Here is a 57,671-nt window from a genome sequence, read left to right on the forward strand (position 1 = left end):
GTCGTTGCCAAGTTGAACAACCGCCCCAGAAAACGCTTGGGGTATCGGACACCGGCACAAGTGTTCCTGGGAGAGTATTCAGGGGCGCTGAAAACCGCAGGTGCTGCGCTTAATGTTTGAATTCAGGCACTCAGCAGCATGACCTCATGCCAAACATTGAGTCTTCAGCGCCACTTGACCTCAAGTTCACTTCAGGTTTTAAGCTGCCTTGGTCGAAGCAAAAAGCTACTGGAGATCTTATGCGCTTATTCAGAGTCATCAGCAAAACTATTTGGGATCAAATTCAGCAACTTGGCTATGTGCCCTGCTGCGGCAATGACCATAAACTCGACTGCGTTCATTTAAACGTTGAGGAAGCTGTTCTCTTTATCGCCAACAAATACTTCGTCTACGCAGAAGCGCCGTTGGTATTAGAAATTGATGGAGCGCTATTTAATGACAGTATTGAGTGGCTGCCTCCTAGCGATGAGCAACCCTGGCTGCAACCGAGAGCGCATATCGACAACCTACCCCAAGCAGCCATCATCACCGCCATACCTCTTAGATATCAAGATGGACTTTTTGGGTGGAAAAATGATGAACAGTGACTTATAGGTGTTTTGAGAAGAAATCTAGGAGCCACTCGTGGTGCTTGTTCTGCTCGGCGTTACTGGGGATATGATCTTCATTTTGATAATAATTATCAGGCATCGCTAGTTTTGAACTCATTCAGAACTAGAATAACTAAGCCGGGGAGCGCGAAATCAAAAGGCGACCGCCGATGAGGAGGAAAACCAATCCAGATAAGCCCTGTATCGACTTCCAAACACGCGGTTGCCTCAGCCATTCAGCGACTCTCGACAAAGTGAAGACGACAATGCCGTAGAAAAACAGAGCGATCAGGGCATGGCTAGCCCCCATCCCGAGCCCTCCCAGCCAGTAGGCTGTTCCACCAGTGCTCAGAAATTGAGGAAAAGCCGCAAAGTAGAAGATAGCGGGCTTAGGGTTGAGGATATTAGTGAGGTAGCCTCGCACGAAAGCTTGTCTTCCGCTGATGCTCGTTAAGGCTGCAGTTCTATAGTCTGTCGCCTGCGACGCAATAACAGGCGTTTTCGTTAGCGCAACTTTCAGTGCCTTGATGCCGAGCCAAATCAGATAGGCAGCCCCTACGAACTTGATAATCGTGAATAGCGTCACAGAGGCTGCCACGATTGCCCCAACACCGACGAGGGCCAGCATGGCATGAGAAATAATCGCTGCACAGAAGCCTAGGGTCATCACCACCCCAGTCAGACGGCCTTGCAATGGCGTCGCCTGAAGTAGCAAGAACAGGTTCGCTCCTGGGGAGACCACAATGAGCGTCACGATGGAGATAAAGGTCAGGTAGTCATGAAGCGGGATCATAGAGCCTTTTCCTATCTTACGAAATTCGAGAAATAGAAATGAAATACTGAACCTTTATTCCAGGAATTCAGGATTTAAAGGTGCTTTGAAAAGAAGTCCAGAAGCAGCTCAAGGTGCTTATTCTGTCCAGCGCTGCTGGGTATATGATCCTCGCCTTCGTAGTAGTGCACTTCTGGGTTGCGGCCATGCTTGATTAGGCGTTTTTCCAGGCGCCTGGTCATTTCAACCGACCACATCCGGTCTTGCATGCCATGGGAAAGCAATAACGGGCCTGAATAGCGCTCAATTTCAATCGGTGTGGTGGGCAATAAGCCTTCATGGCTCCCCTGCCATGTCCAGGCGCGCTTACTGACATCCCAAGCTTGCCAGCCGGGGTCACCCGTATCGCGAAAGCTGCGCGCATCAAAGGCACCGCACACCACATCGGGCGGGCTATGAGCCGCGATTGCATCTGGCGCTCCTTCGATCTTATCTCTTGCCATCAGTGAACCGAGCAATATCGCGTGCTCGGCGCCGCGTGAAACACCATAAAGCCCTACTCGTTCATCAACGAACTGGAATTCTCGTAGGGCTTTAAACGCCTCCACGCTGCGTTCGAGCGGATAATCGATAATATGCCCCGCGTTCCAGGCATTACCGCCGCTTGAGTAGCCATAGGGAAATGCGAGGAAACCATGCGCCGCAAATAGCATCGCGTCCCGGTGGCTCCACCCTGCCCACGCGCCTTCAGAGCCATGCAGCAGCATGATGGCTGGAAAAGGGCCATTACCCTGCGGGCCATAAGTAACGCCCCAGCCGGGTAGTGCGCGCTGCACGATATTTAACGTCATTTAGACAACCACTCATTCGCCATAAATTTCTCTGTCATCCCCATGCTATTCATTCTTCTTGGATTCATACGGTGCCGCGCCCCAGCATCGTATAAAGTTTAACTAGCATAGCAGTTGAAGATATTGCTTCCATAGCAGTGAAATCTTATTAATAATTAGACATTAGCCGGAACTAAGGATATTGGTATGCATCAGCCGATTGCTGTTTTCGACGCTGGTATTGGTAGCTATGCGATTGTTGCCGAGATACATAAACGTCTTCCCAAACAAGATATTGTGTATTTCGCTGACAGGGCGAGCTTTCCTTATGGCAGCAAAGGGCGGGAAGAGCTACTCGCTGTTATGCATCGCACGCTGCGCTTTCTCGAGGGCTACGCTCCCTCGGCCATCGTCATCGCCTCGAACGCACCTTCTATCATGGTGCTGGATGACCTTCGCCAGAACACCTTGGTGCCATTGTTCGGTGTCTACCCGCCCATCGAAGAAGCACTCGCCATCTCAGCGAGCAGCAAGATTGGCATCATGGGGGTGCATTCACTCATCGAAAGCTCTTCACTGAAGCAGTTCATCGCTCGCTATGCCCCCCACTCGGATAATGTCAGCCTGATCAATGCTTCGTCCATGGTGGAACTCGTCGAAAATGGCGCCTTTCTATTCGATCCGAACGCCACGCAGAAAGCGGTCACGGCTTTTATCGACGACATCTTCCTACAGCATCCCGACATCGACACGCTGACACTTTCGAGTACGCATTTACCATGGCTGCGCCCCTTCTTCGAAGCAGCGAGACCCAGTTGCCGATTCCTCGACCCCGCCGAATCGATTGTCGCTGGATTAGGTGATGGAACGCAGGGCACTGGCCGAGTGCAGGGGATAGTGACAGAGAGCGAGGCCTATGATGTCGAGACCTTCCGACGCATGTTGCAGCAGTTCGGTGTCAATATCCCATTAGAAGTGGTCTCTCTTACAGGAGACTAATGCCTGTTGAGCTCTCCGCGTGAACCGCATTGCTATGCCCAAAAATATTAGGCCCAAGACCTTAGCAGCGGCACTTACCGCTGCCTAATCGCCTGCTACTCAGATGAATCTTTCTCAGCACTCTCCGTTCCCGAAGCGCGTTTGCCATGCTCACCACGGGCGATATCGTGGTGGCTGATGACCACAATCTCCCTTGGCCACCACTCGGGATGGTTGTCGCGGATAAAGGTCATCAATTTTTCTCTTACACTCATTTCGGCCGCCCAGCCCGCCAGTGGGTCTGAGGTCATTAGGTAGCAAGAGACGGTTTGCGCGGTACCCGTTTGCGCGGTCACGTAGCACAGCAACTTGTGGTGCTCGATAACGCTATCTTCTTCTTTGGCGAACTCAATAAACTTATCCCTTACTACACCAATATCTGCGCTCAAATGCAGGCTCATCTCCAAGAATCGGTACATCTTGGTACTCTTGACCGACAGGTTCTCGAACGGCTTGGACGTAAAGTACGTGACGGGCACGATCAAACGCCGCTCGTCCCAGGTTCTTAAGCGAATGAAGGTATAAAAGATGCCTTCTACGTAGCACCACTGATCTTCAAAAATCACCAGGTCGCCAATACGGATAGGCTTGGCAAACGACAGTTGAAACGACGCCAAAATATTGCCCAATACCGCCTGACCCGCAACACCTACCAGTACCGCTAACACACTGGCTGATGCCAAAATAGATAAACCCATGGACTCAAAAAGTTGCACCTGCCCAAGGATATAAATAGAAACACCCGTCACGGTGATCAGGATAATCGCCCGGCGCAACGCATAAAGAGATGTCAGCAGCCTGCGCTCATCCCTGGGTTTAGTGTCATCAATTTCGCCTACAATGCGGCGCGTCAAACGCAGCATGATGGTATCTACCAAGCGCAGCGCAATCGTGCCGACTCCCCAGGCCAAAATACTGATTAACAGTACGCGTAGGGTGGTCGTGGCGACCGCCGAAAACGACACCACATAATCCAACAACATCTGGGTGACCAGCGAGATTGCAATCAATGCTGCGGGCATGCCAATTTGGCTGGCAAAAATGCTTGATACCCCTGAAGGCAGCCATTTCGACATTAACCCAATCAGGCAATGAACGCCCCACCCGACGACACTAACAAAAATTAAGAAAAGCGGAATGGCGATCCACTCCCAAATCCTCAAAATGCCAAATGACGTCTGGAGACGCTCGGGGATATAGCTTTCCAGCATCGAAGGGCCGTATTGCTCGTAAAGCACCGGAATGTACGACACACTAATCGGCATGATTAGCCAGACGGGCTCCTCTTCACCGACGCGATAACGGCCCAGCCGAATATCGTAGGTTTCACCATCAGCCTTTAAAGATGACACCTCGATATTACGACGTGTCTCACCGACGCGAGGATTTTCGCCTGCAGAGCCTTCAATCAAAGCATCTTCTCGGCCAGGCAGATCAGAAACGCTAAGCCACTCGCCGCGTTGAAAAATCTCCGCCAGTTGCCGGGCTAGCTCGCGCCCCTGCTCGCGCTGTTCGTGCTCTGAGAATTCGGTAAGGTTGAGCATATGCGCAGCGGCCTCATACTCTTCCTTCCCCGTCAGATCCAGAAAACTCCTGATCGACTCCCGCGGAGTTACCCGGACTGCCTCTTCAGGGGCCTCACCAAGCCCGGCATTCAGTGAATCAACCGTAAACCACTGACTATCCTCGCTCTCTCCTCCTTGAGTTTGTGCCGCGCAGATGCTGGAAAAGGCCAGTGCCAATACCAACACACCCCATGCGAGCCACGAGCCTTGTGCTTTCATATATGCCTTATTCATTTAAGTGGGCCAATTTGTTTACCACTGACAGATTTATTACCGAGCCGACCCAGCATTATTACTGGGCTATCCGTGTCAGTGGAGGAACAAAGTACAGCCTACCCAGCTTGAAGGTGCAAGGCGTAGCGGCGTTAAAGCGGGTAAAGAGTAAGCAGCAAACCGTTAAATCGAGCGTCACTTCGTTATTGCGCCTAATCGGTTAAGCTCATCATCGTATAAAGCAACCAACAGCGGCTCACCCTGGCCATTCACCCTGAACTGCCCGTAACGCGCAGCCTCATAGCGTTCGCCGTGGCCCTCCTGAAAGAAGAACGCGTCGGTGGCGAAGCGTACCTGACCATTGCGCACACGGTAGCGCAATTGCCGTTCATCATCGGCTAAAGAGGTACCCTCATCCAGCCGCTGAAAGTGGCCGATACGCTGTTCATCCAGGCGCACCACCACGTAGCCGTTGCTTGCTTTCTGAAGCTCATCTTGCAGAACAGCCTCTTGTTGCAACAGCGCGCTGTGAATTTGGTTAGCGAGTGCGAAGTTCAGCGCCATATAGTCGCCCTGGATTAATGAGCGCGGGTCGACAGGCGCCAGCTCCAGGTAAACGATTTCACCCTCTGCCAGGTGGCGCTCTTTCTGCCAAATAGCCCCGTTCACCACTGCCAGCACGACAACAGTAGCTATGAGTACGATCCAACGATTGCGCTTGGCTTTCAGCATCATTTCCTATCCCCTCCCTCAGAGGGCGACGCCATATTTCTCTCTATGCTCAACCACTTGTGTAGCGCCAAACGCAGCGTAAGCAGCACGCCACCAATAATCAGCAGGGTTAGCGCCTTGGTTAACAGCGTCGCGTCCAGCCAGTAGTAATAGCTGCCCATGCCCATCAGCAGCGAAAATACCCCAAGCCCCATCACTAGGCGATGGCCCATAGCAAACCCTAACAGCACAATGACTAGGCCCTGGCTCACGTCAGGCGCATAGAAACTGAACAACAGCAACGCGATCGGGCTTAGATAGAGAGCCCAATGAGGTTTGGATTGCGCAACTTTATACAACAGCAGCGCCAGAGAGAGTGCTACCAGCACGGCGTTCAACCAGGGGGCCGACCATGCCAGGCCGCTGGTGCTGTGGGCGTCAAACCAAAAGACTAACGGCTGACCGCTATGCGCCAATCCTTGCATCACCAACAGGCCTAATAACAAACCATAGCCCCATGCCTGTACGACCCGAATACGCCCAGGCCAACGAAACTCATTTAGCCAGAGTAGCGTCAGCGCCAACAGCGCGAGCCCACTCGCTACTAACGCCATCGCGCTCATCGCTAGCGCCATATACAGTGCCAAGCTGGCGGCAAAAGCGGAAAACGTGCGGTGAACCAGGCTTGGCATTACCAGCGCCAGCACAGCCTGCAAGCCAAATAGCGACCATCCCAGCTGCGACCAAAATGGATAAGCGGATTCACCCCAGAACTCTATCGCTGCCCAGGCCACTAGCAATTGACCGGCCAGGCTCACCGCCAGTGCCAAGTGTTCAAGCACATCGCTGCGCGCCGTACGTAGTAACGCAAAAGCAGCGCCGATCATGGCGAGCCCAAGGCCTAACGACGCCGCTGGGCTCTCCACCACAAACACCACACCCATGGCGATAAAGCCGAGCAGAAACAGTGCCGCTAACCAGCCGGAAAACGCCTGCAGCGCACGTACAAACCAAGGCGTTTGCAGCTGCGCTGATGAGGTGGGCTCATTTAACGGAATACCCGCTTGGCTCAGCCTAACTCTTAAGTCATTCATGCTATTCATTACAGTGACATCTCCCGATGCAGCCGCTTCAGCCAAACCACCGCTCCGGCGCCCATCACCAGCACCGCAATGGCGATCAGCATCAGACTTCCCTCCTGCCACTCACCTTCCCATAGCAACACTCTGGCAAGCAGTAGCGTGACTACCGTTAACAGCGAAATACAGCCCCCCGCGATCATAAACAGCTCAGGCCGCCAGAAACGGTAAACGCCATATAGCGCCGCCAACCAGAGCGGGTAAATCGCCACTACTGGCCACGACAAGAGGCCTGCGTCGACTATCCACATCAGCAGTAACAGCGTTATCGGCACCCCACTGCCTAGCGCCAGCAAGCGTACCGCCCACTGCCGTGGCCAACTCCGGTAATGGGCACCCCACTCCCAGGTTGCCAATGCCAGGGTATTTAGCCCAAACAGCCCCCATAGCGCGGCGTCACTGTTCGCCAAGATGCCAAACGGCCCGCCCCAGGTGCGAAAATAGAGCCCGATGGTCAGGTTAAGTAACCCCAGCCATAGCACCCAAAGCAGTTCATAGCGCGCCACCCAGACCCAGGGCAGCGTAAGTACCGCCCAGGTAAAGAACAGTTGCCAAGTGTCAGCACCGGTTTGGTAGACCTGCCCAAACAGCGCCAGCAGAACGCCCACCAGCAGCGAAGCAGCCGTTAGCGCTACCCGCTTAACCATAGGAGTGGCTTTGCTCCAAACAGCGATGCCCACCGCCAGCACCATTACTGCCTGCACCATCCCAAAGCGCAGCCAGCGTCCCATTTCTGCCCAGTTGTAAGCCACGAAAAACAGCACCGCGAAGGCCAGCGCCAAGCCGCCTAGCCACAGCAGCAGGCGATCAATAAACACCGCCCAGGCGCGGGGAGAAGGAGGTAACCCGGCAGCCTGTACTGCGCGCGTCACCTGCTCGGGCGGTATTGCTCCCCGCTCGATTAACGACACCAATTCACGGCGAGAGTTAGCCATGGGCTTCCTTGTTAATAGTTAATAATAAGCAATAGTAGCATCGCTACGCCTTCTGGCTTGGTGACTGCGATTGGCTTCGCGATCATCGACTTCTTCACAAACCGCTTAATCGTTGCTAGCCAGTGCCTTGACTTCGAGTCCTGGGCATTTCAGGGTGAAATTCTTTAGCTCGCATGATGGAGTAAGCAATGTGCAACCACGATAGCGTGCGATCAAGCACAACACGGCGCGACTTTCTCAAGGGCTCTCTGGTTGGCGCAGGCGCCATGGCGAGTGGAGGGCTGCTCTCCTCCACCTCGGCATCCGCCCACGCAAGCGAACACTCACGGCGTGACATGCCTGCCCATAGCGGAGACCCAGGGCGGCGCGTTCTGATTCGTGGCGGCCATGTGCTCTCCATGGACAGTAGCGTAGGTGATTTCGAGCGCGGCGACGTTCTGATTGAAGGCTCACGCATCGTCGCCGTAGGTGCTGATCTTGAGGCGAGTGATGCGGAGGTAATTGATGCCAAGGGCCGTATCGTCATGCCGGGTTTCATAGATACCCACCACCACCAGTTTGAAACGGCGCTACGCAGCTTCTTGGCAGATGGCATTATGTTCGACGATCATACGTCAGCTGGTTCGCCCAACTACATGGATCATGTGCTAGGCAAGTTAACCCCCGTCTATCGCCCCGAGGATGTCTATATCAACGAACTCTTCGGTTCGCTGAGCCAGCTCGATGCTGGCGTCACCACGGTGATGGATACCAGCCAGATACATCACAGTCCAGAGCACTCCGATGCAGCCATCCAAGGGCATAGCGATGCTGTGCGGCGCACCGTATTCGGCTATTTCGAGGGACAAGGCGATCAGGCGCAATACCCCAAGGATGCACGCCGCATACGCGAGCAGTACTTCTCCGCTGCCAATGGCCTCTCACAAGATGGCCTCATGAGCATGGTAATGGGCGGAGAGATTTATCTGCCTGACCACGAAGCTGCCAGAACGCTCGCCCGTGACCTTGATCTGCAGCTCGCCTACCACGTTGTCGGCAGCCTCGGCATGGCCGAAACCTTTGATGAAATGGCGCGCAGCGGCCAGATCGACGACAGCCACATTCTGATTCATATGACAGGCATGAGTGATATGGCCTGGCGTGCCGTACGCGATGCTGGGGCACACGTATCGCTCGCGGTGCCCATCGAAATGACCATGCGTCACGGCAAGCCGCCGCTCATGAAGACAACGGAACTAGGCATCCTACCGTCGCTCAGCAGTGATGTGGAGTGCACCATGTCCGCCGATTTTTTTACTCAAATGCGCTCAACCCTGACGCTTCAGCGCATGCTCGTGAACGAACTGGCGTTGCAAGGTGAGGAAGATCGACCATCGCTACTGACATCCCACGAGGTGATTCGCTATGCCACTATGGGGGGCGCCAAGGGACTGCAACTGGATCACAAAGTGGGCTCGCTGACGCCGGGCAAGGAAGCCGATATCATCCTGCTCAACGCCGAGGCACTTAACGTAGCGCCTTTGAACAACGTTCCCGGCGCGGTGGTGACACTGATGGAACGCAGCAACGTCGAAACAGTGCTCGTCGCGGGCAAAATTCGCAAATGGCGTGGCCTTCTACTGGGTGCAGATATTCCCCGGTTACGCGATGAGTTGATCGCATCACGGGACTACCTTTTTGAGGCGGCCGACATTGACCGACACATGTTCAACTGAGAATGAAAGTCGAGGTTAAAGGGTGCTCAAAACGCTTTTACCATCCAGACACCACACCTAGCGCCAGCCACACACCAATGGTAATCAGCAGCGTTATTGAGTTAAGGCAACCTTCGTAGCTTCCTTCGCTCCCCGTGACACTTTTGTGAGATTTGCGCGATACACTCTTTAGTACCGCGTGATTCCAGTGTGATTGAGAGCACCGAGAATAGTACTGAACCTGCCCGCCGGGCAGGCCTAATTCTCGGGAGAATTTACGATGAAAAAGCTCACTACGATCGCTGCCATCTGCCTATTCAGCCTGATGGCTACCGCCAGCTATGCAGATGAAATGATGTCTGACGACGGCATGATGGAAGACGACATGCATGAGTCAATGGAAAATGGCGACATGGAGAGGGATAGTACATCCGGCTCTATGGAAGGTGACATGGATATGGAAAGCGATATGGATATGGAAGAGGAAATGGAAAGCGAGGACATGTAAGACTCCTCTAAACGCGAGCGTTTAAAAGCCAGGCAGCTATGATACGAAACGTACTGATTATTGAGGACAACCCTGGTATCGGTGAGCTCGTTCGCATACACGTGGCCGAACTCGGCATGACCCCCGTTCTTTGTGAGCGGGGTGATACCGGGCTTGAGCGGTTTCGTGAAGGCGACATCGACCTGGTGGTGCTTGACCTGATGCTGCCTGGCATGGACGGGCTTTCCGTATGCCGCGAAATCCGCGCTGGCCCAGGCTACGTTCCCGTACTGATGCTGACGGCTAAAAGCACTGAACTGGATCGAGTATTAGGCCTGGAAATGGGGGCAGATGATTACCTCACCAAACCCTTCAGCGTGGCCGAGCTGTCCGCAAGGATAAAAGCCCTGTTCCGGCGCGTGGACGCCATGGCTTCCAAGCTCGTCGCGGAAACCAGCAGTGACGAGTTAACCGCCGAAGGGCTGCGTATTGATCCTGTCCGCCGGCGGGTATTTATATACGAACAAGCCGTCGAACTCACCGCGCGGGAGTTTGACCTGCTCTGGCACTTTGCCTGCCATCCGGGGCGGGTATTTAGCCGTATTCAACTGCTTGATGCCGTTTGGGGTTACAGCCACGAAGGCTACGAGCACACCGTCAACACCCACATCAACCGGCTGCGCGGTAAAATCGAAACGGATCCCGCTCACCCGGCATTTATTCAAACCGTTTGGGGGGTGGGCTATCGCTTCCGCGACTAAGCTATGCTGAAAACACTCTACACCCGGCTAGCCCTCGGCCTATTTCTGCTATTGCTGGCCGTTGGCCTGCTGTACACCTTTATTAGTCTCTATTCGCTGCGTGAATACAGCGCCTCCGTCAACCAAGCGCTGCATCAGGATCTGGCCCAGAACCTAGTGTCCGATCGGAACTTAGTCCGTGATGATGAGCTTGACCGTAGCGCCCTGGAAGAACTTTTCGCCCTCTACATGGCGATTAATCCCAGCATTGAGATCTATCTGCTGGATCTGGAGGGCACACTCCTCTCCTATTCGGCGGATCCGGCGAAAATCAAACGCAACCAAGTGTCCCTGGCGCCCATACGCAGGCTGATGGATGACATGAGCCTTTACCCGCTACTTGGCGACGACCCCCGCAGCCATGACCGGCAGAAAGTCTTTTCTGTTACCCCGGTACCCACGGCGGAGAACCCAGAAGGGTATCTTTATGTGGTGTTGCGGGGCGAGGAGTACGATGCGGCAGAAACCCTGGCCCGTGGCAGTAAAGTGCTCGAAATGAGCGCCTGGGCGCTGCTGGTTAGCCTGGCGGTGGCGATGGTCGCAGGGCTGACCATTTTCCGCTTGTTAACCCGTCGGCTAAGATCGCTGACACGACTGGTCGAGGAGTTCGAGAACAGTGATATGAGCCAGAGCCCACATCACACCTGGCACAACAAAAGATGGCGCGATAAGCGTCCCGTGGTGCGCGACGAAATCGACTATCTGGGTGCCACCTTTGACACCATGGCCCAACGGATTGCCAACCAGATTGAACAGTTGACGGAAAAAGACGCCCAGCGCCGCCGCCTGGTCGCCCAAGTATCCCATGACTTACGCACACCGCTGGCGTCCATGCAGGGCTATATCGAAAGCCTGAAGCTAAGACGCGACCGCCTCAGCCCCCAGGAGCAGGATCGCTTTCTCGATATCGCCCTCAAAGAAGGGCGCCGTTTAAGCCGCCTGGTGGATGAGCTCTTTGAGCTTGCCGCCCTTGAGGCGAGGGAAAAACAGCCGGTGCCGGAGCCCTTCCCGTTGGCCGAGCTGGTTCACGACGTCGTACAGAAGCATAGCCAAGCCGCGCAAGACAGCCAGTTAACGCTAAGCCTAAGCGGCGACCCGGCATTGCCCACCGCCTACGCCGACCTCGCCATGACTGAGCGCGTGCTGGATAACCTGATCAGCAACGCCATTGCCTACAGCCCACCAGGCGGACGAATTGACGTTATTGTCGGCCAGGCGGAGGGTAAACCCGAGGTTTACGTGCAGGATAGCGGCCCAGGCATTGCCGCGCAGGATCTGCCACATATTTTCGACCCTTTTTACCGCGGTGAAGCGCCTGGCGGCGCCGGCCATGCGGGGCTAGGGCTAGCGATTGCACGCAGAATCATGACCCTTCAGGGCGGTGATATCAGCGTGGAAAACCTCGCCTCGGGAGGCGCATCCTTCTGCATACGCTTGCCTGTCGATGCTGCCTGCGGAATCGACGTTTAAAAAATGTAATAACTTTAAGAGTCAACTGTGATAAATCTTGTACAAAATGGTCACAGTAATAGCACACACCTTGTCCATCGACAGTGGAGGCATCACATGCTTATCAAGATTGCCAAACCCAGTGACTTGCACGAATCCGATGTCACGCCGGAATCTATCTACCTCTCCCGGCGGCGCTTTATGGGCGGTATGGCAGGCCTGGGGGCAGGGCTCGCGCTCTCAGGCCACGCCCAGGCAGCCGCCGAAGACTATTCGGACGTCCCCGAAGGCGACGCACCCAATTGGCTGAAAGAAAAAATCAGCGACGCCAAGTGGGATGCCATTACGCCAAGCGATCCTGAAAAAGACAAGCTCGCGCCCTTTGATGATGCCAGCAACTACAATAACTTTTTTGAGTTCGGCACCGACAAGGGCGACCCCGCCCGCCATGCGGGCAGTCTGGAAACACAGCCGTGGAGCGTGGTGGTTGATGGTGAGGTGAATAACGGCGGACGTTTTGCGCTCGAGGATCTGGTCAAACCGTCGCAGTTTGAAGAACGCATTTACCGCCTGCGCTGCGTCGAAGCGTGGTCGATGGTCATCCCCTGGCTGGGCATTCCGCTCGCCGAAATCATCAAACGCGCCGACCCCACCAGCAAAGCCAAATACGTGCGCTTTGAGACCCTGGTAGACCCCGAACAGATGCGCGGCCAGCGTTCATCCTTCTCGATCATCGACTGGCCCTACGTGGAAGGCTTACGCCTGGACGAAGCCATGCATCCACTAACAATCATGGCCATGGGCATGTATGGCCGCGAACTGCCCAACCAGAACGGCGCCCCCTTGCGGCTGGTGGTTCCCTGGAAGTACGGCTTCAAAAGTATCAAATCGATCGTGCGCATCTCGCTGGTAGAAGAGCAGCCGGTCAATTCCTGGCAACAAATCGCCTCTGATGAGTACGGCTTTTATGCCAACGTTAACCCACAGGTCGATCACCCGCGTTGGAGCCAGGCCACCGAGCGCCGCCTGCCCAACAGCCTGTTCAACCCCAACACCATCGATACCCTGATGTTTAATGGCTATGCCGACGAAGTCGCCGAGCTATATGCGGGCATGGATTTGAGGAAAAATTACTGATGGCAACGCAGCATAAATGGCTAGCCTGGCGCGTGGCGGTATTTTTAGCCGCGCTAGCACCGCTGCTGTATTGGAGTTGGCAGGTGGCGAATAATGCCGCAGGCCCCGAGCCGGGGCGCTATCTGCTGCTGAATATCGGCATTGGCGGTCTATGGATGCTGCTGCTCACCCTTAGCCTGACACCGCTAACCAAGCTCACTCGCTGGAAAGGCTTTGCGCTGATCCGGCGCCAGTTGGGGCTCTGGACACTAGCCTACGCCACCCTGCATATGCTCAGTTACGCGCTGTTTATTCTGGGGCTTAATTGGGCGCTGCTGGGCAGCGAGATCGTCAAGCGCCCGTATATTATTGTCGGCATGATCGCGCTGATCGGACTGGCCGTACTTGGTGCCACATCTAACAAATGGTCAATGCGTCGCCTGGGCAAACGCTGGAAGTCGCTGCACAAATTCTCCTACGCCATTTTGGGTTTGGTGCTGCTGCACTTCTTCTGGGTGGTACGCGCCGACATGGGCGAATGGGCAATGTATGCCGCCATTGGCGCGCTCGTCATGGTCACCCGCTTGCCTCCCGTGTCGCGCACGCTGCCCAAACTGCGCCACAAATTGAGTCGAGCGTAAAAATCGCGATGGAAGGCGTCTGATGATTGGCGTATAGCCGTTATTTCGTTCACTCCAGCTTAGTGAAACGCAGCTGAGCAATTCGCGAAGGCGGTAAGAACGAATCTGACCGGGCGTCCTCCCAGTAGTGCTCAAAGACCGTGTGATGGCAGTTACCGGTCAGCAGCTCGTTAGGCTTCAAGAACGTGAAAAGCTGATCGTAGGATTGAATCTCATTTTTTGACACCCTCCGGACAATGTACTCGGGGCCCAACTCACTGGTATGACCAAGCCCGGCGGCGGCCAGCATCTCTGCCAATGCTCTTAGAGTATTCCGGTGGTAGTGATAGACCCGCTTAGATTTATCGGCGACATCCAAATGCTGCCCCCGCTTCGGATCCTGGGTCGCCACCCCACTGGGGCATTTATCGGTGTGGCAGCTGAGCGCCTGAATACACCCCAGTGAAAACATGAAGCCCCGACCGGCGTTGCACCAATCGGCTCCCAGCGCGATGGTGCGGGCAATATGAAAACCGGACATGATCTTGCCTGCCGCCCCAATGCGAATTTCGTCGCGAAGCCCCGCGCCCACCAGCGTATTGTGAACCAGGGTCAGCGCCTCGGTTAGCGGTACCCCAAGCCGATTGATAAACTCCAGCGGCGCTGCCCCCGTACCGCCCTCGCCTCCGTCAACCACAATAAAATCCGGCCGTTCGCCGGTTTCAAGCATGGCTTTGACAATGGCAAACCACTCCCAGGGGTGGCCAACCGCCAGCTTGAACCCCACCGGCTTGCCCTCGGAAAGCTCGCGCAGGCGGCCGATAAAGTGCATCAACTCTAGCGGCGTGGAAAACGCCGTATGGGCGGCGGGCGAGACAACATCCAGGCCTATCGGCACGCCCCGTGCCTCGGCGATTTCAGCGCTCACCTTGGCGCCTGGCAGAATCCCACCATGGCCGGGTTTCGCCCCCTGGGAAAGTTTGATCTCGATCATCTTCACCTGCTCGTCGCAGGCATTGGCCACAAAGCGCTCCTCGCTGAACGTACCATCGTCGTTTCGGCAGCCGAAGTAGCCCGAGCCTATCTCCCATACCAAATCACCGCCGTGCTTGCGGTGATAGCGGGAGATCGAGCCCTCCCCCGTGTCGTGATAAAAGCCGCCCTTATGCGCCCCAGCGTTAAGCGCTTCAATCGCATTGGCCGACAGCGAACCAAAGCTCATCGCCGAAATATTAAACACACTGGTTGAATAGGGCTTACGGCATCGGCTGCCGCCAACCTGAACACGAAAATCGTGATCATCGATAGTGCTGGGCTGAAGGGAGTGGTTGATCCATTCATGGCCCGGCTGATACATGTCCAGCAGCGAGCCAAACGGCTTTTTATCGCCCTCATTCTTGGCACGCTGGTAGACCACCGCCCGCTGCTCGCGCGAGAAAGGGCGTGCGTCCAGATCCGACTGGATAAAATACTGCCGAATCTCGGGGCCTATCGACTCAAGGACATAGCGCAAATGCGCCAGTATGGGGTAGTTACGGCTTACGGTACGCCGACGCTGCCGCACATCGTGAACCCCCAACGCCGACAGCAGGCCGAAGACCACCACCCCCCACAGCCACATCAGCGAAAACGCCAGCCCAATAAGCGAGATCACCAACAGCAACAAACAGGCAATAAAGGTGGCATGTCGGCGAGAAATGCGGGTTAGCCCCCGGGCGTCGATCATAAGCGTACAAACTCCGTTTGAGTCGTTTCACACCACATGGCGAAACCACCTAGCATAACGCAGAGTGTGTACGAACCACCAAGCGCGACGAGTAAAAAGCGGGCCTTAGGCAGTGGGCAATGTATGCCGCTATTGCTGCGCTGATTATGGCCACCCGCGTGCCTCCTGTTGCCCGCTCCCTGCCTAGACAGCGTTATCGCTTTAGCCGTTAAAAACATCCACGAATACCCTGGTACCGAACGAATTCATGTTCTGTTCAGCTAATACGTTTATGCTGCGTGCAGTCAATCGGATACCGTTTGGAGTAGTGATAAATGGCAGTAACGTATTTGGGCGCTGGTCGGCTGGTTTCGGCGCTGGCACTGATGTTGATCGGATCTGCTGCGGCTGCTGAGCAGTCTGTCAACGATGAACAACCGTTGCGAGTCAAACAACTGCAGCGCTGTGGCAACCTGCTGCAATTGGATAGGCAAGAGTTCTGTCTGCGTGTCAGTGGGCTTGAGAACGGCGATTTTCAGCTGAAGCTGAACGGTACAGCGCTTCAGCCAGATGACATCACCCACGACAATGGCCGGGTGCGTGTAAGCATCAGCAGCGCTGATGCGCAAAGTGGCCCACTGTGGTTTGAGCAGCGTGAGCAGTCCAGCAACCCGGTTTGGCTCAGTCTTAACGGCAGCCACGTAGTAGCAGCCACCGATCAAGAGGTGGCGAAGAACATGGATGGCATCACCACCTACGTGGATCTGATCAGCCTGATTATTGAAGAGAGCCACGACGGCGCCGAGGAAGCCCAGCGTTTGGCAGAGAAGTACGACGCCGAAGTCGTCGGTATGATCCCCCCGCTCAATACCTATCAGTTGCGCTTGCCCGCCAGCAACCTGGAAGAGCGCGACGCGCTGGTACTTAGGCTGGGCAGCGAAGTGAGCGTGGATGCGGTGGTGGTCGAAGAGTCGGGGGCAGAAGAAAGCATTGAGAGCGAGATGGAAAAGCCGCCCGCTGCGGATAATCAGGAGTGGGCGTCGAATCGTTTTCTGGATGCCGTGAACTATTACCAGCGACGCTTATCACGTCAGGGCCACGGCGGAGATATCGAGACGCAGCCCATACGTATTGGCGTCATCGAGCGCGAGGTGGACTTCGACGCGCCGGATTTTGCCGATTACCTGGGTGACTGCCGCACTGATTCAACGCGAACCTGTGTTTACGCCCGCGATGCTGCCAAGCCCGACGGGCATGGCACAACGGTCGCTGGGGTATTTGCCGCGGCCTGGAATGAAGGCGGCAATAGTGGTTTTTTACGCGGGTTGGACGATGTGAGCCCTGGCTTCGACGTAATTGTGGATCGCAATTCAGATGCAGGCATTACGGCGAATGTTGCTGCTTCAGTCAATCTGGTAGAGGACGGGGTACGCGTACTCAACTGGAGTTGGGGCATTCACCGAGTAGGGGCCATCGACATTAACGGGAAAGAGGTCGATTCGCTGGTGCGTTCCGGCATCGCCATGAGCGGTTACGAAGAGCTGCTCGAAGAGTTCTTCTTATGGCTGCGCCGCGAACACCCCGACGTAGTGGTCGTGAACTCAGCAGGCAATGCTTCGTCATTTTCGGGAAGCGACGATTATCGCCTGCCCTCCTCTTTTATTACCGACCAACTGTTTGTGGTGGGTGGGCATCAACGCAGCGATGAGGATGTTCAGATTGAAGATCCCCGCTATGTGGTCAAACGTAATGCATCCAATATCGATATGCGAGTGGATATAACTGCAGCGGCCTGTGTACGAGGCTCTTCTCTGGTAGAAGGTGAGCAAGGCGAAGCCCATTGCGGAACATCCTACGCGACGCCTCTAGTCGCCGGCCTGTTGGCGGCAATGATGTCGATTGACCCCGAGCTTACCCCGGCACAATTACGCATGCTACTTCGCCGCAGCGCCATGACGATCGGGGAGGAGTACGATTTCGAGCCGACAGACGCGGATGATCTGACCGCACCGATACTGCCATCGGAACGGGCAAACGAGCTGAACCACCCGGATATAGGTCTTTCCGCCCGGTTGGATATGTACAAGGCGCTGGATCTAACGGTGCAAAGTCTGGATCGGGATCGCTAAATCAGGTTAAAAGGGCAAACAACCCACCTCACACCGGGGTGGGCATTTCTTAACCAAGTGCTTTAGCAAAGTTCTTTAAGTAAGTTCTCTGCGTAAGTTCTTTTCATAAGTGCTTTGCGTAAGTGGCTACGTGACCTTAAAGCTAAATTACCCCGCCACCCACTCATTAAAAGCCCGCTGCTCGGTATCGGCTCCCTTGTGGGCATAGTAGACCAGCCGCAGGTGGCGCTCTTCATCAACGGTGAGCGTTGTGTGTTCAAACGCCATAGCACCAAGCCCTTCAAGATATAGATGACGCACTCCCTGGCAGGGCGCGTTGACCTCCTGCTTTTTCCACCATGCCTTAAACTCAGGCGCCACTTTGGTTAACTCTTCAACCAGCTCATCGATAGCGGGATCTTCGGTTGCACGGGCAAAGTCGCGCTGGAAACTGGATAGCATTTGGCAAACCTGCTCTTCCCAGGGTGATAGTAATTGGCGCATGGCAGGGTCGGTAAATAACAACCACAGCATATTGCGGCGTTCCGGCACGTGAGCAGAGAAGTTGAACAGCTTATCGGCGGCGGCGTTCCAGGCCAGTACATCCCAGCGTAGGTTCAGGATATAGGCGGGCCGGGTGGGTAGGTCGTCCATCAATGTCTTCACCAGCGGCGGCACGCTACACCAGGTTTTACCTAGCTCAGAGGGTAGCCGCTGATGGGCAAGCAAGAACAGATGGCGGCGTTCAGCCGCATCCAGCTTGAGCATCTTGGATAAGTTGTCCAGAAACGTCGCTGATACGCTTATATCCCGCCCCTGTTCTAGCCAGGTATACCAGGTCAGCCCCACGCCCGCTAACGCGGCAACCTCTTCTCGCCTTAACCCTGGCGTGCGCCTTCGGCGGCCTCGTGGCAGTCCCACCTCTTCCGGCGCGATTTTCTCGCGATGCTTGCGTAGAAATGCAGCCAAGTCTTCCCGCGTTCGAGTAAGCGTCCGGGGAGCGGTCATCTTGTTACCTTTAATAACTTATCACTATTAATAGCTTATCACTTTTAGTAATAGCATAAATGGTTAAATTGTACCCCTCTAAAAGCCTCTCCAGAATAGCCTCTCGCTGACAGAACTAGCGATGATTTTTCGATCCTTATCTGACATGGAGAGCGTGATGGCTGACCAATCTCGTTTATCGGTTTATTTAATTGCTTTGGGTGCGTTTGCGCTGGGGATGGCCTCTTATGTAACCGCTGGGCTCATTCCACTTATCGGCGACGCTTTTAGCGTCTCTGCTGCCAAGGCAGCCCAATTAGTCACGGCATTCACTTTAGCCTATGGCTTGGGCTCGCCCATCGTCGTGGCACTACTGCCCGGCCATCATCAGCGCTTGGGCTTACTGGTGGCGTTAGCCGTTTTTATCGTGGCTAACATTGCCAGCGCGCTGGCCACCAGTTTTCTATCCCTTGCTATATGGCGAGCTATCGCGGGCGTGGGCGCGGGGGTTTATCTTGCCATGGGCATTGCCGCCGCAGCCGCCATCACGCCCGAAGCGCAGCGTGGTAAAGCGATTGCCATCATTATGGGCGGCATGGCGAGCGGAACGGTACTGGGGGTGCCAATCAGTCTGCTGCTGGCGGAACGTTTAGGTTGGGCGTCAGCGATGTGGCTTATCGCAGTACTCGGCTTTATCGCCTGCGCTGGGCTACACCTGAAACTACCTGCACTAGCAGCCACACCAGCGCTTGCTCTTGCCCGCAAACTGGCGATTTTGAAAAGCCCTCATGCCATGGCCATTCTGACGGTTTCCTTGTTGGCGGCCATTGCCAGCTTAGGCATGTATACCTTTATCGCCCCGTTTATGGCGGCCACCGAATCGGGCGCTGTTGAGTCGATCACCGGTTATTTATGGGTGTGGGGAATTGGCGGCGTCGTAGGCAGCTTTCTGATTGGCCCATTGGTCGACAAATTTAACGGCCCGGTAATTACTTTGGCGATTATGCTGCTGCTCTTTATAGCGCTGATCGCCCTCCCCTTTTCGGCATCCGTTCATCCACTGCTGACGTTACTGCCAATTGCGCTTTGGGGCGCCGTAGGCTGGGCGTTGCAAGTGCCGCAAAACAACGAACTCGTGCGTACCCGCCAAGCCCATGGCGACGGCAATTTGGCGGTCGCGCTCAATGAATCGGCGCTCTATTTAGGCAGTGCGATAGGCGCGGCGAGTGGCGGCATTTTGCTTGCCTACCACCTGCCCGTTTCGACATTAGCGGTGGGCGCGGGGGCGATCGTCGCATTAGGAGCATTCGTACAGTTGGCGCTTGTGGTAAAAGCCCAACATTAAGGCCACAGGCTATCAGCGGATACATAGCAGGCCTAAGGCCACTTCAACTTAGTCAATCGTAACCGTGAAACCGGCGAAGGGACGTCACTACCCGTTAGGCTCTTCTGGCGTCCCTCCACTTACTTGCCGTACGCACGGTGATAACAATCGCGCTCAAAGGAACGATGATCAAAACAGCCCCCAGCGCCAGCATCGCCTTGAAACCAAACAAATTGAACAGCACTAATCCGACGATACACCCGATCAGAAATGAAAAAATCGTCGTCAAATGCGTATAAAGTTGCTTTCGGCAAGAACGGCGGTCGGTCGCCTCACCGCGTGCCACCAATGATGATAGGAACGAGCCTAACGCGATGCCAGCATCCGTTAGAGTGCCGGTCACGTGAGTCGATCTCACCCGACCGTTTGAGAGTTGCGTTGAAGTCGCGTTGTGTACTCCCATCAAGAAGCCCAGTGCTATCAGCACTTCCTCGTTGAAGCGCGTTGAGTAAAACAGTAGTTCAAACACCGACACGGCAGTCAATGCCACGCCTTCCGCCAAGAGAATCAGGCAGAAGATGGTTCTGAGTTTTTGCCACACGACCACGGCAACGCGTGCGAGCGTACTGCCAAGCACGAATGCCAAGAGCAGAGCTGCCAGAAACAACAAGCCATAGGTATTAGAGTTGGCCACTTCAGTCGATATCTGTGAGGCATTGCCGCTCATATGGGAAGGCAGAAAACCAAAGGCACCCAACGCCATGGCATTGAGAATACCGGCAGTTGTCGCTAGCACCAGAGCCAGGCAACGATCCTCGGTATGAGATCGAGCTTTCTTCTTTTTGATCAACAAGTGCCTTCTCCGACAATCTAAGAGTCGGCAAGTACGACACTTATACTAAAGCATAGTTCTATTTTCGCTAATTGAGCGAGAGCTGACATATAAACACCTGAATCCAAGCGTTAAATGCCAAACATCAGCGTTCGATGCGCAGCAAGCCCCGCCATGGCGCCGTCGGCAACGGCAAAGGTGACCGACCCCGCCGCCCGCGCTGTATCGCCGCAGGCGAACACGCCGGGGATTGACGTGGTCTGCATGGCATCGGTTTTGACGATACTCCCCATGGGAGACTCCTCAAGCTCGCAGCCCAATTGCGCTATCAGCGGGCTAAGGTGAATACGTGGCGCGACGAACAAACCCACCAGTGGAAACACACGATCATCCTGCATTACCAGCTCAACACCCTCCGCCTGCTCATTAAGACGTGCCGCTGCGCCATATTCTACCTGGGTGCCGCGCGCCTTAAGCTGCGCCAGCTGTTCGGCATTGGGTGCAAAGGCATCATTTAGAAACAGCGTCGTCGCTCCCCAGTCGGGCAGCATCAAGCCGTGGTGCATCGCAAGCTCTGAGGTGGCCAGCACTCCGATGCCCTCTTTGCCCAGTTCATAGCCGTGGCAGTAAGGACAATGGAAAACGTGCTTGCCCCATAACTCGGCGAGCCCCGGCAACCCTGGCAGTTCATCGGTAACCCCCGCAGCTAGAATAATGCGTCGTGCTTGGTATGAGCCGCCATCAGCCAGTGCGACAGAAAAGTTATCCACCTGCCCGGTTATCGCCTCCACTTGCCCCGTGCGCCACTCAACCGTTGGGTACTCCATCAGTTGGCTACGAGCCTCTGCCGCTATCTCCGCGGGCGGCGTGCCATCCTGAGTTAAAAACCCGTGGGAGTGAGCGGCAAAGCGGTTGCGGGGTTGGCCTGCATCAACCAGCACTATCTTCCGCCGCGCACGGGCGAGCTGTAGCCCTGCCGCCATGCCTGCGTAGCTGCCACCGATAATCACTGCATCAAAATTCATTGCCCTGCCTCCGATTACGCCCAGCTTTACAAGCCAAGGGTGAACACACCAATTTCACGTATCTTTTATTGATACATTAAAAGACACACAGCGGTCAATGACAATATTAACAACGAGGGTGGGAGTGAATCAGGCAGGTAGTAGAGCGTTAAGGTGTCGGCAGTTGGTAGCCTTTGCGCGTGGCAATATCATCAAACTGTTCGGCAAGCTCTGCCAGCGTGACCGCTCCCAGGCGGTCGATGAGCAGCGCTTCCGCTTCGCGCATGGCATCGAATAGCGCTGCATTAACCACCTGCTCTACCGCGCAGTCCGGGTTATCACGGTCGGTGCCGATAGCAAAAATACGTGGCCCGCCCACAGCGTTGTGGATATCCAGCAGCGTTACATTGTGCAAGTCGCAGGCGATGCGCCAGCCGCCGTTGTGACCCTTTTCAGATTTTACATAACCCGCCTTACGCAGCCCTGCCATGGTGCGCCGCACGACGGCAGCGTTGGTGCCTAGCATGGCGCCAATCTGCTCGGAGGTAATCGGCTGGGATTCTCGCGCAATATGCAGCAGCACATGCAGCATACGGGAGAGGCGGCTATCGGTTCTCACAGGCGATGATCAACTATTCAAAGAAACAACAAAGGAGTAACGAGTGAGAAAGCACCTTAACATATTCATCTGTTAAGGCTGCTCGCCATCGGTTGGGTTCCGCTTCTTCTGAAATGCATCGCTAAACGCTGCCGCTAAAATACCGGTAGGCATGGCGATAATACCAATACCTGCGACCGCGGTCAGGCCCGCAAACCAATGACACAGCCCTTATCGCGGAAGAAAACTTCAACGTCAGTGTCTACGCCCCTGCCGATCATCGATAGGCACCGTCTTGGGCATCAACTCCACCACCCAATCGATAAACACGCGCAGCTTGGCGCTCACATGTCGATTGGGTGGAAAGGCGACGTACATTGGCATCGGTTCCAGGTGCCAATCATCAAACAAGCGCACCAGTTCGCCGCGCGATACGTGCTCCCTGGCCATGTAATCCGGTAGCCAAATGACGCCAAGACCGGCCAGGCCCGCTGCAAGCCCAGCGTTTCCATCGTCGACCGAGATCACATAGCGCCCCTGCACGCTGACACGCTCTCCGTTGCGGTGCAGGGCGTAGGGTAAAGCCAAGCCCGAGCGTGCCCATCTGAAACCGACGATGTAGTGAGGCGGGAGCGACAGCTCTTGTGGATGCGAAGGGACACCCGCCTTTTCCAAATAGCTCGGTGCGGCGTAAACACCAAGACTCAGATCACCTATGCGGCGTGCCACCAACGATAAATCGGTAAGCTCCCCACCGCGCACCACGCAGTCCACGCCTTCACCGATCAGATCCACCATGCGATCACTTACGCCCATATCGAGTTGAATATCGGGATATTGAGCGTGGAACGCAGGCAAGGCGGGAATCAGGATCATGCGAGCAAAAGGGCTGGGTACGTCTACTCTTAGTCGACCGCGGGGCAACACAGAAGCGTTGGACAGGCTGGTTTCGGCATCATCCATATCGGCCAGCAGCTTGATGACGCGCTCGTAGTAAGCGGCGCCGTCCGCCGTGACGTTAACCTTGCGTGTGGTTCGGTTGAGCAACGTTACACGCAGCCGTGCCTCCAGTTGCTGCACGAGTTGCGTCACGCTGGTCTTGCTCATGTGAAGTGTTTCAGCGGCCTTGGTAAAGCTGCCCGTCTCCACGACCCGAGCAAAAGCCTGCATTGCATTAAAACGATCCATGGCTGTGCCAAACACCTCGTAATTGTTTGGAATATACAAACAATGTTGAACAGAATTCGCCGTTTATCCACCACGAATGCAAGCCTAAAGTGACTTAATCATATAACAGGTCGATTTCGACCTATCGATGGAGATACCCATGGCTAAGCGTGATGTCGTTTTCCCCACAGGCCGCCAGGCACTTTATGAGCAGAACGCCTACTCTGCTGCCGTCCGCTCCGGCGACCTACTGTTCGTGTCGGGCCAGGTCGGCAGCCGTGAAGACGGCTCGCCCGAGCCGGACTTCGCCGCTCAGGTACAGCTCGCTTTCGACAACCTGCAGAGCGTTCTGGAAGCGGCGGGTGCGAGCTTTGAGGATATTGTTGACGTGACAAGCTTCCACACCGACCCGGAAGCCCAGTTCGCCGCGGTCATGGAAGCCAAGGCGCGCGCCTTCCCGGAAAAACCATACCCGAACTGGACAGCGGTCGGCGTGACATGGCTGGCGGGGTTCGACTTTGAAATCAAGGTTATTGCCAGGCTCCCAGCACGGCCAAGCTGAGCAAAAAAGCGAGTATTTTAGCGCCCCATAAGCAGTTCCCATGGGATGGTGTGGCCAATGGTTACTGGATGCCCTCAGAAGGTATCTGCAACCTTAAGGCCGCAACTCTCGCAGCAGGTCAATAAAAGCCCGAAAGCTGGGCGGCACATGCCGGTTATTGGGGTAGTAGAGACACAGCCCTGGGATGTTTGGACACCACTCTTCCAGCACGGTGACCAGCCTCCCATCTCTCAAATAGGCTTGGGCATATGACTCTGGCACATAGGCGATGCCTAAACCATCGGCTGCGGCTTCCACCATCAGTTGGCTACTGTCCAAGGTCAGCGCACCGGGCACATCTACCGCCATGTCCTGGCCGTGCTGCTGAAACTCCCAGCGGTAGAGTTTGCCACTCGGCAGCCTTTGCCTTATGCACTGGTGAGAGGCGAGGTCGTCCGGTGTTTTTGGTGCCACCCGGCCACGTAGATAGTCAGGGGAGGCAACGGCAAGAAAACGCAGCTCCTGACCCACAGGGATGGCAATCATATCCTGGGGAACCGCTTCTCTAAGTCTTACGCCCGCATCAAACCCCTGATCAACAATATCAACCAGCCGCCCCTCGGCCACGAGATCAAGCTCGACACCCTCATGAAGGGCGAGAAAACGCGGCACCACGGTTTGCAGCAACAGCCGCACGGCTCCTTCGCTGCCATTGATACGCAGCCGCCCCGTGATCTTTCCTTCGGCGCTGGAAGCATCCTCCAGTACCGACTCCAAATCGCTCAATAGCGGGCTCAGCCGCAATAGCAGCCGCTCGCCGCTTTCGGTCAGGGAGACGCTACGTGTAGTTCGGTGAAGCAGCCGGGTACCCAACCGTTGTTCAAGCGTGCGCACGGTGTGGCTGAGTGAAGAGCGGCTCACTCCCATTAGGTCGGCTGCTCGTCGAAAGCTGCGGTGTTCTGCCACGGCCTGAAACGCTTTGAGGTCGGTTAACGTTGGCTTACTCATTGGTGAATTACTTTCACCTCCTCATGCCAATTGATGAGTATTCTCTTACCAGTGTTACTGCCCTAGCCTTTGTCTTGCAACACTTGATGAATGACTTAGGAGAGATCTCATGGCTAAAACCTGGCTTATCACAGGCACATCCACCGGCCTCGGCCGACTACTCACTGAACGGCTACTGGAACGCGGCGATCGCGTTATAGCAACGCTACGTCGCCAGGGTTCACTGGACGACTTGCTCGCCTTGCATGGTGATCGCTTGCAGATACTGACCTTCGACGTGACGGATACGCCGTCGATGAGAAATGCCGTTTCGCAAGCATTCACGACGTTCGGTCGAATCGATGTGGTTGTCAGCAACGCGGGGTATGGACTCTTTGGCGCTGCCGAAGAAGCCAGCGATGAACAGATTGAGCGGCAAATAGCGACCAACCTTACTGGCTCCATCCAGTTCCTGCGTGCCGTACTGCCACATTTACGCGAACAAGGGGGCGGCCGTATCGTTCAGGTATCGTCAGAGGGCGGTCAGATCGCCTATCCAAGCTTCAGCCTTTATCACGCCACGAAGTGGGGCATCGAGGGGTTCGTCGAATCCGTGGCGAAGGAAGTCGCACCTTTCGGTATTGATTTCATTATCGCCGAGCCGGGCCCCACTGCCACCCACTTTGCTGAAGGGCTGGATCGCACCCCCACGACGCCGATCTATGAAGATACCCCAGCAGGCGAGCTGCGTAGGGCACTGGCGTCAGGTGACTTGGCCATTAAAGGCGATGCAGGCAACACCGTTGATGCCATCATTAACATAACTGACATGCCGAACCCACCACTCCGTATTACGTTAGGCAGCACGGCCTATGATTCCATTAGCCATGCGCTAAAAGAGCGACTTGAATCGCTCGAAGAGTATAAGGAGGTGACTCTATCTGCCGACAGAGATGAAGGGAGTTAATAAGCAACTCCCGCCATGTATGGTATTGCCTTAACTCAAACGCCTATTCGTTGCGATTCAAAAACCTCACCATTAACTGCTTGTTGATTCCCGACAAGAATGCGCTTGGCGCCCTGCAGAACCAAACAAACCAGTGGTTTATAGACCGATTGCAGGTCGCCAGCTGGCGCCTCGACGCACATCATTCGCAGGCTCGGCACGGGCGTTACGCCAAACCATCGCGATTGGCGTGGCACTTGGCATACGTCTGAACCGCCTGTTTGAGTGAGTTCATCTGCTTTCCTCCAGCACCTCGACTCAAATTTGGCAGGGCGATGAAGGCTTTTCTCCACGCCTGCAGGATCAGGCAAGTTTTACGCAGGTGTTGGCAAGCCCCGTTGCCGCCAAATTGTTAAAAAGTACATGGTATTGATTGGCCGTCAACTTGCCTTACGCTTCAATGCATTCGGCAACACCGTGATCGTTGCCAGTCAGCGTATGGAGACGCTGGAAGAAACCATTGCAGGCCAGCGCGATATGCACGCGATGGTTGTCGATATCGAGAATCCAGAGGACATCGCCGGCTTTGCTGAGCGTGACAGACACTTCGACAAAGCGATGGAAATACTCAGCAACTATCGAGATACGACATCTGACGCGTTACTTACTGAAGCCCGATTTGATTCAAACGTAACGTCAGTAAGAAACGAGAAAGAAATGCGGATTAATAGTGTAGTCACAAATTCATTCATTACTTTTTATCGCCTGATGGTCAAGTCGCTCTCAGTAACTATGCAGTTACTAGATCAAGAGAGCAGCCAGTGCAATTGATCGTTCGATAAGCCTTGCAAATGGCACGATGAACTTACGAAGGAGGTTGTAATGCATATTTTAAAACGTAAACCCCTCAACCCATCCAACCTGCCCAACACATTGATCGAGGGCCATAGCCAAGCCGTATTAGTAGAGGGATGCACCCGGGTGCTGATGTCCAGCCAAGTTGGAATCGATTCCGAAGGAGAGTTGGCGGGCCCCGAGCTGGCCGAGCAGACTAAGGCGGCACTGGACAATGTCGAACGGTTGCTAACAGGTCTCGGCGGCGATCTCTCGCGTGTGGTGATGTTGAGAATCTACTTGGCAGAGTCCGCGCGCTACGACCAGCACGTGGTGATGGAGGCCTTGAAACATCGCTTCCCCGTCGCCCCACCGGCCGCCACTTGGTTAATTGTGCACGGCCTTGCCGAACCGGAATGGTTAATCGCTATCGAGGCAGAGGCAGTGCTGCCAGGGTTCGTTTTGAACAGCTAAATACTTTAAATTCGTTACGCTATATCTTTCTTTTGCCAACGCAAAGCTCGCCAGCAAGGCCCCTTCCAAGGAGAGAGCACTCGGAAGCTCTCTGCCACAGGCAAGCTCTCTTATATAGATGGGTCAGTAGCTTACCCGATCGGCGCATTAGCACCTTCTCCCATATGAACGTGCTGTTTGCTCCTGAAAACACCTATTACGGTGAAGAAGGAAGCTACATCATGTTTGAAAATGGTCAGGACGATATCCCCCGCCCTGACGACCCTGAAACCCTATGGTTCGGGGCATGGGGCCAGAGCGCAGCGGGAAAATATCATGCTCGTCTGACCTGGAACCCCTATTTTGTCGAACTGCTCGACAATATTCGGGAAGTGACCGCCGACTAATCGGCCGGATTGGTTACTTGTTTTTCCTACGTAGCACAGAACCTCGACGCTTTCCTAATACCCACGACCTTGGAAGCCAAAAGAGGCGAAACCTTCGAAGCAGCAGTGGATCCGTCACCTGCCGTTGTTTGATCAAGCGATGGATCCGGTCTCCGTTGAGCTATCGGCTTCGGCCTGTAGCCCCCTGTCAAACGAAGTATTCCGGGCATAGCGCGCAGGTGGAAGCCCGACATGGCGGCTGAAGGCGACGCTAAAGGTGCTTGCAGAGCTGTAGCCCACCCGTTCGGCGACATCAGCGATGCTGGCTTTTTCTCTGCGCAACAAATCCTTGGCCAAGGCCATGCGCCAGGCGAGCAGGTACTCCATTGGCGCCATGCCCACAGCGCGACCAAACCGCTCGTAAAACGCAGAACGGGAGAGCGTTGCCTCATTGGCTAGCTGTTCAACCGTCCAAGGCGACTCGGGACTTTCATGCACCCGGCGGATCGCGATCGCAATCCGATCGTCGGTAAGGCCGCGCAGTAGCCCAGGCGATGTGCCCGTCTTACCGTCAGAGCGAAGGGCCTCGATGAGCAGGACTTCCAGCAGGCGTTCCAGAACAACATCCCGCGCTGGCCGTTGCGCAAGCGCTTCATCACTGACGAGTTGCATGAGAGTGGCCAACCGGTTCACTCCCCGAACGTGTACAAGCTTGGGTAGAAGCGACGAGAGCAGAGCCGCATCCGGGGAGCGAAAGACACAGTAACCCACCAGAAAGCGGACATCAGGAGAGTCGTCTGGGATGCCGAGCCTGTGTTCTCCATCGGGTAATAGGGTGGGCGTCTGAACGATGTCTTCGGGGGTCGTCGGTGTGCGGCTCGACATCGAGAAGTTATATGCGGAGGGGATGAGCACAAAGTCCCCCTCTTCAAGGATGATCTCGTCGTGCCCTTCGGCTTCGAGACGGCATTCCCCCTCAAGAATGGCGCAATAGAAAGGGCGCCCGACTTCTGTGCGGTGAACTCTCCAACGACCGGCACCGCTGCCCCGTTTCGAAAACGGAGCAGCGGGTTGAAGGAGCGTGACTACCTGGGCAAGCGGATCGAGCAATACAGGACACCTGCAAATAAAATACGGACGATTCATTGTAGTTCATCCAGCCTTGGCTTGCCATACTCGACTCATGTCATGTGCCAAAGGCGCTCTGCAGCGGGGATCTTTCTCGCGACTGTTGTGAACATGATTCACCTGCACCGTTACCATCATATGAGGAGAACCACCATGCAATATCGCAATCTTGGCCGTACCGGCATCCAGGTCAGCCCCTACTGCCTGGGCACGATGATGTTCGGGAGAATCGCCAACCCCGATCACAACGCATGCGTCGGCATGATCCACAAGGCGCTCGATTTCGGTATCAACTTCATCGACACCGCCGATGCCTACAGCCAAGGCGAATCCGAGGAGATCGTCGGCAAGGCACTTAAGGGACGGCGAGACGATGTCGTTCTTGCCACCAAGGCGTCTCTCCCGATGGGGGACGACCCTAACCGCCGAGGTGGGTCGCGGCGTTGGCTGACCCGCGCGGTCGAAGACTCGCTGCGCCGCCTACAGACCGACCATATCGACCTGTATCAGATTCATCGGCTGGCGCCGGATACCGACATCGAGGAAACCCTGTCGGTTCTCACCGACCTGATGCGCGAGGGCAAGGTGCGCGCCATCGGCGCGTCGACCGTTCCCGCTTCCGGCATCGTGGAGGCGCAATGGACCGCCGAGCGACGAGGGCTGGCTCGTTTCCGCACAGAACAACCACCCTACTCTATTCTCAACCGTTCGATCGAGCGGGAAGTGCTGCCCACCTGTCAGCGTTATGGCATGGGAGCAATGGCGTGGAGCCCGCTGGCTAAGGGAATGCTCACAGGCAAATACCGCAAGGGTGAAGAGCAACCGGACTCGCTGCGGGTGAAATATTTCCCCAAGGCGATGTCCGACGAAGCCAGCCTCGACGCAGTCGAGCAGCTCATCCCGCTGGCCGAAAATGCGGGCCTGTCGTTAGCCCACATGGCGCTGGCCTTCGTAGTCACGCATCCGGCGATCACATCGGCCATCATCGGCCCCCGCACGCCTGAGCAACTTGACGATCTGCTCGCTGGCGCGGAAGTACATTTGAGTGATGAAATCCTCGACCGGATCGACGAGATCGTCCCGCCGGGCGTTGATGTGGCGCCGATGGAGGGAGCGGCCTATGTCCCGCCAGCGATCGCCCAGACGTCCCTGCGGCGGCGTAATCTCCAGGAGCGAGCGGTGGTTGTGCGTAGCGAGCAAGGAGAAAGCTAAAGGCAGTGCCCAATATGCGGCCCTTTCTCCGTACATGGCTTTCGAAGCTGTGGCAGAAACCAAAACCAGGAGACCATCATGAACAATATCGCACAGGTAAACACATTTAAATTAGGTGATCGGGAAATCAAGCGCATGGGATATGGCGCAATGCAACTGGCCGGCCCCGGTGTATTTGGTCCACCGAAAGATAAAAAGAGCGCCATTGCCCTGCTTAGAGCGGCAGTGGAACAAGGTGTGGATCATATTGATACGTCCGACTTCTATGGCCCCCACATCACCAACCAGCTCATTAGGGAGGCCTTGCACCCCTATCCCAAGGAGCTAACGCTCGTCACGAAGATTGGTGCCCGGCGTGACGACAAAGGTGACTGGCTTCCGGCCTTCTCTAAGGCTGAGCTTACACAGGCAGTCCACGACAACCTGATTAATCTAGGCTTGGAGCAGATAGAGGTGGTGAACTTGCGGGCAATGTTCTCTGTGCACGGCCCTGCTGAAGGTTCCATCTCTGAACCCTTTTCAGTACTTGCCGAACTACAGCAAGCAGGGCTTATTCGTCATTTGGGTGTCAGCAATGTCACCGACAAGCAAATCGAAGAGGCCCGTGCTATTGCGCCTATCGTCTGTGTGCAGAATCACTACAATCTTGCTAACAGAAATGACGATCCAATCATTGAGCAACTTGCGCAGGATGAAATTGCCTATGTCCCCTTCTTCCCCTTGGGGGGCTTTACACCGTTGCAGTCCACAATTTTGCAGCAAGAGGCAAAATCATTGCAGGCATCGCCTTTGCAGGTAGCTCTTGCCTGGTTGCTACAGCGATCCCCAAACATTTTGCTAATCCCAGGAACATCCTCCGTGGCACATCTACAGGAAAATTTGGCTGCGACCCAGCTAGTTTTGCCGGAAGAGTCGGTCAGAAATCTCAACCGCATTGCTAGCGAAGCTTGAGTGGAGACAACACGGGTAAGACCGCGAGCCCCCAAAGCAAGGGGGCCATCCGTGAGTTGCCGTTACGCTGTAGGCCCACACAGCGGGAGGTCGTTGTGCATAACGGTGGAGCTGAAGTCTAGACCACATCCAGGTCAAGATCGTGCCCGGGTCGAAGGGCGACAGCTCGGGAGATCTTGCTGATGCGCAAGGAGAGCTTCGCTGGTGATAGGCAACCCTCCCCTGATACAAGGCGGGGTAGCGCCAACTGCAGCGACTCCAGCGCTGCAGTTGGGTCATTCCCTCGCTCAGCCTGCAGCGACGGTCATGCCTCCATCAGCCATAACGACAGAACCGACCATGAAGCTCGCGCGTTCCGACGCCAGGAAGGCAACCACTTCGGCGATCTCTTCCGGCTGTGCCGCGCGACCAATGGGCGCGCCCTCACCGTGTTGGGTCAGAAAGCCAGGTCCGTCTTCCATGACATCGTTAAGGATATTGGTGACCACATCGCCTACCCCAATAGCATTGACGCGAATACCGTGTTCGATGGCCTCAAGCGCCAGCGTGCGGGTCAATTGGGCCAGCGCACCCTTCGAGGCGGTATAGGCCGCAATGGTCGGGAAAGCAAAGTAAGAAGCATAAGAGGCGATGTTGACGATCACACCAGACTTGTTCGGTATCATCGCTTTCACGGCTTCGCGGCAATGCAAAAACGCCGCCGTCGTGTTCACAGCTTGAACGCGCTCCCAGTCTTCTCGAGTCATGTCTACCACCAGCTTGTTAATGATGATGCCTGCGTTGTTTACAAGAATGTCGAGCCGCCCGAATGTTTCCACCGCCAGGGCAACCGCAGACTCGGCGGCGCCGTCTTGGGTGATGTCGGCCACAAGAGGCACTAACCCCGGCCGGGCCAGCTCTTCGACAGAGGGATTGATATCCTCTGCGATGACCTTCGCACCACGGGCATGCATCAGCAACGCGATGGCTTTACCGATGCCGCTGGCAGCGCCCGTTACCAGAGCAACCTTGCCTTCAACTTCCTGTGGGACAACGTTCATGCTGTTAGTCATGGTATTTCTCCAGAGTCGGGGCCCAGCGAGGTATTCGCCGGCCCCCCCCCCATTGGGGTGCTGTCGTTGATTGCGGGTTTACTATCGCGCAGGCAGTCAGGCACGGCTTTGGGAGGATTGCGCCAGCTATCGCAGTTTTGCGCTATGCTGTCGATTTTCGCCCTTACTCGAGAGCAGCGCTGATGGATAGATCTTCGTGACTAAGCCCGAGTCTGTAGTTTCATCGGAGAACACATTGCGAATCCCAGCCGAATCCATGCTGGAGAGCATGCCGGGCGAGCACCTTGCGCTGCCCCAGCGCGCCGAGCTACAGGACGTGGTACTGCAACTATTCACCCATCACAGCATCACCGATCCCGTACTAGTGCCCGCCGTAGCCGAGCCGCTGCTTGTGATGGTGCTATCCGGATCGGCGCTCGTCGAGGAGCGCGCTCTGGGCGGTGAGTGGGAAGTAGCACATGTGCAGGCGGGGGACTTCTACTTAACCAGCACGGCGTTGCCGTATGAGATGCGATGGCAAGCCAGAGGAGGCGACACCTTCGAAGTGATGCATCTGTATCTCGCTCACTCCCTGATCGATCAAGCATCCCGCCACTTGCTGGGGAGCCAGGATGCCCCGATCAGCTTTCTCGATATCTCCGGGGGACGAGATAATCTGGTGCGGGTGCTGCTCGAGCAGATGCGGCTGGAACTGGCCGAACGGCGCGAGTCCAGCTCACTCTTCGTCAGCAGTCTTGCCCAGGCATTGGCTGTTCATCTTGTGCGTACTTACCGCGACCCAAAGGTTATTCTCAGGCGCAGCAACGCGCTGCAAGCCTACAAATTGCGCCGCGTCATTAACTTTATGAATCAACATCTGGCCGAAACGTTCTCTCTGACGGCGCTGGCTGATGCAGCGCAGTTGAGCGAATACCATTTTAGTCGGCTGTTTAAGCAGGCGACCGGGCTGTCGCCGTCGCAATACTTCATCCGACTGCGCATGGAGCGAGCCCGGCAACTGCTGTTGCACACCGACCGCAGCATCATCGACATCGGGATGGAGGTTGGCTATTCGAGCCCTAGCCACTTCTCGCAGGTATTCCGCCACAGGGTCGGTATTACTCCAAGCGCCTACCGCAGCCCAGTGCACAACTAACCGCCCGGAAAAGCACATAATCAAACAAAGCCAAAAACCTCTTCAACGTAGCAAGCACAAGGCTGTGACAGGCTGCCTTAAGGGCTACTGCAGCTTAAGGGACTTGCGAACGCCTCAAACCTTTAATTTGGCGAACTGCCAAAATACTTTTTGCTAATCCAGATCTTCAGTTATTGCCGCGACTAAAGTCGTCTTACTCGCTGTCTGCCCATACCCCTTCTCCTAACGTAATTGACCAAAAAAGCACCCGTTGCTGATTGCGGGCAGTTGAATTCCCTCCTCGCTGCAAGTGATTCTCTCCAACCCTCTGTTGCCTTATGCATTAAAATGCTTAAAAATGCACAGAAACGCAAAAAGATGCAGAAAAGCGCACAGGAGGCATAATGCTTAACGTTCCCGAAACCCGGCAGCAGCAGCTATTGACCAAGCTTGCCAGTGGCGAACAGCTAATCGCGCAAGACCTTGCGGTGGAGTTTGATGTATCACTGGACACTATTCGTCGAGATATCATTGCGCTTGAACAACAGGGCAAAGCGCAACGGGTTCGCGGCGGCGCTGTTGCTACTGCGCCAACTTCACCTCCTTTGCAATATCGGGTTCAGGCCCATTCACAGGCCATTGATGCCATTGCCGCCCGAGCTTCGAGCTTAATTAACCTCGCTGACACCCTCCTGCTTGATGGCGGCGCCACAGTACTCGCGCTCGCCGAAAGACTACAACCGAAGCCGGGGCGGCTGGTGATGACGCCTTCCCCCTGGGTCGCGGTAGCCTGCCAGAAAAATGGCATCGAAGTCTTTATGCTGGGCGGACAGCTGGGCGTGCGCGGCGGTGTCAATGTCGGCGACACTGCTCTACTTGCCGCTGCCAACCTCTATGCGGATATCACCATACTCGGCGCCTGCGGTCTGGATGCCGAATTTGGACTCAGCGCTGACGACCTGCAGGAGGCGCACCTCAAACACGCCATGTCCCGGGCGGCGAAGCGCACTCTGGTGCTGGCCTCGCGTGAGAAGATTGGGCGACGCGCACGGCATAGGGCGGTCGCTATCGAGGATATCGATTGCCTGATCACTGATGCTGTGGCGGTAGAAGTGGAGGAATTTGGTAGCTCGGCCATGGAGGTTGTGCATGCCTAGTCCTCGAAGAGTCTGGCTCGCTGTCGCCGCCATGTTCTTTCTCAACGGCGGCCTGTTCGGCACCTGGGCTTCGCGCATTCCCACTGTGGCGGTGTACCACGACCTGGATGGCGGCTGGCTCGGCCTATTGCTGCTCGTACTTGCTTCTGGCGCTCTGATTTCGTTTCCGCTGGCTGGCAGGGCGTCGGATACTTACGGCGCCGCGCGGGCGACACTCGCCATTGCTGTCGCCTATACCCTCGCTTTGGTGCTGATCGCCTGCGCATTCAACCTCTGGTTAACTGCGGCTGCGCTGTTTCTCTTCGGTGCCAGCCATGGTGCCATGGATGTCACCATGAACAGCTGGGCCGGCGAGGCGGAGCGTTTCATCGCAAAGCCGGTCATGTCATCGTTTCATGCCATGTGGAGCTTGGGAGCAGGTGTGGGTGCCGCTGCTGGCTATATGGCAGTGAGCCTGGAGCTGTCGCTGCTTGCGCACTTTTCGCTCATCGGCATCACGATGTACGTATGCACAATCTGGCTTGGCAGCATTGGCTGGCAATCTGAAACGAGGCCACGTGCAGCGGATGCAAAACGCTTTCCGCTCCCCCATGGGGTGCTACTTTGGGTCGGCATCATCGCCCTTTGCGCCTCTCTCGGCGAAGGCGCCATTGCCGATTGGAGTGCTCTGTTTCTGGTCACCGTCACATCGGCAACCACGGCCCAGGGAGCGATAGGGTACGCCGTCTTCTCGCTGGCAATGGTCATCATGCGCTTGATCGGCGGCGGCGTGATTTCCCGGCTAGGCCCGGCGACCGCCGCACGCTTCGCAGGGTGTTCGGCCACCCTTGGCGTACTGCTTGCCGTGCTCCCCGCCAATTTCATGGCAGCGCTGCTTGGTTTTTTCTTCCTCGGTATCGGCTACGCACTCATCATGCCCCTGGCATTCTCACGTGCTGCCAACGACCCTGACACCCCGCCCGGCGTTGCTATCGCCAGCGTGGCAACCTTGGGCTATGGCGGCATGCTGCTCGGGCCGCCGTTGATCGGCTTTACCGCCCACTTTGTCACGCTGCACTATGCCTTCGGGGTACTTGGCTTTCTGGCACTGTTTATCGTGTGCATTGCCTCATCACTCGAGCACTATTAGTAAGTAAATGCTGCCCTACAAGCGCTGGTTTGCAATTAAGCGCAAATACAACCAACCTCCTCAACCCTCATTCAAGGAATCAATGCCAAGCTATCAGACTAAAAGCCATACTTAGGTGCCCATTCAGAAGTCTTACCGGGGAATCGGCACGATCGATAAGTATTGCGTAAGTTTTCAGTAAGTGAGCGGCTGCGACAGTCAACACTCTTTCCACCCAACATCGACTGAAGGGCCTCTGATCTTTGAAGAATTCGCGCATGCTCTATCGACTCCTGCACCGGTGGCGCTGGCTTGGCGCCTGGACACTGGCCAACCTGCTGCTTACCTGGATGATCTCGCTGCGTTATGTCGGCTATATCCAGCCCGAGGGGGCCGAGCAGTGGGGCTACCTGCTGATGGTTTTCCTCGGCCATCTCTCGCTGCTGGTATGGCTGGGAGCTTTGCCGATGTTCCTGCTGGCCACGCTTTTGCGCGGCATCGGGCTATGGCTGATGACCACCCTGTGGGCGAGTGGCCTGCAGCTACTGCTGCTGCTTGATACCTTCGTTTACGCTCAGTATCGCTTCCACTTGAGCGGCTTTATCCTCGACCTGCTGCTCAACGCCGGGGGAGACGTGTTCAGCTTCTCATGGGTCGCCTGGGCACTGACCGTCGGTGGCGTGCTAGGCATGTTGGCGGTGCAGGGTGGTCTCGGGCTGCTGTTCAAGCGACGGCCACTTTCACGACCTGTGGGCGCAATGCTGGTAGTGAGCTTGTTGGCCCTGCTGGGGGTGCACGGTTGGCATGCCTGGGCGGATGCCCACTACGACCGCAACATTACCGGCATGACGCGTCATGTGCCGATCTTCTATCCGGCCACTGCCAAGCGCTTCTTCGTCAAGCAGGGGTGGGTCGACCCCCAGGCGGTGCGCGATCGGGTGGATCTCAAGGCGTCGGAGGGAAAGGCGCAGGGCCTGGTCTACCCCTCCGCGCCACTGAGCTGCTCGCCGTCGGTGTCTTCCGACAACCTGCTGCTGGTGCTGGTGGATGCCCTGCGTCACGACATGCTCACTCCTGAAGTGATGCCGAATCTTTACCGGTACGCCAATCAACCCGGTTGGTTCAGGGCGCGTGAGCATATCAGTGGTGGTAACTCCACCAAGGCCGGCGTCTTCAGCCTCTTCTATGGCCTACCAGTCACCTACTGGGAAGCATTTACTGCCAGCCAGACGCCCCCGGTGCTGATGGAGCAATTCGAGGCTGCCGATTACCGCTTTCAGGTTCTCTCTTCGGCGACGCTGGTGAGCCCTGCCTTTGACCGTAACGTTTTTGCCGGCCTCAAGGATGTCTCGCTGGAGCCAGCACAGGGCGAGCCCTGGGAGCGCGACCAGCAGATCACCGATGACTGGCTAGCCTGGATGGACAAAGAAGAGGCAAGGTCAGATGAGCGGCCGTTTTTTGGTTTCCTGTTCTATGACGCCGTGCACGGCTACAGCCATCCGCCAGACTTCCCTCGGTTCACGCCTTATTGGGAGCATATCAACCACCTGAGCCTGGGGCCTGACTTTGACCCCGAACCTTACTGGAACCGCTATCGCACGGCGGCGCGCTATGTGGATCAGCAATTGGGGCGCGTACTTGATGACCTGGAGCGCCGTGGGCAGCTTGAGGATACTGCGATAGTGATTACTTCCGACCACGGTGAGTCTTTCAACGAACATGGCAAGAACTACTGGGGACATGGCAGCAACTACACGCCCGAGCAGGTTCAGGTCCCGCTGGTGATGCATTTGCCGAGGCGATCCGGTGGTGCGCTGGAGCGGCGAACACATCACGCCGATATCGCACCGACGCTGCTCGAGGAACTGCTCGATTGTGAATCGGCACCTCAACATTACACCCTGGGGCAAAGCCTGTTGGATGTCGAACCCCATCGCGACTGGATGCTTTCAGGCAGCTACATGGGCTATGGCATCCTGATGCCCGACTACCAGGTGGCCGTGCACCCCACAGGGGCCTTCGAAGTCTATGACTACCGCATGAACGAACTCGACGATATCGAGCTCCAGGCCCGGGTGTCGAACGAGGTACTCAGGGCGCTGTCGAGGTTCTATCGCTAAGATACCAAGGATAAGGATAGAGCATTGCCGACTTCAGCATACGGAGTGAATCAGCCATGACCTCAGTGCGCGTTCCTTTCCGCTCGACGGCACTTCCGCAACACGGCGCCAGAACGGAGGGCAGCGCCCTCCTGAACCGCCGATTGATGACAGTGGAATCTGGATTGGGGGACATGAGACTTCCGATGAGTGGTTGGCCGCTATGAGGGAGGCAAGGGGTCTCGCTTGGCATCCTTTGGCTGTACCCTTGAGATACAGCCAAAGTGATCTTCGGTTATGGCCCCTCTGATACCAAAACCAATCGGCATCATTCGATCCCGGGCGGGTGCGTCAGACCTTTATTCCGAACAGCTTTTCTGCATTTCGGTACGCAATTTTTTCCTTGGCTTCACGGGGCAGGTTCACCGCCCGAAACCAGTCGGTTCCTTGCTTCATGTCTGCAAACGGGTAATCCGTTCCAAACATCACTCGATCCACACTGATGTACCTCAGCAAAAGATGAAGCAGTTCATCCTGGAAGAGTGCGCTGGTTGTGTACCAGAAATTGTCACTGAAATATTGCCCGATAGGCTTGTTCAGCGAGTCTTCAGTCGACTCGCTCATATCTCCCACGATACGCTCGTAGTAGAACGGCAGGCCCTCTCCCATATGGCCGATAATCATCTGCAGTTTAGGAAATTTATCGAACACCCCAGTGATGATCAGTCGAAGACATTGAGTCAGCACCTCCTGGTGCCATCCATATCCTGAACCGCTGAAAATGTAGTTCTGGAACAATTGGTCATACCCTGGCCGCATGGTGTTGTAATAAATATTGAACACGTCTTCCGGTGGAAAACCTGGATGCAGATAGATCGGCACATCAAGCGCCTCGGCGCGCGCCAGAATGGGCTCGAAATCCGGGTGGTCGAGGAATTTGTTGCCAATGAATCCATTGGTCATGGCCCCCACAAAGCCATCTTCCCGAACGGCGCGTTCCAGTTCGTCCGCTGATGCTTCCGGGTTCTGCAGAGGCAAGGTTGCATAGGCCTGGTACCGCCCCGGATGGGTGGCCATCGGGCCATCGGCAATCATCTTGTTGAGACGATACGCAAAATCGATGCCTTTCTGACCGGGGACATTCTGCACGCCCGGCGTATGGGCGGAGAGGATTTGAACATTGATCCCCGCCTCATCCATTGCGCCGATGCGACCAGGGCCGAGTTCAGCAAGACCCGTTTCCCTGAGGTACTCTACGTGTTCATCGTTAATCGCGTTCAGCGCGATCAGTTCCTCGGTGGTATAGGTCTCTTCCGTGGCAATAAATGGCAGATCCTGGTCTCGCAACGCGATGACCGACGTCTCTGTCGCGGCAGCACTGGAGATAATGGCAGGCGCGGACAACCCGGCACCAACACCAAGTGCAGCCGCGCCAGTTAGAAAACTACGGCGTCCCATTGTCAGGCTCTCTAGGTTTTTTTCGATCTGTTTCATGACAATTTCTACTCCGATGTTTGCGTTGCGTGGTTTGGGGGCAGCTTGAACCGCCCCAGGATATTGCCGATGTTATCCACGTAGCTGTAAACCACCGGGATAACCAGCAAGCTCAGAAGCGTTGAAGTGAGCAGTCCACCAATGACAACAAAGGCCATGGGGGCCCGGAAGCTGGGATCGCCAGCCCATCCTAGAGCGATCGGCATCATGCCCGCCCCCATGGCAATGGTGGTCATCACGATGGGCCGGACACGTTTTTTGCAGGCATCAAGAATGGCGTCCACACGTTCCAACCCATGCACCCGACGGGCGATGATGATGTAGTCCACCAACAGGATTGAGTTCTTGGTGGCGATGCCCATCAGCATGATCAATCCGATCATGGCGGGCAGCGACACGGGCGTCTGCGTGAGAAACAGCGCCAGGAAAGCCCCAGGGATGGAGAGTACCAGTGCCACCAGAATGGTGATCGGCTGCATGAAATCCTTGAGCAGCAGCACCAGTACCATGTAGATACACAGCACGCCGGTCAGCATGGCAATCCCGAAGCTTGAGGCAAGCTCCGCCATTTCCTCTGCATCGCCTTCTGCTGCCTGAAACACGCCGCGCGGCAACTGACGTAAACTGGGCAGTGCCTGCACGGCCTGTTCGATTTCTCCCAAAGGCTGCCCTTGCAGGCTTACCTCGAAATTGACGTTGCGCAGACGGTTATGCCGGGTGATTTCCGAAGGACCGCTGCTCCACTCAAAGTTAGCCACGCTCTCCAGCGGCACTAGCCCGTTCGCACCAGGCACTGGTAGCCGTTTAAGGGTCGCCATATCCTCCCGAGCGGCATCCTCCAGTCGAACCATCACCGGCACCTGACGCGAGCTGAAGTTCAACTTAGGAAGGTCCTCAGCGTTATCGCCCACTGTCGCGATGCGCAGCGTATCGGCGATGGCCTGAGCCGAGACCCCAAGGTCGGCGGCGCGGGCAAAATCAGGGCGAACAATGAGCTCAGGCCTGACCAGGCTGGCCGTCGAACTCACCGCACCGATGCCGGGAATGGCGCGCATCTCCCGCTCGACTTGGCGGGCATGCAGTTCAAGCACCCGGCTATCCTCACCGGCGAGCACCAACTCATAGCCATCCCCCTCGTCGCCTACGCGAGTTCGCACGCCGGGAAGTGTGGCGAGTACAACGCGTAACTGCTGCTCTATGTCTTGCTGCGTAACGCCCGCGCGGGTTGCGCGATCCGCCAAACCAACGGTCAGCTCAACCGAGGTCACATCGCTGTTACTGCTGCCGGAGCCCCCACCGACAGCCGCGAAGATGCTGACGACATGCCGCTGCGTCACCAGTCGTGAGCGTGCCTGCTCGGCAAGCGCCGCCGCTTCAGAAAAAGTGCTACCGGGCGGCAAGGTGAGCGTCGCCTGCGTCTGGGAATCATCATCGGGGGGTATGAAGGTACCCGGCAGGGTCGAGGCCAGCCAGATACCTCCTGCAAAGCAGGCCGCCGCCGCGATAAGCGTTGTCTTACGGTGGCGCAGGCACCCGTTAGCAACGATCAAGTAGTAGCTAATCCACGTTGGATCGCTACGATGCTGATTGGGTTTGCGCAACAGATACGCCGCCAGCATAGGTGTGAGAAGGCGCGCCACCAGCAGCGAGAACAGCACCGCCACAGAGGCAGTCCAACCGAACTGAACGAAGAATTTCCCGACGGTGCCGCTCATAAAGGCCGTGGGCAAAAAAACGGCAATCAACGTAAAGGTGGTGGCGACAACGGCCAAGCCGATTTCTGCCGCAGCATCCATAGCAGCCTGGCGCGGGGGCTTGTCCATTAGCAGGTGCCGTTCGATATTCTCAATCTCGACAATGGCATCATCCACCAGCACCCCGATCACCAGCGAGAGCGCCAGCAACGTCACCACATTGAGCGAGAAGCCCATCAGGTGCATGAAGGCGAAGGTGGGGATGATCGACAGTGGCAGTGTGACCGCCGCAATCAGCGTGGCCCGCCAATTGCGCAGGAAGCAGAACACCACCAGAACCGCCAGCGCCATGCCCTCGAATAACATATGCATGGAGCCCTGGTAGTTCTCCAGCACCGGCCCGACGAAATTAAAGGCTTCTTCGATCTCTATATGAGGATATTGCGACTGCAATTCCGCGAGCGCAGACTGCACGCCCTCGGCCACATCCACCTCGCCGTATCCCTCGGCACGGGTCATCTCGAAGCCGACCACGGGCGCCCCATCCATCAATGCAATCGAACGCCGCTCAGCCACGGTATCGGTAACCGTCGCCACCTGATCAAGGCGAATACGGCGACCATCGCTGAGTGCCAGCTCCATCTTCGCCAGCTCGGCGGCGGATTCAGCGTTGGCGATAATGCGCACGGTCTGTTCGGCTCCGCCGACATCAACGCGGCCACCAGGGGCCTCCAACTGCGCCTGACGCAACTGGCGGGAGATATCCAGTGCTGTCGTGTTCATCGCCAACAGGCGATCCGGATCCAATGCCACGCGAACTTCGCGATCGACCCCGCCGATACGCCGAACCGAACCAACGCCCGGCACCGACAAGACGGCTTTGGTCATTTTGTCATCGACGAACCAGGAGAGTGCCTCATCGTCTAGATCGGAGGAGGTCACCGCGTAGCGTACAATCGGCTCACTGGAAAACTCACCCTTCCGAATCACTGGATCACGCAGGTCGGCGGGTAGATCCGAGCGGATGCGGGAAACTGCGTCGCGCACGTCCTCAATAGCCTCTTGCAAGGACTTTTCCAGCCGGAATTCGATAGCGATATCGGCATTACCATCCGTCAGCGTTGTAGAGATATTTTTGACGCCGGAGACGGTAGCGATGGAGTCCTCGATCTTGCGGGCAACCTCGTTCTCCATTAAGGCGGGGGCCGCCCCCGGCAACGAGGCGGAGACCTCCACAAGGGGCAGCTGCACATCCGGCAAGTCCTGAATAAACAAGCCTCGGAAGGAGATGAGCCCCCAGAAGGTCAATAGGATGAAGAGCAGAACAACCGGGATAGGATTGCGAATCGCCCAGGATGAGGTATTGAGCGTCATACCCCCTCCTCGACGTCGGTATCGGTCGTTTGGGGTGAATGACCCGGCTCTCCCTCAATCACCCGAACCTGATCACCGTTACCCAGAAAAGCTCCGCCCGAGGCGACCACCTTGGCATCGGGCTCAAGCCCGTCGCGAATTTCGATGCGATCATCCGTTTGCTGACCAAGGGCAACTTTCTGCTCCGTTATTTGGCCTTCAACGCTGACGCGATGGACGTAGCCAAATCCGTCGCGTAGTTGCACCGCGGTACGGGGTAGCGTCATCACTTGGCGGCTGCCCAGTTCAAATTCACCCCGCGCAAACATTCCCGCCCGAGCGATGTCGCTTATCGGAAGGTCGACATAGACCAAGCCATTTCGGGTAGCGGCGTCCACGCGCGGCGCGACTGTGCGCAAATGCCCGTCGAGTTCGTATCCGCCTGGCAGGGAAATCCTGGCAGTCTGACCGGGTCGCAGCTTATTCAGCTCAGAGGCGGCGACCTCGGCCCGCCATTCCAGCCGACCGTGGCGCGTCAACCTGAACAGTTCCTGATCGGCGCCGGTAACAGCGCCAACAGTGGCCGTGCGGGAGGTAATCAAACCGTCGTCCGGGGCGACCACCTGCGTCTGAGCCAAGCGTAGCGCTTGGGCTTCATTCTGCGCTTGCGCAACGCCTAGCCGCGCCCTGGCGGTGAGTTCGGCGGTTTCGTATTGCTGAATCTGCTGCTCTGAAAGCGATCCCGTGGTTTTCAAACTTCGGGCACGCTGGGCATTGGCATTCGCTTCCGCAAGCGTTGCCTCGGCTTCCGCTACGTCAGCGCGGCTCCTAGCCAGCTCTGCACGCACCGTCGTGTCGTTATAAACGGCCAGCACCTGCCCTTCCGTGACCTCATCACCCACATCTACCTTGACGTCTACCAGCCGCAGGCCACCGATTTCGGTACCGATAATGATCTCCTGCCACGCAGCGATATCACCATTGGCCGCAATCGTCGTCGGAAGCGTCTGAGGTTCTAATGTCGTCACGTTGACGGATAGTGAGGGCTGCGCCGTCGGCTCGTCGACGGCATCACTTTCCGACGACACCGCCTGCATACATGCCAGCGCGGCAGCGCTAGCGATGACGGCAATCATAATGCCGAGATACATTTTTCCGGTTGGAGGTGACATAATTCAGGCCTGTCTCAAATTGTTCAGTTCGTTGATGAAAAGCGACATCAAGCACTTCTGTTGAACAACTATCGGCCTGTATTCCTTTCTCGTTTCTTACTGACGTAGCGCTTGATCAAATCCGTTTTCAGTAAGAAACGCGTAAGACAATCCTCCTGATGATGGCACTTCCATAACGCTCTCACTTACACACAATGCTAGGAGTGCAAACATGAGTTCTCATCAGTCGCTATTTCCAACAGTTCAGCTCACCGCTAGGGGGTTGGCAACAGCCACACTTATTAGTGGTTTTTTTATGGCGTCTCCATTGGTACTCGCAGACGAAGAAAATTCAGACGAAACCACCTGGGGATTGGGCGTAGGCGCAATAAGCGAACAGGATCCCTATGCCGGTATCGACAGGGAAAACACTCCATTTCCCTTGCTCCTGATCGAAAACCGGTACATTAGTGTCTTCGGCCCGGAAATCGAATTCAAACTGCCGAGTCTTGTCATCAGCGACTCCCAACAGCTCAATTTCGGTATCGTCGCCCAGTACGATGGGAGCGGCTACGAGCAAGGCGATGCCCCGATTCTCAACGGCATGAGTGAGCGCGAGGGCGGCTTTTGGGCGGGGGCCAAAGTGGAGTGGGAAAGCGAGCTGTTCGAGGTCAGCGCCGAATGGCTCACCGACGTCTCCGGCAACAGCGACGGGCAGCGCGTCGATCTTGGCCTGGAGAGAACGTGGGAATTCGGCGAACATATAATGCTAACCCCATACGTTGGGGCATCCTGGCAGGACGACAAGAACGTCGATTACTACTTCGGCGTTCGCGATAATGAGGTTCGCTTCGATCGTCCCGCCTATAAGGGAGAGTCGGCTACCAATATCGAGGCGGGGGTGCGCGGCGTGTACCAGTTTGACCAGCATCACTCTGTGCTGGTAGGTGTTGAGGTCACGAGCCTGGCGGACGAAATCAAAGATAGCCCGCTGGTGGATCGCTCGACCCAAAACGCCGTGTTAGTTGGCTATCTTTACACCTTCTGATGAGCCGGATACTGCTGATCGAGGATCACGATCGCCTAGCCCAGCTAATGCACCAAGGGCTGGTGAACGCTGGCATCGCCGTGGATGTGGTTGACCGCATTGATGCAGCATGGGCTGCCGTTCAGCAGATATCCTACCAGGCACTGGTGCTCGATCGCGGCTTGCCGGATGGGGACGGGCTGCTATTGCTCAAGAAGCTGCGCAACGCGGGCCTTAGCGTGCCCTGCCTGGTGTTAACGGCGCGCGATGCGCTGCATGACCGGGTAGAAGGACTCGAAGCCGGCGCCGACGACTACCTGCCCAAACCGTTTGCCATGGATGAGATGGTGGCACGTGTCCGTGCCTTGCTACGCCGCCCTGTGGAATTCCATTCAATCGACCCCATTCACGGCGACCTGAGACTGCATACTGAAAGCGGCGTTCTGTTTAGCGGGAACGAGAGTATTACCCTTGCCCCGGCAGAGCTGCACATTATGCAGTTGCTGTTATACAAGCACGATGAGGTCGTACGCCGCAGCGCGCTGGAAGCGGCGGCCTGGGGCCTAAGCGAGGCGGTAACACCTAACGCCCTGGATGTCGCCCTGCACCGTTTACGCCGCAAGCTGCGGGCCATCGGCTCGCGCCAGCGGATCGCCAACGTCAGAGGAATGGGGTATGCGCTTCGTCAAGCGGATGATGCTAAATAGCCTGAGGCTGAAAGTGCTGCTGGCCTATGTGGCGGGCATGGTGCTGAGTATCACACTGCTGGTAATTGCTGCTGCAGTGGTGCTTAAGAGCGATCTACTGGCTCGTATGGATCTGGCCGACGCGGCAGAGGGGCTAGTAAACAATATCGAGTTCGACAGTCGCGGCCGACCCGTCGGCTTCGACTCGAGTCTGGAGGATCGCGCCTGGCTGTACGAGGGTCCGCAGCGCGAAGCGGCTTACCGGATTCTGGATGAAGCCGGAAACGTGGCCGTCTTTTCCAGCTCAGGTGAGGAGTTCTGGACGGCCGACGGCGATCTTGTTCGGCTGGCACGCGGCAACTTCACCTTCGAGCATGAGGGAAAGACCTTCTACGGCGCAACGCAGCCCCTCGAGCATGAAGGGCGAAGGTGGTATCTGCAATTCGCGGTCAGTGCGAGGTTCCTGGACGTCGTCTATACCGTGTCCTTTCCGCAGGTGGTCGCTGCCGTGGCGGTGTTCGGACTTGTGCTGTTCGTCGCCTTCGGGTTATGCGCCTATATTACCCTGCGCTACACCCTCAAGCCATTGCGAGACGTGTCGGAGTCCGCGGCGGCCATCTCGCCGCGCTCCATCAACGCCCGGCTGAATACGGACGCGGTGCCTGCGGAGATTGCACCACTAGTGGATAGCTTCAACCACACCCTGGAACGTCTTGAGCGGGGTTATCGTCTCCAGCAGGAGTTTCTCGGCCATGCAGCGCACGAGTTAAAAACACCACTGGCGTTGATTCGTGCACAGATTGAATTGATCGCAGATGGTAAGAATGATCGTGAGGCGCTATTGAGCGATGTCGAGTACATGACGCGCCAAGTGCAACAACTGCTACTGCTGGCCGAAGCGAGCGAGGCACACAGCTACCAGTTTACCGTTGTTCGGATGCAGGACATCGCCCACGAGGCTTCTACCTACTTACAGCGCATGGCAGAGTCCGCCGACGTGCATTTAACGGTGCTTGCCCCGGATCAAGGGGTGACATGGAAGGCTGATCGCGGGGCATGCTTCACCTTGCTCAAGAACTTGCTGGAGAACGCCATCCAGCATGCCCCCGAGCAGACCCTCGTCAGCATGGAGATCCAGGAAAATATAATAACTGTGCGTGACCGTGGCCCAGGCGTCGAACCAGAGCAATTGGCCCTGCTGTTCTCACGCTTCTGGCGTGGGGCGCATCGGCGCGACCATGGAGCAGGCTTGGGGCTAGCGATCTGCCAAGAGATTGCCATGGCACACGGTTGGGAGCTTTCGGTTCACAATGCCCACCCCGGGTTGATCATGACGCTCTGTAGAGAAAATGATGCCCTTAAAAATAGCCAAAAGAATATCCAGCACAATTAATCGAGGGTCTGTCATCGTACGCAACTTACCCGACACCCTCGCGGAAGGCCGCATTCAGGCAGTGCATACCCCGCCTAACCCAGTCATTACGATTATAGCCGACAGTTAACTGAAAACTTCGCTTTAAGCGATAGCCTGAATGCCGTTTTTTTCTATCACAGCGAGGAGCCGAAGAGCAGGCCCTCCAGGACGCTTCACGCCTCGCTCCCAATCAGAAACCAGATTTTTGCTGACGTTGAGATAACGGGCGAATACAGGCTGGGAAAGGTGCTCGCGCTCACGAAGCGTCCGGATAGCCTCAGGAGGAATCGGTTCCGCATTGGTTAGACAAGTCTCATCAAAGTCACGCATCGTCTTTTTATCGACAGCCCCGACCTCATGCAGTGCCTCCATGGTTTCATGGATTGCGGCCATCGCGTCGCTACGGTATTTCTTAGCCATTGTTTTCCACCTCCGAAAACTGCCCCTTCTGAAGAAAGGCCCACTGCTTGCTAAGCCCGCTGATTCCGCTATCAGTAGCGGCTACACGAACCCCCTATGTACTGCCATGCAGGACAATCGCCACCCCTTCATAGACAGAGCCCCCTTGATACCCACCTCTGGAGTGCAGCTAGCGTTTTTGGCGGCAGAATTTTTTCAGTTTGCCATTTGACGAAGAGCGTGCTCTTCGTATCTGGTAGCGATAGCGCTAAACTGGCATCTTCTACGCTGCCCAAAGCGGCTCGTCCCTCAACCACTCAGAGCTTATGATCAACGCCTTTGCCGTCTCCAACTACCGCAGCCTGAAAAACGTTGTCTCTTCCCTGTCGGGTCTCAATGTGGTGACCGGGCCCAACGGGTGTGGTAAATCCAACCTGTACAAGTCGTTGCGGTTACTGGCAGACACCGCTAAAGGCAACCTAATCGCATCGATCGCCCAGGAAGGCGGTCTCGATTACACCTTTTGGGCGGGCCCGGAAAAACTCACCAATAGCATGAGAGACGGCTCTGCCCCCATTGAGGGCACCGCCAAGAAAAGCAATACCCGCCTCAGGCTGGGGTTTGTCGGTGAAGACTTTGGCTACGCTATTTCGTTGGGAATGCCCGCGCCCCAGGGGTTTGCGGGCTACGGGGATCCCTCCATGTTCCAGTTCGACCCCGAAATAAAACGTGAATGCATCTGGGCAGGCGAAGTTTGCCGCCCCAGCAGTTGCTTGATCGACCGAGTGGGATCTGTGGTCAAAGTGCGGGTCGGTCGCAAATGGGAAGTTTACAACACCCACCTCAACAGCTACGAAAGCATTCTGAACGAAATCAGTGACCCGGTTGCCGTACCGGAAGTCCATGCAGTTCGACAAACAATCCGCAACTGGCGCTTCTACGATCAGTTCCGAACCGATCCGCAATCCATCATTCGCACACCGCAAATAGGCACTCGCACGCCAGTGTTGGATCACGATGGCCACGACCTAGTGGCCGCTTTACGAACCATTCACGAGATCGGTGATCGAGAGGCACTGTATGCAGCAATTGAAGACGCCTTTCCGGGCGCGAGCATCAATTTTGCAGCCGACGCCGGTAACCGCTTTGTGCTGCAGTTTCTGCAGGAAGGATTGTTGCGCCCGTTGAACCAGTCGGAATTATCCGACGGCACACTTCGCTATCTGCTGTTAGTGGCGGCGTTGCTCACCCCAAGGCCGCCTTCCCTGCTGGTGTTAAATGAGCCGGAAACCAGCCTGCACCCGGATTTGCTACCCTCCTTGGGGCGCCTAATAATACGTGCATCGCTGGAAACCCAAGTATGGGTGGTTTCCCACGCGCCACGCTTGGTGGCAACGCTAGAACAAGATCAGGCCTGCAACTCTATTGCGCTGGATAAAGCGTTTGGCGAGACGACCATCCTGGGCCAGGGGTGGCTGGACGAACCGCCCTGGCAGTGGTTGGATTAAACAAAGCACCCAAAGCGCCCCCTGATTGTGAATCTCTCTTGATAGCCTAAAACTCGTTTTTTTGATCAGCGCCTACTGTTGGACTGTTGAGCCCAATCGGCGAGTTCGACCAAAGCTTGCCGTTGTTCCAGACTGGGCTCTTGCTTGGGTATTAGGTCATAGTTGATCATGTAATTTCCGATGGTCAGCTGGACGTTGGCCCTAGGTTGACCGCTACTACATGAGTAGCTCAAGCTTGCATGATCACCTAATTGGTCAAGTTTCTCGATTGTACAATCATCAGTAGAGGGGTGTTGGAACGCTTCAGAGGCGGGCTGGATAGAAACAGTCAGAAGGGCATTGTCAGAGTCAGTGGCAAAGCAACTGTTTTCCCCCATAACATTCTGCGTAACATCGCCGGCTGGAAGCAGGCGATTAAGCAACGGGCCATTAAACCAACGGCAATCTGAGGCGGCTGCCAGTATTTCAGGGTTATCAGAAACGGCCAGCGCCGCTTGGATCAGAGAATCTCCTGCTTCGCGATCCTGTGACGAAACCGCATCTTGCAGAGCCAAGCTCCCCAAAGCCGTGACCCGACCTTTATGGCCAGCGAAACCCACGTTTCGGCTAGCTGCTTCACTGGCGCGCTCAGTGGGTAGATAGTAAAACCCCTGCACACCAATAGCCGGTGCATCCATCACATTATATGAAGCCGCCATTTCCGGTCGTAGAGTAGCTATGAAATCGGCAGCTGCTTGTTCGGATTCATGGATCATCTGGTTGGCGGCAAACACGTTGGGAGCGCGATCACTGCGGCTGAGGAACCGGCAACTTCCAATTTGTCCACCAGTTACGACATGCCACGGTGCATACTGTGGAAAAGCTTGGTCAAGCTGATCCGTTTCCAGCCAACCGCACTCGGTGGCATGCGCCGAAAGCGGCAATACGATAGCAGTAAAGAATAGCAGTAGGGAACTACGACAACCAAAATGAAAGAATGAAGCAATTGGCCGTTTTTTGGCTGAACTCATCAGCAGATCTCCTATAGTTAAAGTTCATATAAAGCGTAATGTCGAGCGGCTTATAATACATTCAAAAGAAGAGTGGCCGAGTCGAGCTACGGCCAGAAATTAAGCTAGCATCATTCAAAAGGGGCTCTATCTTAGATTAATTTAACTTTATTTTCAATAAATGTATTGAAAGACTATACCTGTAAACTTAATACAATTATTCTGGGCGCTTGAAAAATCACCCAAAAACAACATCCAAACTCCCATCTTCTAGTTTTTTATGAGTTTTACACCCAACATTGCCTTACACGAATCGACTAAAGAAAGCTGAGTAGTTCACTAAACCAGCTGACCCACTCTTAGCTTCGACGCCATTAGTGCTCTCTGCGGTATATATTAACTTAAAAAGCAAAGCGATCTGTCGCACGTATCAACTGGTCGAGAATGCCGGGTTCGCTCCAGGCATGCCCTGCGCCTTCGATTATATGGAACTCGGAATCTGGCCAAGCATTATGCAGCGCCAGCGCATAACGAACAGGGCATGGCATATCGTAGCGGCCGTGAACGATAACGCCGGGAATACCTTTTAGCCGATCGGCGTTAGCAAGCAACTGCCCTTCTTCCAGCCAGGCTTTGTGGGTAAAGAAGTGGTTCTCTAAACGCGCAAAGGCTAACGCAAAATGTCCCTCTCTGTAGGGAGCCGATAAGGCAGGGTCTGGTAGCAGGGTGATGGTTTCCCCTTCCCATATCGTCCATGCCTTTGCCGCTTCCAGCTGGACAGCAGGGTCGTCACCCATCAGGCGGCGATGGTAGGCGGCTACCATATCGTGTCGCTCTACTTCAGGAATAGGCGCCTGAAACGCCGCCCACTTATCGGGGAACATTTCAGACACACCAAATTGATAGTACCAGTCAATTTCCGCTTGGGTGACCGTATAGACGCCTCGCAAAATCAGCTCACTCACGCGCTCTGGGTGCGTCTGGGCATAGGCAAGACCCAGGGTAGACCCCCAAGAGCCGCCAAAAACCATCCACTGGGTTACGCCAACATGCTCACGTAGCCTCTCGATGTCTTCGACTAAATGCCACGTAGTGTTAGCTTCTATACTCGCATGGGGCTCTGAACGACCACAGCCGCGCTGATCAAAGAGAAGAACGTCGTAGCGCTCAGGGTTAAACAGGCGTCGATGATTAGGCGAAAGTCCACCGCCGGGGCCGCCATGCAGAAATACCGCAGGCTTACCGCCCGGTTTGCCCACGCGCTCAAAATAGACCGTATGGCCATCCCCCACATCGATCATGCCTGTTTCGTAGGGCTCGATCGGTGGGTATAGGGTTCTCAAGTTCGTCATTCAAGCCTCCCGCTTCAGTGGCATCCTTCCAAATACCGTTTGACACTTTTATCTTCGCCGACGACTTTACTACAAGCGATTCTCAAATGACGTCGAAGAGCGTTCAGTAATGTTAGTATCTAGGGAAGGAAGTGAACCAGGAAGTGGTTCAGCCAGTACTAGGTCAATCAGGCAATCAGGCAATCAGGCAATCAGGCAATCAGGCAATCAGGCAATCAGGCAATCAGGCAATCAGGCAATCAGGCAATCAGGCAATCAGGCAATCAGGCAATCAGGCAATCAGGCAATCAGGCAATCAATGAAAGGATCTCATCATGATTGAATCAATAGAAGAACTCGAAGCGATTAGAAAATCGTGCCATTCGATGGTCACCAAGAGTTCAAGCCTTTCTGCGGGCGCGGCGCTTATCCCCATACCTGGGGTGGATGTAGGCTCAGACGTTGCCATATTGATGCGGCTAATACCTAAAATTAACCAGGAATTTGGTTTAACGCCTGAACAAATCGAAAGCCTGGATACCGAATCCAAGCTCTTTGTGATGACGGCCATCTCGAATACCGGCAGCAAAATGGCCGGTAAATACATCACGAAAAAACTTATCGTCATGCTTTTAAGCAAGATGGGCGTCAAGGTGGCGTCCAAAGGTGTTGCGAAGTTCGTTCCTTTGGTCGGTAGCGCCGTCGCTGGTGGTATCAGCTTCAGCGTGATGAAGTACATGGGCAGCCGCCATATCGAAGATTGTTACCAAGTCGCCTTGGCAACACTGGAGAATGAGCGGCGAAAGCACGAAATCATCATCGAACCCGAATAACGCTGCTAGCCCAAGTCGCCTATTGACCCAGGCATGCATTAAGATTCCGGGCACAATATCTGTTATGTTATATCATATATATTAAGCGATACGAGTCACCCATGAACATTTGGATAGAGCTAGAGAATGCCGAACGTGGCGAACGCCGACCGTTGGCAGCAGTGATCGAATCCATTCCTTGGAACGCCGACGGCTTGATCACCGCCATCGCTCAGCAGCACGACAGCGGCGAAGTGCTCATGTTGGCGTGGATGAACTGTGATGCGTTACTCGAAACACTGGCCAGCGGGCAAGTCTGCTACTGGTCTCGCTCGCGACAGACCCTGTGGCGCAAAGGTGAGAGTTCCGGCAATCGCCAGCGCCTGGTGGAGGCACGACTAGATTGCGACGGCGACGCGGTGCTGTTACGGGTCGACCAACAAGGCCCCGCCTGCCACACAGGGAGACCCAACTGCTTTTACAACGCCATCCGCCGCGAGACAGTCGAGGTTATCTCCGCGCCGTTGAACCATTAATTCACAAGCCATCTAATGGGGTGTACCACACACTGAGTCCTTGACCAGTTGAATGGGTATAACCCAGCAAGGAGACAGCATGCCGTTACTGGATAGCTTTACCGTTGACCACACCATCATGAACGCCCCTGCGGTGCGGGTTGCCAAAACCATGCACTCGCCTTCCGGCGACACTATTACCGTGTTCGACTTGCGCTTTAACAAGCCTAATGAGGATATGATGGGTGAAAAAGGCATCCATACGCTGGAGCACTTATTTGCTGGCTTTATGCGCAATCACTTGAATAGCGATAACGTCGAAATTATTGATATTTCGCCAATGGGCTGCCGTACCGGGTTTTATATGAGCCTACTGGGCAGCCCAACGGAAGAGCGCGTCGGCGAGGCATGGCTAGCCGCCATGCGCGATGTACTGGCAGTTAATCGTATGGAAGAGATTCCAGAGCTCAATGAGTTTCAGTGCGGCACCTACGTGATGCATTCGCTAGACGACGCCAAGCGCATTGCCCAAGGCATCATTGACCAAGGTATCGGGGTCAATAAAAATGACGACATAGCCCTAAGCCCTGAGCGATTAAAAGCGCTGGGTAATGACGTGAAGTAGTGAACGATAAACAAGGAGAATTTAATGCCCGCTTACGTCGTACTAACCCGTGAACATACTCACGACACCAAGGAAATGGAGCACTACGGCGAGAAGGCAAAAGCCGCTCGTGAAGGCCACGACCCGCAACCGCTCGCTTTCTACGGTGATTTTGAAGTGCTCGAAGGCAGCGCCATGGAAGGGGCGGTGATTCTGCGCTTCCCGGATATGGCCGCCGCCCGTGCCTGGTACGACAGCCCCGCCTACCAGGAAGCCCGCAAGCACCGCTTTCAGGGCGCCGACTACCGGGTGTTTATCGTTGATGGCCTAACAGAAGTCTAAAAAGCAAAACCCCCGCCTGTAAAAGCGGGGGTTTCGGTTATTGCCTTAGTTGCCGAACGCATCAGTTGGCTGGCTTATTCAGTACTGTTAGCTCACCAGCGATAGCTGACTTTGGCACTGATTTCACGGCCTGGATTGTAGTAGTCGGCCGTACTGGAACCGACCACATGCTGCTCGTCAAGTAAGTTGCTAACGTTAACGGCCAGATCAGCGTCTTGGGTTAATTGGTAGCTCAAGGCCGCATCAAACAGCGTTGCGGCACTGCTCTTGGACGTATTGGCGGCATCAAAGTAGTAGGAGCCAACGTAACGGGCGCCAAGGCCAACGCTCACATCCTGGCTTGGCAAGGTATAGTAGCCCCACAGCGAAGCCGTATGTTTGGGGGCAGAAGTAAACTCATTGCCTTCTCTAGCTGCGTTGCTATCGCGCACCACTTCTGACTCCATATAGGAGTAACCACCAGCCAAGCTGAAGCTATCGGTCAACTCAGCCTTCGCTTCCAGATCAAGGCCCCGCACTCGGGATTCACCCACGGTTTCCCGCTCGATAACACCATTGTCCTGTACAACGGCGATAGTGACGTCATCCCGGGTCAGGTCATAGATAGCCGCCGAGAACAGCGCATTGGTACCAAAGGGGGCGTATTTCGCACCAATTTCGTACTGTTCGCCCCGTTCTGGCTCAACGCCAATCGTAGGCGGTGCGACCGACTCTACCATGCTGATATAGGTCGAAATTTCGTCGGTGACGCGATAGGTCAATGCACCGCGGAGCGAGGTCTCAGAGAAGTCATCGGAATCGGTGACGCCCGCCATGTTAGTGCTGGATACGTCCATCGAGTCGTTGCGCACGCCCGCGGTCACAATGAATCGATCATAGAAGGACAAATTCTGGGTCAGGAAGATCGACTCGGTGGTGAAGTCCTGCTTGTTGCTGCTATAGACGTTGAGGCTACTCGGCGCACCGCTAAAGACGGGATTTGCGATATCAATGGAGGTCGCATCCCCGTAAAACGAACTGTCTTCGGTTGAGGCATCCCGATACTCGACACCCACCAACGTACTGCTATCGACCCGATCAAAGCGCGCGTCGTACTGCAGAATAGCGTTACCAATCAGCTCCTGTGCTTCGCTGTCGGAGCCAAAATAATCGCGATCCACCACGCTGCCTACTCGCGCTGCAGAGTCAGTGATATAGACGTAACCGAAGTCGTCGGTAAGATCGCTGTAACGCAGGTTACCCCGCAACGTCAGGCCGTTATTGAAATCATGGGTAAGCTGGCCGGTGATGCTAGTGCGCTCAACGTCGTGATAGTTGAAACCAGGCTCACCAAAGAAGTCGCTGCGATCATACTCCCGGTCGAGTGGGTAACCACCGCTATTGGGGGTGTCGTCACGCTTCAGATAGTCGAAAATAACACTCGCTGAGGTGTACTCAGTTGGCTCCCAGGCTAGGCCGCCCATCAAGAAGCCATTGTTGTCTTTAGAGTGATCGTATTCGCGATCGCTGTCCCGGATAGTACCGGTGAAACGGTAGGCCACTGTCTCGTCAGCGTTAAGCGTGTCACCCACATCCACACCGGCCTCTTTTGCGTCGAATGAACCGTAGGAGAGATAGCCCTCCCCAAAACGTTCAAACCTTGGCCGTTTGCTCACGAAGTTGACCGAGCCACCTGGATCCGCCGGGCCAAACAGAGTGGAGTTGGCCCCACGCAACACCTCAACGCGCTCGTAGGCGTAGGGTTCTTCACGAACACCGCGCATTGAGCCTAATGTCAGCCCATCACGGTAGGTGGTGGCCTCGAACCCGCGGATCTTGAAATAGTCGTTCCGGTCATCGGTGCCGTAATAATCGGTAAGAATCCCTGGGGTATATTGTAGAACTTGCTCGGTGGTGGAGGCGTTGCGCTGCTCGATCTCCTTCTCAGAGATGACCGACACGGAGGCAGGTGTATCGAGAATACTGGTAGCGACCTTACCGCCCACCCACAGCTCCTGGGCCACTATCGAATTGGCATCATCATCGGCGTAGGCCTGGGCGTTGACGATAATGGGGGCGAGGCGATATCCCTCATTATCGTCACTGCCGTCGCCGGTTTCCTGAGCGTTCCCGAGCATGGGAATAGTCACCAGCGTCGTGCCGCACAGAATGGCGGTAGTGGTCTGCTGCCACCTTACCCGACCTGCGTTGCGCCGGACTGTGCTATTGCTATCAGTCATTTTGAAGATCCCTTGGAGTGAATAAACCTACCCTCGCGCCTTATGATTCTCTTATGAAAGGCCGTGAGAGTATCCGAAGCTAGCACCCCCGAGTCAATAGTGATAATACCAATCATAATCATTTATTTTGAACTTTTGTTCATGATTGCGATACACGAATGAGGCTATGCACCAGCCGGGCTACCCGTCATATATCCGCAACGCCTGTATACCAGCGGCATCTGATCAAGAAATAAAAAAAGCCCCGCGTTTTGGTTAACACGGGGCTTTTGGTAAGAGAGTGCAGTCAGGTTCAGCGTGCCTCGACAGCGGCACGCCCTTTGATGATTGAGCGGGCAAGCATCAAATACGCCACCGAACCGCAGGCAGCCATGGCCAGGATAACTGCTCCAAGCGTATGCGGCAGCAGGGCAGACAATGCGCTCAGAATCCCGGCGATACCGAACTGGGCGGCGCCCAGAAGCGCTGCGGCCGTTCCACTGCTGGTGGGAAAGAACTCCAAAAAACAGGCCTGAATATTCGGCGAGATCGCCCCTATCGAGCCAATGGTCAGCATCATGGCGGGCAGGAAAGCGTACAGCGGCCACTCCATGAAGGCAGCCATCACCAACAATACGATGCCCACTGCCTGACAGCCCGTCGCCAACTGCAGGATACGCAGCGACGGCAACCTGGAAAGCAGCATCCGATTGAGAATATTAAAGATCAGCATCGCGACGATGTTCGCCGCAAACAGCATCGAAAAGCTCGAGGGCGACTGACCGAAGTGCCCCTGATAGATAAAGGAGGCGTAGGTGATAAACATCATCAGGGTAGAAAAAGAAGCGGCCTGCCAAACGATGAACGGCAAGGCTGGTTTTGTCGACAGCACCAGTTTGTAACGCGCCAGCAGGCTCATCTGAGGGCTTTTCGTTCGCGACACTTTGCCCGAACCGGTAAAGAGCACGCGCACCAGCAATGGCACCAGCAGCAGCGCGTATGCCGCCAAGACGAAGAAGATAGTGTGCCAGGAACCCAACAACAGAATCGCGCTACCCACGCTCGGCGCAATGCCCGGCGCCAACACCATGATAAAGCCCATCATCGAGAACAGCTTCGCGGCGTCGCGGCCCGCCACTCTGTCGCGCACTAACGCGGGTACCGATACCAAGGTCAAACCGGCCCCAATGGCTTGAATGGCCCGCCCGCCGAGCAGGGAGTTCAGGGAATCCGACATCCCAATGGCAATGCTTGAGAACGCAAAAATCACCAGCCCGCTCATCAGAACCCGCTGCCGTCCGAAGCGATCCGAAAGCGCACCGCCGATCAACTGCCCCAACGCCAACGCAAATACATACACCGAAACACTCAACGATACCGCCTGCTGAGAAATCCCCAGCGATTCGCCGATGACCGGAAAGGCCGGCAGATACGTATCCATGGAAAACGGGCCCAGCATCATGGTCAATGCCAGGCTCAGCACCACAATGAAGGGCGTTTTAGATTGGGTCATAGCAGCTCGCGGTAAAAGGGCGTAACGATGATCAACATCAACGCTATGATACCGGCTGAGACTATTAAGACAATCGAATAGAAAATGAGGGGGCGGGACGGTTACCCACAAAACAAGCAGCCAGTCTCTTATTGGTTTTCTCGGCTATGCAAAAAACTGTTTTAAAAACTATGCTTAAAACCATGCTGAAAGCACACCCCAACGAGGAACGAGGAGGCAAGGATGTCTATTCCCCAGCCAGAACGACTCCATCTCGACAGCGATGCAGCGACCGGCTATCCCAACTCCCCCCTGCCCGTACTGATTTACCGCCAGGTTCTCGACATCAGCAATGCAGAGGAGCGGGCCAATACCTTTGAAAGCATGTTCAAGCAGCACGGCTGGCCGCCAGCGTGGCGCTACCACCTGTATGACTTCGACCACTTTCACTCCACTGCCCACGAGGCGCTAGGCATTTTTCAAGGCCAAGCCAAGGCGCGGCTGGGTGGCCCCAACGGCCAAGAGGTGATGCTTTACACGGGCGATGTGCTGGTGCTGCCCGCCGGGGTTGGACATGCCAGCCTGGAGGCAGACGATGACTTCTGTATGGTAGGCGCCTACCCACCAGGCCAAGAGCCAGAAATAGAACGCGGCGACCCGGCACAGCTTGCGGCGGCACTAGAACGAGTGGCTGCCGTGGCCTTGCCCGAGGATTCTCCGGTAGGAGGGCCACTAGCGGAGATGTGGCGGCAAGGCTCTTAGTAGGAAACGTCACCGGCGAGTTCGTTGATCGACTAGCTTTCCGTCTACCTATGACATTGGGACTGTTACTTTCCATGTTCAGTTTTTTTTGAAATAGAAATATTAAAAATCAAGTTTTTAGCGACAATCAATTTACAATCTAAGAAGTCTTAAGACACCCTGATGTAGGGGTAAAATACGCTATATTATGTCATTCGATATCTTATAGATATCATGATTGAGGAACCAAACCGCTCAACTCGGGCGGT

General features: G+C 55.6%; 54 protein-coding genes. 30 read left to right on the forward strand and 24 right to left on the reverse strand.

What is annotated here, in order from left to right:
• The first annotated feature begins 146 nt into the window (after positions 1-146).
• Complete coding sequence (locus QT231_RS15675; RefSeq protein WP_308337790.1) at positions 147-587, forward strand: hypothetical protein; 441 nt, start codon at positions 147-149, stop codon at positions 585-587.
• 136 nt (positions 588-723) lie between these two features.
• On the opposite strand, the gene QT231_RS15680 is transcribed toward QT231_RS15675, so the two are convergent.
• A complete protein-coding gene (locus tag QT231_RS15680) occupies positions 724-1,383 on the reverse strand; it encodes a LysE family translocator (RefSeq protein ID WP_308337791.1) in 660 nt (219 codons plus the stop codon).
• Positions 1,384-1,457: 74 nt separating this feature from the next.
• The gene (locus tag QT231_RS15685; protein WP_308337792.1) at positions 1,458-2,213 is read right to left on the reverse strand and encodes an acyl-CoA thioester hydrolase/BAAT C-terminal domain-containing protein; all 756 of its coding nucleotides are present in this window, start codon (positions 2,211-2,213) and stop codon (positions 1,458-1,460) included.
• Between the two features lie 186 nt (positions 2,214-2,399).
• Here QT231_RS15685 and QT231_RS15690 point away from each other — a divergent pair, with 186 nt between their 5' ends.
• Positions 2,400-3,191: an aspartate/glutamate racemase family protein gene (locus QT231_RS15690; protein WP_308337793.1), complete on the forward strand. Its 792-nt coding sequence runs from the start codon at positions 2,400-2,402 to the stop codon at positions 3,189-3,191.
• A 95-nt stretch (positions 3,192-3,286) separates the two neighbouring features.
• Here the strand turns inward: QT231_RS15690 and QT231_RS15695 are convergent, their stop codons facing one another.
• The 4 genes from QT231_RS15695 to QT231_RS15710 all read right to left on the reverse strand — a co-directional run bounded on the left by QT231_RS15695 (position 3,287) and on the right by QT231_RS15710 (position 7,793).
• Positions 3,287-5,014, reverse strand: coding sequence for a mechanosensitive ion channel domain-containing protein (locus QT231_RS15695; protein ID WP_308337794.1), 1,728 nt, complete (start codon positions 5,012-5,014; stop codon positions 3,287-3,289).
• 189 nt (positions 5,015-5,203) lie between these two features.
• Entirely contained in the window at positions 5,204-5,743 is a 540-nt protein-coding gene (locus QT231_RS15700) for a GDYXXLXY domain-containing protein (protein WP_308337795.1), read from the reverse strand.
• Positions 5,740-6,822 (reverse strand): DUF4401 domain-containing protein, encoded by a 1,083-nt coding sequence (locus QT231_RS15705; protein WP_308337796.1) that lies wholly within the window; start codon positions 6,820-6,822, stop codon positions 5,740-5,742. Before QT231_RS15705 ends, QT231_RS15700 begins: the two co-directional genes overlap by 4 nt.
• Complete coding sequence (locus QT231_RS15710; RefSeq protein WP_308337797.1) at positions 6,822-7,793, reverse strand: DUF2157 domain-containing protein; 972 nt, start codon at positions 7,791-7,793, stop codon at positions 6,822-6,824. Before QT231_RS15710 ends, QT231_RS15705 begins: the two co-directional genes overlap by 1 nt.
• 188 nt (positions 7,794-7,981) lie before the next feature.
• Between QT231_RS15710 and QT231_RS15715 the strand changes: the two genes are divergently transcribed.
• The 6 genes from QT231_RS15715 (at position 7,982) to msrQ (ending at position 13,980) form a co-directional block, all read left to right on the forward strand.
• On the forward strand, positions 7,982-9,508 hold the full coding sequence (locus tag QT231_RS15715) for an amidohydrolase family protein (protein ID WP_308337798.1): 1,527 nt from the start codon (positions 7,982-7,984) through the stop codon (positions 9,506-9,508).
• A gap of 259 nt (positions 9,509-9,767) precedes the next feature.
• Positions 9,768-9,995, forward strand: coding sequence for a hypothetical protein (locus QT231_RS15720; protein ID WP_308337799.1), 228 nt, complete (start codon positions 9,768-9,770; stop codon positions 9,993-9,995).
• Between the two features lie 38 nt (positions 9,996-10,033).
• Positions 10,034-10,735 carry a response regulator transcription factor gene (locus tag QT231_RS15725; protein WP_308337800.1) on the forward strand — a complete coding sequence of 234 codons (702 nt, stop codon included), beginning with the start codon at positions 10,034-10,036 and terminating at the stop codon, positions 10,733-10,735.
• Positions 10,736-10,738: 3 nt separating this feature from the next.
• Entirely contained in the window at positions 10,739-12,244 is a 1,506-nt protein-coding gene (locus QT231_RS15730) for a HAMP domain-containing sensor histidine kinase (protein ID WP_308337801.1), read from the forward strand.
• Between the two features lie 96 nt (positions 12,245-12,340).
• Positions 12,341-13,360 carry a protein-methionine-sulfoxide reductase catalytic subunit MsrP gene (gene msrP / locus QT231_RS15735; RefSeq protein ID WP_308337802.1) on the forward strand — a complete coding sequence of 340 codons (1,020 nt, stop codon included), beginning with the start codon at positions 12,341-12,343 and terminating at the stop codon, positions 13,358-13,360.
• A complete protein-coding gene (gene msrQ, locus QT231_RS15740; protein ID WP_308337803.1) occupies positions 13,360-13,980 on the forward strand; it encodes a protein-methionine-sulfoxide reductase heme-binding subunit MsrQ in 621 nt (206 codons plus the stop codon). The genes msrP and msrQ overlap by 1 nt, the downstream gene beginning before the upstream one ends.
• A 49-nt stretch (positions 13,981-14,029) precedes the next feature.
• Here the strand turns inward: msrQ and QT231_RS15745 are convergent, their stop codons facing one another.
• Entirely contained in the window at positions 14,030-15,685 is a 1,656-nt protein-coding gene (locus QT231_RS15745) for an FMN-binding glutamate synthase family protein (RefSeq protein ID WP_308337804.1), read from the reverse strand.
• Positions 15,686-15,999: 314 nt separating this feature from the next.
• Here QT231_RS15745 and QT231_RS15750 point away from each other — a divergent pair, with 314 nt between their 5' ends.
• Positions 16,000-17,793, forward strand: a complete 1,794-nt coding sequence (locus QT231_RS15750; RefSeq protein WP_308337805.1) for a S8/S53 family peptidase — start codon at positions 16,000-16,002, stop codon at positions 17,791-17,793.
• Positions 17,794-17,940: 147 nt separating this feature from the next.
• Here the strand turns inward: QT231_RS15750 and QT231_RS15755 are convergent, their stop codons facing one another.
• Positions 17,941-18,780, reverse strand: coding sequence for a helix-turn-helix transcriptional regulator (locus QT231_RS15755; protein WP_308337807.1), 840 nt, complete (start codon positions 18,778-18,780; stop codon positions 17,941-17,943).
• Positions 18,781-18,937: 157 nt separating this feature from the next.
• Here QT231_RS15755 and QT231_RS15760 point away from each other — a divergent pair, with 157 nt between their 5' ends.
• Positions 18,938-20,104, forward strand: coding sequence for an MFS transporter (locus QT231_RS15760; RefSeq protein ID WP_308337808.1), 1,167 nt, complete (start codon positions 18,938-18,940; stop codon positions 20,102-20,104).
• 94 nt (positions 20,105-20,198) lie between these two features.
• Here the strand turns inward: QT231_RS15760 and QT231_RS15765 are convergent, their stop codons facing one another.
• From QT231_RS15765 to QT231_RS15780, 4 genes are all read right to left on the reverse strand, one after another.
• Positions 20,199-20,936 (reverse strand): YoaK family protein, encoded by a 738-nt coding sequence (locus QT231_RS15765; protein WP_308337809.1) that lies wholly within the window; start codon positions 20,934-20,936, stop codon positions 20,199-20,201.
• A gap of 110 nt (positions 20,937-21,046) precedes the next feature.
• The gene (locus tag QT231_RS15770) at positions 21,047-21,940 is read right to left on the reverse strand and encodes an NAD(P)/FAD-dependent oxidoreductase (RefSeq protein ID WP_308337810.1); all 894 of its coding nucleotides are present in this window, start codon (positions 21,938-21,940) and stop codon (positions 21,047-21,049) included.
• Between the two features lie 148 nt (positions 21,941-22,088).
• Positions 22,089-22,538, reverse strand: coding sequence for an Rrf2 family transcriptional regulator (locus tag QT231_RS15775; protein ID WP_308337811.1), 450 nt, complete (start codon positions 22,536-22,538; stop codon positions 22,089-22,091).
• Positions 22,539-22,772: 234 nt separating this feature from the next.
• Positions 22,773-23,705, reverse strand: coding sequence for a LysR substrate-binding domain-containing protein (locus QT231_RS15780; protein ID WP_308337812.1), 933 nt, complete (start codon positions 23,703-23,705; stop codon positions 22,773-22,775).
• Between the two features lie 139 nt (positions 23,706-23,844).
• On the opposite strand from QT231_RS15780, the gene QT231_RS15785 reads away from it, so the two are divergent.
• Positions 23,845-24,246 carry a RidA family protein gene (locus tag QT231_RS15785; protein ID WP_308337813.1) on the forward strand — a complete coding sequence of 134 codons (402 nt, stop codon included), beginning with the start codon at positions 23,845-23,847 and terminating at the stop codon, positions 24,244-24,246.
• 93 nt (positions 24,247-24,339) lie between these two features.
• Here QT231_RS15785 and QT231_RS15790 read toward each other — a convergent pair whose 3' ends face one another.
• Positions 24,340-25,233, reverse strand: a complete 894-nt coding sequence (locus QT231_RS15790; RefSeq protein ID WP_308337814.1) for a LysR family transcriptional regulator — start codon at positions 25,231-25,233, stop codon at positions 24,340-24,342.
• A gap of 109 nt (positions 25,234-25,342) precedes the next feature.
• On the opposite strand from QT231_RS15790, the gene QT231_RS15795 reads away from it, so the two are divergent.
• A complete protein-coding gene (locus QT231_RS15795) occupies positions 25,343-26,179 on the forward strand; it encodes an SDR family oxidoreductase (RefSeq protein ID WP_308337815.1) in 837 nt (278 codons plus the stop codon).
• 35 nt (positions 26,180-26,214) lie between these two features.
• Here the strand turns inward: QT231_RS15795 and QT231_RS24325 are convergent, their stop codons facing one another.
• On the reverse strand, positions 26,215-26,364 hold the full coding sequence (locus tag QT231_RS24325) for an AraC family transcriptional regulator N-terminal domain-containing protein (RefSeq protein ID WP_374694405.1): 150 nt from the start codon (positions 26,362-26,364) through the stop codon (positions 26,215-26,217).
• Positions 26,365-26,581: 217 nt separating this feature from the next.
• Between QT231_RS24325 and QT231_RS15800 the strand changes: the two genes are divergently transcribed.
• The 3 genes from QT231_RS15800 to QT231_RS15810 all read left to right on the forward strand — a co-directional run bounded on the left by QT231_RS15800 (position 26,582) and on the right by QT231_RS15810 (position 27,852).
• On the forward strand, positions 26,582-26,989 hold the full coding sequence (locus QT231_RS15800) for a hypothetical protein (protein ID WP_308337816.1): 408 nt from the start codon (positions 26,582-26,584) through the stop codon (positions 26,987-26,989).
• A gap of 51 nt (positions 26,990-27,040) precedes the next feature.
• Positions 27,041-27,466, forward strand: coding sequence for a Rid family hydrolase (locus QT231_RS15805; RefSeq protein ID WP_308337817.1), 426 nt, complete (start codon positions 27,041-27,043; stop codon positions 27,464-27,466).
• Between the two features lie 221 nt (positions 27,467-27,687).
• Complete coding sequence (locus tag QT231_RS15810) at positions 27,688-27,852, forward strand: hypothetical protein (protein ID WP_308337818.1); 165 nt, start codon at positions 27,688-27,690, stop codon at positions 27,850-27,852.
• A gap of 132 nt (positions 27,853-27,984) precedes the next feature.
• On the opposite strand, the gene QT231_RS15815 is transcribed toward QT231_RS15810, so the two are convergent.
• On the reverse strand, positions 27,985-28,977 hold the full coding sequence (locus tag QT231_RS15815; RefSeq protein ID WP_308337819.1) for an AraC family transcriptional regulator: 993 nt from the start codon (positions 28,975-28,977) through the stop codon (positions 27,985-27,987).
• A 135-nt stretch (positions 28,978-29,112) separates the two neighbouring features.
• On the opposite strand from QT231_RS15815, the gene QT231_RS15820 reads away from it, so the two are divergent.
• The gene (locus tag QT231_RS15820) at positions 29,113-30,171 is read left to right on the forward strand and encodes an aldo/keto reductase (RefSeq protein ID WP_308337820.1); all 1,059 of its coding nucleotides are present in this window, start codon (positions 29,113-29,115) and stop codon (positions 30,169-30,171) included.
• A gap of 78 nt (positions 30,172-30,249) precedes the next feature.
• A complete protein-coding gene (locus tag QT231_RS15825; RefSeq protein ID WP_308337821.1) occupies positions 30,250-31,122 on the forward strand; it encodes an aldo/keto reductase family oxidoreductase in 873 nt (290 codons plus the stop codon).
• 287 nt (positions 31,123-31,409) lie between these two features.
• Here the strand turns inward: QT231_RS15825 and QT231_RS15830 are convergent, their stop codons facing one another.
• Positions 31,410-32,174 (reverse strand): SDR family oxidoreductase, encoded by a 765-nt coding sequence (locus tag QT231_RS15830; protein WP_308337822.1) that lies wholly within the window; start codon positions 32,172-32,174, stop codon positions 31,410-31,412.
• 196 nt (positions 32,175-32,370) lie between these two features.
• Between QT231_RS15830 and QT231_RS15835 the strand changes: the two genes are divergently transcribed.
• From QT231_RS15835 to QT231_RS15850, 4 genes are all read left to right on the forward strand, one after another.
• Positions 32,371-33,309, forward strand: a complete 939-nt coding sequence (locus tag QT231_RS15835) for a helix-turn-helix domain-containing protein (protein WP_308337823.1) — start codon at positions 32,371-32,373, stop codon at positions 33,307-33,309.
• 383 nt (positions 33,310-33,692) lie between these two features.
• Positions 33,693-34,445 (forward strand): DeoR/GlpR family DNA-binding transcription regulator, encoded by a 753-nt coding sequence (locus tag QT231_RS15840; RefSeq protein ID WP_308337824.1) that lies wholly within the window; start codon positions 33,693-33,695, stop codon positions 34,443-34,445.
• The gene (locus QT231_RS15845; protein ID WP_308337825.1) at positions 34,438-35,574 is read left to right on the forward strand and encodes an MFS transporter; all 1,137 of its coding nucleotides are present in this window, start codon (positions 34,438-34,440) and stop codon (positions 35,572-35,574) included. The genes QT231_RS15840 and QT231_RS15845 overlap by 8 nt, the downstream gene beginning before the upstream one ends.
• 257 nt (positions 35,575-35,831) lie before the next feature.
• On the forward strand, positions 35,832-37,673 hold the full coding sequence (locus tag QT231_RS15850) for a DUF3413 domain-containing protein (protein WP_308337826.1): 1,842 nt from the start codon (positions 35,832-35,834) through the stop codon (positions 37,671-37,673).
• Between the two features lie 330 nt (positions 37,674-38,003).
• On the opposite strand, the gene QT231_RS15855 is transcribed toward QT231_RS15850, so the two are convergent.
• The 3 genes from QT231_RS15855 to QT231_RS15865 are packed head-to-tail and all read right to left on the reverse strand — an operon-like array spanning position 38,004 to position 43,365.
• Positions 38,004-39,146, reverse strand: coding sequence for an amidohydrolase family protein (locus tag QT231_RS15855; RefSeq protein WP_308337827.1), 1,143 nt, complete (start codon positions 39,144-39,146; stop codon positions 38,004-38,006).
• 8 nt (positions 39,147-39,154) lie between these two features.
• Positions 39,155-42,214 (reverse strand): efflux RND transporter permease subunit, encoded by a 3,060-nt coding sequence (locus tag QT231_RS15860; RefSeq protein WP_308337828.1) that lies wholly within the window; start codon positions 42,212-42,214, stop codon positions 39,155-39,157.
• Positions 42,211-43,365: an efflux RND transporter periplasmic adaptor subunit gene (locus QT231_RS15865; RefSeq protein ID WP_308337829.1), complete on the reverse strand. Its 1,155-nt coding sequence runs from the start codon at positions 43,363-43,365 to the stop codon at positions 42,211-42,213. The genes QT231_RS15860 and QT231_RS15865 overlap by 4 nt, the downstream gene beginning before the upstream one ends.
• A gap of 211 nt (positions 43,366-43,576) precedes the next feature.
• Between QT231_RS15865 and QT231_RS15870 the strand changes: the two genes are divergently transcribed.
• From QT231_RS15870 to QT231_RS15880, 3 genes are read left to right on the forward strand one after another with little or no spacing between them, the layout of a single operon-like run.
• Complete coding sequence (locus tag QT231_RS15870) at positions 43,577-44,392, forward strand: MipA/OmpV family protein (RefSeq protein ID WP_308337830.1); 816 nt, start codon at positions 43,577-43,579, stop codon at positions 44,390-44,392.
• Positions 44,392-45,078 carry a response regulator transcription factor gene (locus tag QT231_RS15875; protein ID WP_088700735.1) on the forward strand — a complete coding sequence of 229 codons (687 nt, stop codon included), beginning with the start codon at positions 44,392-44,394 and terminating at the stop codon, positions 45,076-45,078. Before QT231_RS15870 ends, QT231_RS15875 begins: the two co-directional genes overlap by 1 nt.
• Complete coding sequence (locus QT231_RS15880; protein ID WP_308337831.1) at positions 45,047-46,450, forward strand: ATP-binding protein; 1,404 nt, start codon at positions 45,047-45,049, stop codon at positions 46,448-46,450. The genes QT231_RS15875 and QT231_RS15880 overlap by 32 nt, the downstream gene beginning before the upstream one ends.
• Before the next feature lie 123 nt (positions 46,451-46,573).
• Here the strand turns inward: QT231_RS15880 and QT231_RS15885 are convergent, their stop codons facing one another.
• Positions 46,574-46,891, reverse strand: a complete 318-nt coding sequence (locus tag QT231_RS15885; protein ID WP_308337832.1) for a DNA-binding transcriptional regulator — start codon at positions 46,889-46,891, stop codon at positions 46,574-46,576.
• Positions 46,892-47,196: 305 nt separating this feature from the next.
• On the opposite strand from QT231_RS15885, the gene QT231_RS15890 reads away from it, so the two are divergent.
• Complete coding sequence (locus QT231_RS15890; protein ID WP_308337833.1) at positions 47,197-48,378, forward strand: AAA family ATPase; 1,182 nt, start codon at positions 47,197-47,199, stop codon at positions 48,376-48,378.
• A 65-nt stretch (positions 48,379-48,443) separates the two neighbouring features.
• On the opposite strand, the gene QT231_RS15895 is transcribed toward QT231_RS15890, so the two are convergent.
• Entirely contained in the window at positions 48,444-49,388 is a 945-nt protein-coding gene (locus QT231_RS15895) for a hypothetical protein (RefSeq protein WP_308337834.1), read from the reverse strand.
• A 380-nt stretch (positions 49,389-49,768) separates the two neighbouring features.
• Positions 49,769-50,719, reverse strand: a complete 951-nt coding sequence (pip, locus tag QT231_RS15900) for a prolyl aminopeptidase (protein WP_374694406.1) — start codon at positions 50,717-50,719, stop codon at positions 49,769-49,771.
• Between the two features lie 314 nt (positions 50,720-51,033).
• On the opposite strand from pip, the gene QT231_RS15905 reads away from it, so the two are divergent.
• From QT231_RS15905 to QT231_RS15920, 4 genes are all read left to right on the forward strand, one after another.
• Positions 51,034-51,531: a hypothetical protein gene (locus QT231_RS15905; RefSeq protein WP_308337835.1), complete on the forward strand. Its 498-nt coding sequence runs from the start codon at positions 51,034-51,036 to the stop codon at positions 51,529-51,531.
• A gap of 101 nt (positions 51,532-51,632) precedes the next feature.
• Positions 51,633-52,046 (forward strand): phosphoribosyl-AMP cyclohydrolase, encoded by a 414-nt coding sequence (gene hisI, locus QT231_RS15910; protein ID WP_308337836.1) that lies wholly within the window; start codon positions 51,633-51,635, stop codon positions 52,044-52,046.
• A 79-nt stretch (positions 52,047-52,125) separates the two neighbouring features.
• The gene (luxS, locus tag QT231_RS15915) at positions 52,126-52,650 is read left to right on the forward strand and encodes an S-ribosylhomocysteine lyase (protein ID WP_308337837.1); all 525 of its coding nucleotides are present in this window, start codon (positions 52,126-52,128) and stop codon (positions 52,648-52,650) included.
• A 24-nt stretch (positions 52,651-52,674) separates the two neighbouring features.
• A complete protein-coding gene (locus tag QT231_RS15920; protein ID WP_308337838.1) occupies positions 52,675-52,971 on the forward strand; it encodes a DUF1330 domain-containing protein in 297 nt (98 codons plus the stop codon).
• Between the two features lie 92 nt (positions 52,972-53,063).
• Here the strand turns inward: QT231_RS15920 and QT231_RS15925 are convergent, their stop codons facing one another.
• Complete coding sequence (locus tag QT231_RS15925; protein ID WP_308337839.1) at positions 53,064-55,190, reverse strand: TonB-dependent siderophore receptor; 2,127 nt, start codon at positions 55,188-55,190, stop codon at positions 53,064-53,066.
• A 292-nt stretch (positions 55,191-55,482) separates the two neighbouring features.
• The gene (locus tag QT231_RS15930) at positions 55,483-56,682 is read right to left on the reverse strand and encodes a Bcr/CflA family efflux MFS transporter (RefSeq protein ID WP_308337840.1); all 1,200 of its coding nucleotides are present in this window, start codon (positions 56,680-56,682) and stop codon (positions 55,483-55,485) included.
• A gap of 222 nt (positions 56,683-56,904) precedes the next feature.
• On the opposite strand from QT231_RS15930, the gene QT231_RS15935 reads away from it, so the two are divergent.
• Positions 56,905-57,423, forward strand: coding sequence for a cupin (locus QT231_RS15935; protein ID WP_308337841.1), 519 nt, complete (start codon positions 56,905-56,907; stop codon positions 57,421-57,423).
• Positions 57,424-57,671 lie beyond the last annotated feature (248 nt).

The sequence above is a fragment of the Halomonas sp. SpR1 genome (assembly GCF_031010175.1).
Taxonomy (GTDB): Bacteria; Pseudomonadota; Gammaproteobacteria; order Pseudomonadales; family Halomonadaceae; genus Vreelandella.

Coding starts and splice junctions, on each gene's coding strand:
- QT231_RS15675 (WP_308337790.1), top strand. CDS start 147: ATGCCAAACATTGAGTCTTCAGCGCCACTTGACCTCAAGTTCACTTCA.
- QT231_RS15680 (WP_308337791.1), bottom strand. CDS start 1,383: ATGATCCCGCTTCATGACTACCTGACCTTTATCTCCATCGTGACGCTC.
- QT231_RS15685 (WP_308337792.1), bottom strand. CDS start 2,213: ATGACGTTAAATATCGTGCAGCGCGCACTACCCGGCTGGGGCGTTACT.
- QT231_RS15690 (WP_308337793.1), top strand. CDS start 2,400: ATGCATCAGCCGATTGCTGTTTTCGACGCTGGTATTGGTAGCTATGCG.
- QT231_RS15695 (WP_308337794.1), bottom strand. CDS start 5,014: ATGAAAGCACAAGGCTCGTGGCTCGCATGGGGTGTGTTGGTATTGGCA.
- QT231_RS15700 (WP_308337795.1), bottom strand. CDS start 5,743: ATGATGCTGAAAGCCAAGCGCAATCGTTGGATCGTACTCATAGCTACT.
- QT231_RS15705 (WP_308337796.1), bottom strand. CDS start 6,822: ATGAATAGCATGAATGACTTAAGAGTTAGGCTGAGCCAAGCGGGTATT.
- QT231_RS15710 (WP_308337797.1), bottom strand. CDS start 7,793: ATGGCTAACTCTCGCCGTGAATTGGTGTCGTTAATCGAGCGGGGAGCA.
- QT231_RS15715 (WP_308337798.1), top strand. CDS start 7,982: ATGTGCAACCACGATAGCGTGCGATCAAGCACAACACGGCGCGACTTT.
- QT231_RS15720 (WP_308337799.1), top strand. CDS start 9,768: ATGAAAAAGCTCACTACGATCGCTGCCATCTGCCTATTCAGCCTGATG.
- QT231_RS15725 (WP_308337800.1), top strand. CDS start 10,034: ATGATACGAAACGTACTGATTATTGAGGACAACCCTGGTATCGGTGAG.
- QT231_RS15730 (WP_308337801.1), top strand. CDS start 10,739: ATGCTGAAAACACTCTACACCCGGCTAGCCCTCGGCCTATTTCTGCTA.
- msrP (WP_308337802.1), top strand. CDS start 12,341: ATGCTTATCAAGATTGCCAAACCCAGTGACTTGCACGAATCCGATGTC.
- msrQ (WP_308337803.1), top strand. CDS start 13,360: ATGGCAACGCAGCATAAATGGCTAGCCTGGCGCGTGGCGGTATTTTTA.
- QT231_RS15745 (WP_308337804.1), bottom strand. CDS start 15,685: ATGATCGACGCCCGGGGGCTAACCCGCATTTCTCGCCGACATGCCACC.
- QT231_RS15750 (WP_308337805.1), top strand. CDS start 16,000: ATGGCAGTAACGTATTTGGGCGCTGGTCGGCTGGTTTCGGCGCTGGCA.
- QT231_RS15755 (WP_308337807.1), bottom strand. CDS start 18,780: ATGACCGCTCCCCGGACGCTTACTCGAACGCGGGAAGACTTGGCTGCA.
- QT231_RS15760 (WP_308337808.1), top strand. CDS start 18,938: ATGGCTGACCAATCTCGTTTATCGGTTTATTTAATTGCTTTGGGTGCG.
- QT231_RS15770 (WP_308337810.1), bottom strand. CDS start 21,940: ATGAATTTTGATGCAGTGATTATCGGTGGCAGCTACGCAGGCATGGCG.
- QT231_RS15780 (WP_308337812.1), bottom strand. CDS start 23,705: ATGGATCGTTTTAATGCAATGCAGGCTTTTGCTCGGGTCGTGGAGACG.
- QT231_RS15785 (WP_308337813.1), top strand. CDS start 23,845: ATGGCTAAGCGTGATGTCGTTTTCCCCACAGGCCGCCAGGCACTTTAT.
- QT231_RS15790 (WP_308337814.1), bottom strand. CDS start 25,233: ATGAGTAAGCCAACGTTAACCGACCTCAAAGCGTTTCAGGCCGTGGCA.
- QT231_RS15795 (WP_308337815.1), top strand. CDS start 25,343: ATGGCTAAAACCTGGCTTATCACAGGCACATCCACCGGCCTCGGCCGA.
- QT231_RS24325 (WP_374694405.1), bottom strand. CDS start 26,364: ATGATGTGCGTCGAGGCGCCAGCTGGCGACCTGCAATCGGTCTATAAA.
- QT231_RS15800 (WP_308337816.1), top strand. CDS start 26,582: ATGGTATTGATTGGCCGTCAACTTGCCTTACGCTTCAATGCATTCGGC.
- QT231_RS15805 (WP_308337817.1), top strand. CDS start 27,041: ATGCATATTTTAAAACGTAAACCCCTCAACCCATCCAACCTGCCCAAC.
- QT231_RS15810 (WP_308337818.1), top strand. CDS start 27,688: ATGTTTGAAAATGGTCAGGACGATATCCCCCGCCCTGACGACCCTGAA.
- QT231_RS15815 (WP_308337819.1), bottom strand. CDS start 28,977: ATGAATCGTCCGTATTTTATTTGCAGGTGTCCTGTATTGCTCGATCCG.
- QT231_RS15820 (WP_308337820.1), top strand. CDS start 29,113: ATGCAATATCGCAATCTTGGCCGTACCGGCATCCAGGTCAGCCCCTAC.
- QT231_RS15825 (WP_308337821.1), top strand. CDS start 30,250: ATGAACAATATCGCACAGGTAAACACATTTAAATTAGGTGATCGGGAA.
- QT231_RS15830 (WP_308337822.1), bottom strand. CDS start 32,174: ATGACTAACAGCATGAACGTTGTCCCACAGGAAGTTGAAGGCAAGGTT.
- QT231_RS15840 (WP_308337824.1), top strand. CDS start 33,693: ATGCTTAACGTTCCCGAAACCCGGCAGCAGCAGCTATTGACCAAGCTT.
- QT231_RS15845 (WP_308337825.1), top strand. CDS start 34,438: ATGCCTAGTCCTCGAAGAGTCTGGCTCGCTGTCGCCGCCATGTTCTTT.
- QT231_RS15850 (WP_308337826.1), top strand. CDS start 35,832: ATGCTCTATCGACTCCTGCACCGGTGGCGCTGGCTTGGCGCCTGGACA.
- QT231_RS15855 (WP_308337827.1), bottom strand. CDS start 39,146: ATGAAACAGATCGAAAAAAACCTAGAGAGCCTGACAATGGGACGCCGT.
- QT231_RS15860 (WP_308337828.1), bottom strand. CDS start 42,214: ATGACGCTCAATACCTCATCCTGGGCGATTCGCAATCCTATCCCGGTT.
- QT231_RS15865 (WP_308337829.1), bottom strand. CDS start 43,365: ATGTCACCTCCAACCGGAAAAATGTATCTCGGCATTATGATTGCCGTC.
- QT231_RS15870 (WP_308337830.1), top strand. CDS start 43,577: ATGAGTTCTCATCAGTCGCTATTTCCAACAGTTCAGCTCACCGCTAGG.
- QT231_RS15875 (WP_088700735.1), top strand. CDS start 44,392: ATGAGCCGGATACTGCTGATCGAGGATCACGATCGCCTAGCCCAGCTA.
- QT231_RS15880 (WP_308337831.1), top strand. CDS start 45,047: ATGCGCTTCGTCAAGCGGATGATGCTAAATAGCCTGAGGCTGAAAGTG.
- QT231_RS15885 (WP_308337832.1), bottom strand. CDS start 46,891: ATGGCTAAGAAATACCGTAGCGACGCGATGGCCGCAATCCATGAAACC.
- QT231_RS15890 (WP_308337833.1), top strand. CDS start 47,197: ATGATCAACGCCTTTGCCGTCTCCAACTACCGCAGCCTGAAAAACGTT.
- QT231_RS15895 (WP_308337834.1), bottom strand. CDS start 49,388: ATGAGTTCAGCCAAAAAACGGCCAATTGCTTCATTCTTTCATTTTGGT.
- pip (WP_374694406.1), bottom strand. CDS start 50,719: ATGACGAACTTGAGAACCCTATACCCACCGATCGAGCCCTACGAAACA.
- QT231_RS15905 (WP_308337835.1), top strand. CDS start 51,034: ATGATTGAATCAATAGAAGAACTCGAAGCGATTAGAAAATCGTGCCAT.
- hisI (WP_308337836.1), top strand. CDS start 51,633: ATGAACATTTGGATAGAGCTAGAGAATGCCGAACGTGGCGAACGCCGA.
- luxS (WP_308337837.1), top strand. CDS start 52,126: ATGCCGTTACTGGATAGCTTTACCGTTGACCACACCATCATGAACGCC.
- QT231_RS15920 (WP_308337838.1), top strand. CDS start 52,675: ATGCCCGCTTACGTCGTACTAACCCGTGAACATACTCACGACACCAAG.
- QT231_RS15925 (WP_308337839.1), bottom strand. CDS start 55,190: ATGACTGATAGCAATAGCACAGTCCGGCGCAACGCAGGTCGGGTAAGG.
- QT231_RS15930 (WP_308337840.1), bottom strand. CDS start 56,682: ATGACCCAATCTAAAACGCCCTTCATTGTGGTGCTGAGCCTGGCATTG.
- QT231_RS15935 (WP_308337841.1), top strand. CDS start 56,905: ATGTCTATTCCCCAGCCAGAACGACTCCATCTCGACAGCGATGCAGCG.